The sequence below is a fragment of the Brachybacterium sp. GCM10030268 genome (genome assembly GCF_042666305.1).
Lineage (GTDB): Bacteria > Actinomycetota > Actinomycetes > Actinomycetales > Dermabacteraceae > Brachybacterium.
This window is the reverse complement of the sequence record NZ_JBHTCW010000006.1, coordinates 113,736-168,750: the sequence shown is the minus strand read 5'-3', so window position 1 is coordinate 168,750 and position 55,015 is coordinate 113,736. Positions and strand designations below refer to the sequence as shown.

Here is a 55,015-nt window from a genome sequence, read left to right as displayed (position 1 = left end):
AGGAAGATGTTCGAGGCGTTGTCCAGCCGCACCCACGCCTTGCGGCTCACCGCGGGTCCTCCGGGCCGACGGGGTCCGCCGCGGCAGGACCGTCCGCGGTCGCGCTCGCGTCGGCGGAACCGGTGGCGGGCGCGTCCCCGTCGGTGGAGCCGGTGGCGGGCGCGTCCCCGGCCGGCGCGTCCCCGTCGGCCGGATGCTCGCGCAGGAAGTCGTTGATCACCTCATAGGCCTCGCGCAGGGAACGGGAGAAGCGAGGCAGGGTGATGAAGCCGTGCAGCGCCCCGTCCACGCGGTGGAGGCGCACGGTGTTCCCGGCCTCCTGCAGGGCGCGCCCGTAGGCCTCGCCCTCGTCGCACAGCAGGTCCCGCTCGGCGGTGATCAGCAGTGTGGCCGGCTGGCCGCTGAGGTCCTCGGCCATCAGCGGCGAGACGAGCCGGTGGCGGCGCTGGTCGGGATCGGGGACGTAGAGCTCCATGTAGTCCTGGACCTCGGTGTTCGTCAGCCGGTAGTCCTCACCGTGACGGCGCACCGAGGCGAAGGGCGAGGTCTCGGGGTCGTGATCCCAGTGCGTCACCGGATACAGCAGGATCTGCCGTTTCGCGCCACGATGGCCCCTCTCTCGCAACAGCAGCGAGACGGCGGCGGCCAGGTTGCCGCCGGCGGAATCCCCCACCAGCACGATCCGGTCGGCGTCCTCCAGCCCAAGCCGGCCAGGGTCCTCCAGCAGCTGATGGGCGAGGCGGTAGCAGTCCTCCAGGCCCGCTGGGAACGGGTCCTCCGGGGCGAGCCGGTAGTCCACGGAGGCCACCACGCAGCCGGTGAGGTCCGCCATGGTGGCGCACGCCGGGGTGTAGCTCTCGATGTCGCCGGTGACCCAGCCGCCGCCGTGGAAGAACAGCAGCACGTCCTCGTGCAGCTTCTCCTTCGGCGGGAAGACCCGTACCGGCACCTGATCGCCGCTGCCGCCGGTGTCAGCAGAGTTGCCCGAGAGCGTCTCCCAGGCGGTGCGGTACCGCGGCCCGGGCAGTGAGGCCAGCCGGCGCTGGATCCGTCGCACGCACTGGTAGTCCTCGCGCATGTCGAGCCGGGGCGCGGCGAACAGGCGCAGCACCGCCCGGAACAGAGGATTCACGGCGGCGGTCAGCGCGTGGTGGGCAGCATGGCGGCCCGGGCCGACTCCGAGTCGACGATCTCCTTGCCGAAGGGGAAGCAGGTCACCGGGATCAGCTTGATGTTCGCCCACGCCAGGGGGATGCCGATGATGGTGATGGCCTGGGCCACGGCGGTCAGCACGTGGCCGATCGCCAGCCACCAGCCGGCGATGACGAACCAGATCACGTTGCCGATCGCGCTCGCGGCGCCGCCGCGACGGGTGTCGATCACCTCACGTCCGAACGGCCAGATGACGAAGCCCGCGATGCGGAACGAGGCCAGGCCGAAGGGGATGGTGACGATGAAGATGCAGGCGAGGACCCCGGCCAGCACGTAGCCGAGGAAGAGGGACCAGCCGGCGGTCAGGAGCCAGATGAGGTTCAGGATCAGGGTGATGAGGGTGCGCATGGCGTCAGCCTAGGCACCGGACGTCATCGCGACCAGGGGGATGACCTCACCGCCGCTACCCTGGTCGCATGCCTGCTCCCGAGATCGCGCTGACCGAGCGTTTCCAGTCCGCCTTCGCCGCCGCCTTCGGGCCCGAGTACGCCGACGCGGACCCGATCATCCGTCCCTCCCAGTTCGCGGACTTCCAGTGCAACGCCGCGATGGGCCTGGCCAAGCGCCTGGGGAAGAAGCCGCGCGACATCGCGACCGAGATCCTCGCCGCCGTGGACCTCGAGGACATCGCCGAGACCCCCGAGATCGCCGGGCCGGGCTTCCTGAACATCCGCCTGCGCACGGAGTGGATCGGCGCCCAGGCCGCGGAGCTCGCCACCGACGACCGCCTCGGCATCCCCTCCCCCGAGCAGCCGCAGACGGTCGTGGTCGACTACTCGGCGCCGAACGTCGCCAAGGAGATGCACGTCGGTCACCTGCGCACCACGGTGGTCGGTGACAGCATCGCCCGCACGCTGGAGAAGCAGGGCCACACCGTCGTCCGCCAGAACCACATCGGCGACTGGGGCACCCCCTTCGGCATGCTCATCGAGCACCTGCTGGACGTCGGCGAGGACAGTGCCGAGGCCGGCCTGCTGACCACCGACCCCAACGCCTTCTACCAGGCGGCCCGCGCCAAGTTCGACGCCGCCGAGGCGGAGACCTCGACCGGCGCCTCCGGGGCTGCTGCGGCCGACGGGGAGAACTTCGCCGCCCGTGCCCGCCGCCGGGTGGCCACCCTGCAGTCCGGTGACGAGGAGTCCCTGCGGATCTGGACGCATCTGGTGGAACTGTCCAAGCAGTACTTCCATCGCATCTACGACATGCTCGACGTGACCCTGCGAGACGAGCACCTCGCCGGGGAGTCCACGTACAACCCGCAGCTCGAGATCGTCTGCAAGGACCTCGAGAACGACGGGATCGCCCGGATCTCCGACGGCGCGCTGTGCGTGTTCCCCGCCGGCTTCACCGGCCGCGACGAGCAGCCGCTGCCGCTGATCATCCGCAAGTCCGACGGCGGCTACGGCTACGCCACCACGGATCTCGCCGCGGTCCGCCACCGCGTGCGCGACCTGGGTGCGGACCGTATCGCCTACGTCGTCGGCTCCGCCCAGGAGCTGCACTTCCAGATGGTCTTCACCGCCGCGCGCGAGGCCGGCTGGCTGCCCGAGAGCGTCGAGGCGACTCACGTCAAGATCGGGTCCGTGCTCGGCAGCGACGGGAAGATCCTGCGCACGCGCTCCGGCTCCTCGCTGCGCCTGATGGCACTGCTCGAGGAGGCCGTGGCCACCGCCCGCACCGTCATCGACGAGCTGCGCCCGGACCTCCCCGAGGACGAGCGGGGCCGGATCGCCCACGACATCGGCATCGGCGGGGTCAAGTACGCGGACCTCTCGACGGCGCACGATTCGGACTACACCTTCGACCTCGACCGGATGCTCGCCCTGACCGGCAACACGGCGCCGTACCTGCAGTACGCGGTGGCGCGGATCCGCTCGATCAGCCGCAAGGCCGAGGCCCAGGGCGTGACCGGCGGCGCGAAGCCGCACGTCGAGAACGACGCGGAGCGGGCCCTGGCCCTGCAGCTGCTGGACTTCGGGCAGACCCTGGCCCAGGTCGGCGCGGAGTACGAGCCGCACCGGCTGTGCGGGTACCTCTTCTCCCTCGCCCAGGCGTTCACGTCCTTCTACGACGCCTCGCCCATCCTCCCGGAGCCCGACGACGAGATCCGTGCCGGCCGGCTCGCGCTCGCGCGGCTGACCGAGCGCGTCCTCGTCGAGGGCCTCGAAGCGCTCGGAGTCAACGCGCCCCAGCAGATGTGAACCGCGGCGCGCCTCCCGCTCCCGAGTGCAGCGGGGGCGGGGCTCGGCGCTTCGGTGGCCGCGGCATCCACGGAGCGAGAAAACCGCGTCCACGAGCACATACTTTCCGGACACCCGACAGCAATTCCATCCGGTTCCGGTGCAGGTCGGGGCGGGTCCCCGGCTCGAAAACGGCGTCCCCGTCGGCCTGTGCCCCGAATGCGTCAGGACGTTACCTAAACGTGCCCCTACCGTTCGTCATATTCCTGGTCCGGAGCCTCCCGGGTTTCTAACCTGGAACAGTGCCGCCGATCCGAACCGCCCACCTCGTGCTGTGGGTGGCGTATGCCCTGACCGCGGGGGTGCACCTCCTCGCCCTGCTGGCGGACTCCGAGCTCCTGCGGCGCAGCACGCAGTCGATACTCGCGCCGCTGCTGATCGCAGTGCTGCTGACAGCGATCCCGCATCGCACGCGCAGCACCACGATGATGGTGATCGGGCTGGTGTTCGCCTGGGTGGGCGACAGTCTCAGCCAGCTGGCGCCGCAGGCGGTCCAGCAGATCTCGGTGGGCTGCTTCCTGCTGGCCCTGGTCTGCTACGCCGTGGCGCTGGCCCCGATGTGGAATCGCACCAAGGACACCCTGCGCATCGCCCTGGCGATCCCCTACGGCGGCGTCATGATCGGGTTGTTCGTCGCATGCGCGGATGGCGCCGGCCCCATGCTGCCCGTGGTGGCCGTCTACGGGCTGGCCCTGGTGACGATGGCTTTCCTGTCCGCCGGTGGCAACGGGCTGACCTGGACCGGAGGCACGTTGTTCATGCTCTCCAGCTCGCTGCTGGCGATGGACTGGTTCCTGCCGGGCGCGGCGATCGCCTACAGCGCGGTGTGGGTGATGGCGACCTACATGGTCGGCCACGCCCTGCTGATCGCGGGCATCATCCAGGCGGTGCCGACGCGCCGCTGGAGCCCCCGCCAGGCGGGTGCGGCTCTCGTCATCGTCGAGAGCTGACCGGCCCCGAGGGGCCGAGCTCGTCAAGGGGCACGAGTGCCTCGAGGGGCCCAGGCCTCGAGCGGCCGACCGGCGCTTGGGCCGGCCGGCACCGGCGGACGGCCGGATGCTCGCCCAGAACCGGAGCGCGGGCTCAGGCGGAGCCGAGCGCCCTGCCGATGAGGTCGGATTGCTCACGGTGGAGACGTTCGATGTCCTCACCCCGGCGCGGGATCAGCTGCAGCCCCAGGCGACCGCTGATCTCGCGGTAGGACAGGTCCAGCCCGTTCTCCTCCAGCTGCAGCCGGGCCACGCGCACGTCGGAGAGGAACAGGTCGCGCATGCCCACGCTGAGGTGGACCGGCGGGAGACCCTCCAGGCTCGCGTTGATCGGTGAGAGATCCGGGTCATCCAGCCGGGCGCGGCCGGCATAGCGTCGCGCGGCATCGCGCAGCAGGCGACGCTCATGGACGGGGTCGACCTGGTCGGTCTCGGTGATGCCGGCGTTGGTCAGCTCGAGGTCCAGCCACGGGGACATCGCCACGAGCGCGGCCGGTGCCGGGATCTCGCTGCGCTCGCGCAGACGCCGGGCGATCGCGAAGGCCAGTCCCCCGCCGGCGTGCTGACCGGCCAGCACCCACGGCTGCCCGGCGAGCCGACCGTCGGAGACCAGAGAGGTGAGCACGGCCTCGGCGTCATCGAGGGCGACCGGGTGCTGGTGGTCCGGGGCGTTGCGGTAGTCGACCATCAGCCCGGCGCAGCCGTGGTCGTCGACCTGGCGGGAGAGCCACGCCCAGTCGCTGACGAAGGGACCGGAGACGTAGCCGCCGCCGTGGAGGAAGACGATGATGCCCTTGTCGGCGCGATGCCCGTCGAGCCACACGGTGCGCGTGCGCCCGATCATCTCGTTCTCGACGGCGTGGGCCTTCTGCACCGGGGCCGGGGGCTGGGGGCGGCGGGCCTCCCGCAGCGCCTGATGGGACACCGTCGACGGGATCGGGATGCGACGCACCGCGCGGACTCCTGTCACCACTGCATCTCGGACGCGACCCATGACTGCCTCCTACCTGCGACCCGGAGGTCGCCTCGCTGCGGATGGTGCCAGCCTAACGAACGGGCCGCAGCCCCGCTCCCGCGCCCGGTGCGGGTGCCGGCCGGCAGCCGGGTAACCTGCCGTCATGACGACCTCCTGTGATCCGACCGGGCCGCTGCTGGTGCTCACGGCCATGCCGGAGGAGGCGAGTCCCGTCACGGCCCGCCTCGCCGGGCCCCGCGAGCTGCCGACACCGTTCACCGGGGGCGTCGCTGCGGTGCGCGGCACGCTGGAGGGTCTGGACACCGTGGTGGTGACCACGGGCATCGGCGTCGCGGCCGCAACCGCCGCCGCGACCTGGGGGATCCTCTCCCACCGGCCTCGGGCCGTGGTCGCCGCGGGGTCCTGCGGCGGGCTCGCGCCCGACGTCGAGGTCGGCACGGTGATCGTGGGCGAGTCCTTCACGTACTCGATCGCCGACGCCACCGCGTTCGGCTACGCCCCGGGGCAGCTGCCCGGTGGGCCCGAGCGCTTCCTCGCCGAGCCCGGCTGGGTCGACGCGGCAGAGCAGGCGGCCCGGAAGGATCCGGGCGACCCGGGCGTCCGTCGCGGGCTGATGCTGACCGGGGACGCCTTCGTCACCGCTCCCCTGGCGGAGCCCATGCGCCAGCGGTTCCCCGCGGCGCTGAGCGCCGACATGGAGACCACCGCGAGCGCCCGCACCGCGTCCCAGCTGGGGGTGCCGTTCGTCGCCCTGCGGGCCGTCTCGGACCTGTGCGGCCCGGCCGCGGGCCAGCAGTTCCATCTCGAGATCGACCTGGTCGCGGAGATCTCCGCCCGGGCCGTGGCGGGGCTGGCGCGCGGCCTCGCCGAGTGAGCGCCGGCGCGCTCAGCGCGAGGCGACGTGCTGGATCTCGGTGCCTTCCACGAGGGCGCGCACGTTGTCGCGGATCCGCTCGTCGGCTCCCACCGGGCGGCCGCCCGCTCCGTGCGGGGTGATCAGCAGCCGCGGGGCGTCCCACAGCGGGTCGTCGGCCGGCAGCGGCTCCGGGTCGGTCACGTCGAGGCCGGCACTGCCCAGGGTTCCGGCCTCCAGCGCCTCGCGCAGCGCGGCCTGGTCGACCGTGGTGCCGCGACCGACGTTGATCAGCACGGCGTGGTCGGGCAGGGCCGCGAGGACCTCGCGGCCGATGGCGCCGGCGGTCTGCTCGGTGGACGGGAGGATGTCGATGAGCACGTCGACCTCCGGGAGCGCGTCCAGCACGTCCTCGTCGGCGATGACCCCGAAACCGGCCCGGGTCCCCGCGCTGCGGGCGGCGCCGCGCACCTCGGCGCCCAGCGCCGCGAGGGTCGGGGCGAGGTTCTGACCGATCTGGCCGAAGCCCCAGATCAGCACCCGCGCACCGATCAGGGAGGTGATGCGCCCTTCGGGGTGCAGCGGCTGCAGCCCGCCCAGCTCCCGGGACCACTCGTGGCGGGCCTGGGCCTCGGCGGCCTCGGGCAGACGGCGCAGCAGGCTCAGCAGCAGCGCGAGGGCGTGCTCGCTGACCGTCAGCGAGTGCAGGCCTGCTCCGGAGGCGATGACGACGTCCTCCGGGAAGCCCGCGGCGAGGATCCCGTCCACCCCCGCGGAGAGGGACTGGACCAGCTTCAGCTGCCCGAGGTTCTCCGCGGCGGAGCTCAGGTTCCTGCGGGAGGAGCCCCAGACCACGAGCACATCGGCATCGTGGTGCTCGGCGGGGATCTCGGCGCGGGCGTCGATAACGGCGGACTCCCAGCCCTCCGGCAGGGCGGGGTCCAGCGGGATGGTGTCTGGCAGCAGGATCTTCATGGCCACAGGCTACGGCGTGCCCGGGCCGTCGCGCCCCTGCCGTCCCGGCCCGGGTTCGATACCCTGCCCCCATGGGATCTGGCTCCGCATCGTCCGTGTCGGCCCTCTCGGCGGTCCTCGGTGGCGCCGCGGACGTCGTGCGGGGGGCCACCAGGAGGACCGGCCGACGGATGCGGCGGGCCGCGATGAGCCGCCCGCTGTCCACCGGCGGGTTCCTCGGGGCCTCGATCACCGGATGGATCTCCACCTCCCCGAGCCTGCTGCCGCGGACCTGGTGGATGTGGACGGCCAACATCGGCTTCTCTCAGATCTACGGCTACGCGACCGGCGTGCTGACCGAGCGGCTGGTGCTGCGGGCCGCCTCCGAGATCGGCCTGCACGTGGAGATCGCAGAGGACCGTCGGCGTCGGGCCCGCGGTCTGGGCGCCGCGGCCCTGATCGGCATCTCCGCCTATTCATGGGTGCGCGGGGTGCTCCGCCAGCGGGAGATCAGCCATCTCGTCCAGCAGGAGCCCAAGAACCTCGCCACGCACATCGTCGGCACGATCGGGGGGCTCTCCGCCTCGTTCGGGACCCTGGTGACGGTGCGCGCCGTGATCGCGACCGCCCACCTCTACCGGGCGCTGCTGCGGCCCTACCTGCCCGCGCGGACCGTGGGCGCAGTCTCCCTGATGCTGACGGCCGCGACCGTCACGGCGCTCGCAGAACGGATCATCCGCGGCCGGCTGCTCGAGCAGATGATCGAGAGTGCCGAGGCGGCGAACCGTCTGATCTCCCCCGACGTGCCCCGCCCCACCTCACCCCTGCGCTCGGGCAGCCCGGACTCGCTGGAGTCCTGGCAGTCCCTGGGGGCTCCGGGCCGCAAGATCGTCTCGGCCGGTGCGGGCGCGGACTACATTGCGCGGACCACCGGCCAGGAGGCCATGGAGCCGATCCGGGTCTACGCCGGGAAATCCTCGACCCGCACCCTCGAGCAGACCGTCGACGCCGTGCTCGCCGAGCTGGACCGCACCGGCGCCTGGGACCGGGACGTGCTGGTGCTGTTCACCGGGACCGGTACGGGCTGGCTGCAGGAGTGGTCGCTGTCGGCCATCGAGTTCCTCACCGGCGGGAACTGTGCGACCGCTTCCCTGCAGTACTCGGTCTACACCAGTGCGCTGAGCTATCTGCTCGACGGGCGCTCCCCGCAGCGCGCCGGCCACCTGCTGTTCCATGCGGTGCGCCGCCGTCTGGATCAGATGCCCGAGGAGTCCCGGCCGCGGCTGTTCGTGGCCGGGGAGTCCCTGGGCTCCGTCGGCGGCCACGCGGCGTTCCGCGATGTCCAGGACATGCTGGCCAAGGTCGACGGCGCGGTCTGGACGGGCACACCCAGCTTCACGCCGATCTACCGCGAGATCACCGAGCGCGGCCGACGGGGTGCCCCGGCGATCGCCCCGATCCTGGACAACGGCCGGCACATCCGCGTGGTCACCCGCCCGCGCGACCTCGAGCACAACTACTGGGGCGGGTTGTACGAGCCGTGGCAGCGCCCGCGCGTGGTCTACGCCCAGCACCCGTCGGATCCGGTGGTCGCCTGGCGGCCGTCCCTGCTGTGGGAGGAACCGGCCTGGCTGCAGGAGCGCGTGGGTCACGACGTCACCCCCGCCATGCGCTGGTTCCCGTGGATCACGTTCTGGCAGATCGCCGCCGACATGCCGCTGTCGATCAAGGTCACCGGCGGCCACGGCCACTCCTACCACGAGGAGATGGTGCCCATCTGGGCCGCGGTGCTCGGGGAGGACGCGAGCGCGGCGGACCGTACGGCCCGGCGCCGCCGCCACCTCGCCATCATCGAGGCGATCCGGGAGATCCACCCGGGCACGTGAGCGCCCGGCGCGCCCGCAAGCCGTCCCGGAGAACGCCCGACTCGTTCAGCGCCTGGCACGGGCAGCTACTGTGACGCCCATGCCCGAGAGCTGGCTGTCCGAGACCCGCGCCTCCTACGACGCCGATGCGACCGGCTATGCGCGCACCGTCGACGGTCTGCTGCAGCGACGGCCCCATCTGCGCGGAGGCCTGGCGATGTTCGCCGAATCGGTGCGCGAGAGCGGGAGCGGGACCGTGGCCGACATCGGTTGCGGGCCGGGCTACGTCACCGACCATCTTCACCGCCTCGGGATCGACACCGTCGGCATCGATCTCTCCCCCGCGATGGTCGATATCGCCCGGCACCGATACCCGCATCTGCGGTTCGAGGTGGGTTCGATGACCGATCTGGCGCTGAGCGAGGAATCCATGGCCGGTCTCGTGGCGTTCTGGTCCGTGATCCATATTCCCGATCACGCTGTCCCCGGCGTGTTCGCGCAGTTCCGCCGAGTGCTGCGCCCGGCCGGCCCGCTGCTGGTCGGCTTCCACGTGGGCGAGGGGACGCACCACTCCTCACAGGGCTACACGGGCCGTCAGATCTCCGTGGACAGCCACCACCGCCCGCTGAGCCGCGTCTCTGGGTGGTTGCGGGACGCCGGGTTCACGATCGAGGCCGAGCTGCTCCTGCGACCGGACGACGAGATACCGGGAGCGATGGTCTTCGCGCGCAGAGGAGCCTGAAAGCTCGGAGCACATCCGCGGGTCAGGGATTCGGCCCCGTGGCGACCGGACGAGAGTCGTCGGCGCTCCACTGCGACCAGGAGCCGGGGAACATCCGCACCTTCCCGAATCCGGCGCGCTGCAGGGCGAGGACATCGTGGGTGGCGTTCACGCCGGAGCCGCAGTAGACGATGGCCTCACCCTCGGGCCGCACTCCCGCCGCGGTGTACCGCTCGGCGAGGTCCTCGGGCGGCAGGAAGCGCCCGTCCTCCCCGAGGTTCCCGGTGAAGGGCAGGTTCACCGCGCCCGGGATGTGCCCGGCGCGGGGGTCGATGGGCTCGCTGTCGCCGCGGTAGCGCTCGGCGGGCCGGGCGTCGATGACCACGGAGCCTCCGGCAGCGACCTCGTCGGCGGTGGCGATCGCGTCGGCCGGCCACGGGCGTGCCGGCACGTCGCCGGGCGCAGGGTGCTCGTCGGCGGTGCTCAGCTCGCCGTCCCAGGCGGCCAGGCCGCCGTCGAGCATGGCCGCCTCATGGCCGAGGGCGCGCAGCATCCACACCAGGCGTCCGGCGGGGGCGCCGCCGGAGTCGTCGTAGCCGATCACCACGGAGTCCGCCGTCACGCCGGCGCGGCGCAGCGAGGCCGCGAAGTCCTCCGGGTCGGGCAGCGGATGGCGGCCGGCGTCGGGCCGGGGAGGTGCTGACAGCTCGGTATCGAGGTCGATGTACACGGCCCCGGGCAGATGCCCCTCGAGGTAGGTGTGGTGGCCCTTGGAACCGTCGAGTGCCCACCGCACGTCGAGCAGGTGGACGGGACGGCCCTGGTCCGCGCCCCGGTCGAGGAGCTCGTGGAGCTGGGCGACGTCGATGATGGGGTCGAGCGCAGGTGCCATGCCGCAGATCCTCCGTGCGCGGGCCGAGCCATGGAGCGGCGGCCCGTGGTGTGTCAGCTCAGGAACGCACCTGGATGTCGAGGCGCACCAGGCGGTGGTCCGAGGTGGGGAAGGGGTATTCACCGGTCAGCTCGCTGCCGGGCGCACCCTGCTCGGGCCAGAACACGGCGGAGGAGACGACCTGGAGGTTCTTCTCCGGCAGGACGTAGTCGACGCGCAGGTTGCCCGGGCTCGGGTCGTCCGAGAAGTCGGCGGTGTCGAACTGAGGGTCACTGGAGTGGCCAGCGTTCGCCCCACCCTGCAGCTCGGCGGCCTCGACCGCCCCGCTGCTGCGCGGCTTCGGATCATGGATGCGGGGATGCGAGAGCAGCTGGTCGATAGCGCCCGGCCAGGAATCGCCGTCGGCCGGATCGGAGTTGTAGTCGCCCAGGATCACGAACTTCTCCTGCGGGGCGAGGCCTCCGCGTTTGCCCTCATCGTCCACGATCCACTGCGAACGGCTGCCGGGGCTGAGATAGTCGGCCCACAGGCGGATCTCATCGCTGTTGCGGCGCTGATTGCGCTTCTCCGGACCGTCGAAGCTCGGCGGCGTCGGGTGCGCCGCGAGCACGTGCAGCGTCGAGTTGCCGACCCGCACCGGCACGTCCCAATGGGACTTGGAGCTCAGACGCAGCTCGGCGGCGACCTCTTCGCCGTAGAACTCGGTGGGCAGCAGGTTGCTCGGCATGTCGGCCCAGCGGAGATTCTGGAAGGTGCGCACCTGGTCGGTGAGGATCGGGTGGCGGGAGAGGATGACCATCCCGTACTGGCCGGGGAACTCACCGAAGCCCCATGCGTCGTCCGGGCCGCCGACGGTGCCGTCGGCGTTGAGGTCGTACCCGCTGGCGACCCCGGTGTTGACCGGAGCGGTGAAGGCGTAGGGGTAGTAGACCGGGGTGCGCCCGTTCTGGCCGACCTCGAGGTAGTTGCTGCGGAAGAGATCGATTCCCTGCTGCTGATCGTCGTGATCGAACTCGTTGATCAGCAGCACATCGGGATTGTTGGTCTGGATGACCTCGGCGACCGCGCGGATCTGCTCGTCCTCGCCGGTCTCCAGGTCCGCCAGGAGCTCTCCGGCGGCAGCCCGGTTCAGCGAGGCGTTGTAGGTGGCCACCCGCAGCTGCTCGATGCGCTCGCCGCGACGGGCCGGCTGCTGCCCAGCGTAGGCAGTAGCTGCCGGCAGGCTGAGGCCTGCCGCGGCGGCTGCGGCGATCGCTCGGCGTCGGCTCATGCGCGGTGTCATGGTCTCCATTGTGCATGCTGGTCCGCGCGAGCGACACCTGATGTGGACGATCACTCCTCCTCATCCAGCCTCCCGCTCGGACGGAAACGCCCCTGGACAGGGCGTTTTCCCCGTCTTCAGGTCGCTGCTTCGTGTCAGATAGACATGCGCGTGTCCCGGCGGGTCTCCGACGGGCCCGCGCGGATCCCGCCGGACCTCCGGACCGACGACGGCGACGACCCTTCCCCTGAGGCCTTCGACCGGCCTCCTGCCGTGACCCTCCGGTCGGCCATCCGCCCACCGGCGAGAGACGCAGCCGCCCCTGACAGCGCCGGGATCGCAGTGCCAGACTGGACGCATGAGAATCGCGTTCCTGGGCACCGGCCGTATGGGCACCGAACTGGCCCTCCACCTGATCCCCGATCATCAGCTCACCGTCTGGAACCGCACGCGGGAGAAGACCGCCCGCCTCGCCGACGCCGGGGCCGCGGTGGCCGAGAGCCCGTCGGAGGCGGTCGACGGAGCCGAGGTCGTGATCACCGCGCTGTTCGGTCCCGACACCGTCCGCGAGACCGTGACCGGCCCCGGTCTGATCCCGGCGGGCGTCCCCTGGGTGGACACCACCACCGTCTCCCCCGCTGACGCCGACGAGTTCGCCGCGGCCGTCCCCACCTACGTGGCCGTGCCGATCCTGGGCACCCTGGGCCCCGCCCGCAACGGCACCCTCGGCGTCTACGTCGGCACCCCGGACGACGCGCTGCGCGCGCAGGTCACGGAGCTGGTGGCGCCGTGGGCGGACCCGGAGCGCCTGCACGGCGTCGAGTCCGGTCGCCGGGCCGCCACCGGCAAGCTGCTGGCGAACCTGGCGCTCGCGGTGACAGCGCAGGGACTGCGCGAAGCACTGGCCCTGGGAGAGGCGGCGGGCGCCACGGACGAGGAGACCCTCGAGATGCTCGGCTCGACCGGGCTCGCGGTCATCGCCGGGATGAAGGGCCCGTTCGTGCGCGGGGAACGCAGCACCGAGGGTGGAGACTTCTCCGCGAATGCGATCGCCAAGGACACCCGGCTCATGATCGACACGGTCACCTCCGCGTCGGCCGACGGGCCCGCACGACCCGGCTCCGATCTGCCCGCACTGCGCGGGGCGCTGGCCTCCCTGGAGGCGGAGATCGCCGCCGACCACGGCGAGCACGACTTCTCGACGATGCTGCTGCCGAGGGCCGAGCCCACCGGGCAGTGACGGCTTCGGGCCGCCGGCTCAGAGACCGACGGCGCTCAGCACCGCCCGCGCTGTCTGCTCGGGAGTCGCGGCGACGGGAACGGAGACGTCCTCCACGTGGGCGGCGTCGAGGATCTCGGTGAGCTCGTCGAAACGCTCCAGATGCCAGTCCAGGCCGTCCGGGTCGAGCTCGTGGCGCCGGTGCAGCCGGGCACGGACCAGGTCACGCGGCGCCTGCAGCCGCACCACCGTCAACGGGCACCCCATCGCGTCCTCGTAGTGCGTCCGGTCCGCGCGACGCTCGAGCACGCCGGCGGCGACCAGCACTCGCGCCCCGGCGTCCCGGTAGTTCACGGAGACGGCGCGCAGGTTCGCCAGCTCGAGCCGGCCGTGGAAGCGGTCGCCGTCGGGAGCGGGCCAGCAGCGCCGCAGCCCGTCCAGGTCGATTCCCGCCCCGGGCACGCCGCGGCGGGCGAGTTCGCTGCCGACGGCGTCGGTCACCGTGGTCTTGCCGACGCCGACGGCACCGGTGATCAGCAGGGCGCGCGCCGAGGGAGAGCCCATCTCAGTCCACCGTGATCCGGCGGACCCTCTTGAGGTGGTCGGTGGAGTTGTTCCCGCTCATGGTGCGGGACTTCTGGCGGTTGTTGGTGCCGACCTTCGCGTCGCGCTGCTTGAGGTTGCCGACGGAGACCTCGGTCTCCTTCTCGAAGTGGTGGCGCTTGTCGGTGTTGCGGTAGTAGCGGTAGATGCCGCCGTAGACCGCGGCGAACACGGCCGGCCCCGCCAGGAACGGGAAGGACAGGCCGATGACCCGGGAGTCCCCGTCGGCCAGCAGCATCGTGGTCGCCGGATCCCCGGCCAGCTCAGCGAGCAGTGGCAGCATCGTCTCGGCTCCTTTCCTCATCCATTCTCGACACCCTCATCCTGCGAAGAACCAGCCGAAGCCGACGACGGCGCCGACCGCCGCGGCGACGCTGCCGGCCAGGCACGCGACCGCGAAGATCTTCGGATGCGAGACCGGCACCGACCCCATGGTGTTGCCGTTGCGCGCATTGACGGCGATGTAGTGGGTCAGCGAGTTCTCGCCCTTGGCGGAGTCCGCGTAGCTGTACAGCCACACCGGCACGTACACCGCCACCCAGCGGGTCCCGTGCACGGCGACGCCCTCCTGCTCCCAGCGCACGCCGCGGTCGTACCGGCCGATGGTCGGCAGCGCCTTCGCCCGCGCGATGGCCAGGAACTTGTCCTCCACCGCGTCATCGACGTCCTGCACGTCGAGGTCGCGGCGCTCGGAGGTGAACCCCTTGAGGTAGTTCGAGTTGTAGGCGACCGCGTTCTCCGTGTCGTACGGCTGGACGGCGTTGAGGATGTTGTTGGTCGCCTGGGAGTTGTCGCGAGCGTTGAAGCGCTGGGCGGATTCCACCGTCAGGTCGTCCACGAGCAGGTCGAAGGCACGCTGGACGTTGTAGACGTCGGCGTCGTAGTAGGTCTCGGTGACGTAGTTGTCCTTGCCGACCCGGCGGCGCACCGTGTACTGGCGCGTCGTGACCTCGCCGGTGCCGCCGAGGACGGCGTGCATGTTCCCGTCGACGACCATGTACGGGATGTACACGCCCATCACGTTGTCGGGCACGAACTCCTGCTTGAAGCGGCCGTGCGCGAAGGCCTTGCGCTTGCCGGCGAACTCGTCGATCCGCTCGATGGCCTGCTCGCGGGTGAGCTCGAAGGGCAGCACCGCGTCGGGGACCGCGCCGTTGGGGATCTGGGTGTTGACGGACAGAGTCTGACGGCACCAGTGGCAGCGGGCCTGCAGCTCCTGGTCGACGTTGATGACGACTTCCGCGCCGCAGCCCTGGCATTTCAGGGTGACCACAGAGACGTCCTCACGGATGTCCGCCGTGCCCGAGGCCATGGTGTGGCCCTGCAGCTCCGCGATCGAGGAATCCAGGCCAAAGGCCTGCTCGGCGTTGTCCTCGTTCCACTGATGGCGGCAGTACGCGCAGACCAGCGCCTTGGCGCTCAGTGAATACTTGATGTCCGTGCTGCCGCAGCGGGGGCACTTGCTCAGTCCGTCGCTGCGGCCCGAGCTGGTGTCGATGATCCGGTGTGCGGCGTGCTGGCGCGCGGCCTCCGTCGCTCCGGCGATCTGATCGTCACCGAGCATCTGCGCAGGGGACTTCCCCTGCTGCGGCGGCCCGGACTGCTGGGGGGAGCCGGACTGGTGCGGCGGCCCGGCCTGCTGGGGCGGCCCGGATTGCTGGGGGGAGCCGGACTGGTGCGGCGGCCCGGCCTGCTGCGGCGGCCCCTGCACGGCCGGCTCCCGCCCGCTCTCGGCGGGTGGCCGGGCGGGCTGGTCCGGGCGCGCCCACTCCGGGTGCTCGGGAGGTACGGACATCTCAGAGACCGAGGGCGGCCTTCTTCGCCGCGTCGTAGTCCTCCTGAGTGATCAGGCCCTGATCCAGCATCTCCTTGTACTGGGCGAGCTTGGCCACCGGATCCTCCTGCTGCGGCGCTGCCTGCTGGCCGCCCTGAGGCGCCTGCTGGCCGCCCTGCTGCGGGGCGCCGCCCTGGGGCGCACCCTGCGCCGGGCCGCCCTGCTGCCCGGGCGGCGCCCAGGGCTGTGCCGGGTTCACCAGGCCGCCGGTGGCTCCCATGCCGGCACCGAACATGGCCAGCCCGGCGCCGCCGCCGTTCTCGCCGGCGTTCTCCACGCCGCGGGCCACGGACTGATTGAGGAAGGACTGCGAGCGGGCACCGGAGAGGGCGTCGGCCTTCTGCACGTCGGTGAGCAGCTCACGGGTGCGCTGGTCGTACTCGATCGAGGCGATGGCGGTCTTGACGATGGCCAGGCCGCGGTCCGTGGACCAGCGGTAACCCTCCTCGACGGCGGCGGAGAGGGACTGGGCGAAGCCCACCGAGTCACCCTGGATGCGGGAGATGCGGTTGCCCTTGTCCGGATCGTTCGTGTAGCGCGAGAACGCCTGGGCGAGGGAGCCGACGACCTCGCGGAACAGCTGGTTGCCGGCGGCGTTGTCCGGATCGGAGAAGTCGAAGACGGGGGCGTTCGGGCCGATGAAGGTGGCAGGCACGAAGTTGTGCACGAACAGCAGCGGGTCGATGATCCGCATCGTGTAAGAGCCGCGCGCGACAGCGCCCACCTGGGCGTTGAGGTAGGCGTCGTCCCAGTAGATCTCCGACTGGGTGCCGAACTTGTTGTCCGGGATCTCCTTGAGGCTGACGTAGAAGCCGAGCTGCTGCGAAGTGGGCCGGCCGCCGAACTTGAAGCGCTCCCAGGACATGCCGACGGTGGAGGCGAGGATGCCGTCGTCGGCGAACACGGACCGCGAGTCCGGGGACTGATCATTGAACTCGTAGCCGCCGGCCTCGGTGATCAGGCCCGTGGCCCGCCCGTCGACCACGGTGATCAGACCGTAGCCCTGGGGCACGAGGATCCGTGAGCCATTGGTGATGACGTTCTCCGAGCCGCGGACGTTGGAGCCGCGACCGGCATTGGTGCCGCGCGGCACGGCCGGGAACAGCGCCGCGGTCTGCGGCAGCCCGTTCGGGACGGTGAGGAAGTCCTGCCATTGGTCGGCGAACATCCCGCCGATCGCGCCTTTGAATGCCTGGATGAATCCCATGTGAGCTCCTTCGTCGCCCCCGGACGTGTGACGGGAGACATGCTATCCCGTGCCCCCGAACGCCCCCTGAGCCGCTCGCACTACCGTAGCGACCCATGGACGGGAGCCGAGGTGTCGAGCCCCGCGAGCGGAACGCGCGCGGTGCGACGAGCACGCTCGCGGCCTGGGCCGGCCGTCTCGAGCGTCGCCAGGTGCCGATCTATCTCGCGGCGATCGCGGTCGGCGCCGTCCTCGGCGCCCTGCTGCCCCGCGCCGCTGGAGCGATGGAGACCGCGGTCGAGCCGTCCATCGCGGCCCTGCTGCTGGTCACTTTCCTCGGGGTGCCGCTGACACGCTTCCGGGTCTCTGTGGCCGACGGCCGCTTCCTCGCGGCGCTCCTGGTCCTGAACTTCGTCGTCGTCCCCGTGGTGGTCTGGGCGATCACGCGTCCGCTGGCCGCCTCCCCGGCTCTGCTGATCGGTGCTCTGCTGGTGCTGCTGGCCCCGTGCATCGACTACGTCATCGTCTTCACCGCCCTGGCCGGCGGCGACCGGGAGCGTCTGCTCGCCGCGACTCCGGTGCTGATGCTCGCCCAGATGCTCGCGCTGCCGGTGCTGGTGCCGCTGCTCGGCGGCGGCGCGAGCGGTGTCGCGGATCTGATCGACGTCGGCCCGTTCATACGCGCTCTCGTCCTGCTGATCCTGCTGCCGCTGGCAGCCGCGATGCTGATCCAGCGCGTCGCACCGCGCTGGGATCTCTCGGCGACGATGGTGCCGCTGATGGTGCTGGTCCTCGTCACGGCGGTCGGCTCCCAGGTCCCCTTGATCCGCACCGGTGGGGTGCAGCTGCTGGCGCTGGTGCCCGTCTATGCGGCCTTCCTCGTCCTCGCCACGGCAGCGGGCCTGCTCCTCTCGCGCGTGGCCCGCCTCGAGGTGCGCGCGGCGCGGGCGCTCACCTTCTCCGGTGCCACTCGCAATTCGCTGGTGGTCCTCCCGCTGGCCCTGGCGATGCCTGCGCAGCTGGCGCTGGTCCCGGCGGCGGTGGTCACGCAGACGGTCGTGGAGCTCGTGGGCATGGTGGTGCTGGTGCGGGTGCTGCCGCGACTGCTGAAGGGGTGAGTCGGCTCGCGATGGGAGCTTCTGTCCCGTCGAGACCCTCTCAGTGGTCGCTATGACCCTCGGTCAGCGACAACTCAGGCGGTCTCGACGGGGACGACGGCGGACACGAGCACGGCGGAGACGGGGAAGGCGAGCGTGGCGCAGGAGATGCCTGGTGCGTCGGCCACGCCACCTCCGCCATCCGTGGCGTACGCGCTCCACAGCTCCCGCGCTCGCCGCTCGATGGCGGCGCGGACCTCTGGCTTCTGGGCGCGGTGAGTTTGGCCAGGGGTGGCGACGCCTCCCGCGATCCCGGCCATGAGGTCGTCGGCGGTGATGTGCCAGGTCCAGGTGATCTCCTCGGCGCTCTCGACGCGCAGCCCGGCACCACGCGCCAGGTCTGCCAGGCCGTGCGGCGTGCGCGGGAAGTCGAGCTCCGGAGGAAGGCGCGTGCTCGCGACGGGCACGGCACCCGCGTTCCGGGCGGCCTGCCCATACGCCGCGAGATGGGGCCCGGGCTCGGCCGGCCAGATGGTCATGGCGAGCCGTCCTCCGGGTGTCGCGACCCGCGCGAGCTCCGCGATGGTGGCTCGGGGCTCCGGTACGTGGTTGACGACGAAGTTGGCGGTGACCGCGTCGAATACCGCGTCCGGCAACGGCAGTCCCGGGGCCCCGGCCCCCACGACGCTCACGCCCGCGCCGTCGGCCTCGACCGTCCGACGGGTCAGCGCCACCATGTCGGGCTCCGGGTCCGCCGCGACCACCCGCCGCCCGGCCCGGGCCGCGGCGAGCGCGAGATCACCGGTCCCGCAGCCGACGTCGAGATGCGAGACGGCCGGTGCCGTGGCCTCCAGCAGAGCGGGCACGGCGCCCCTGCAGAGGGTCGCGAACGACCACCGGTACGCCTCTGCCACGCCGTCCCATGCCATGGCTCCATCTTCTCCTCCCCTCTCCCGACCTCTGGCATATTTCACCGCTCGTCAATATCATCGCGTCATGACGTCCTTCGGCCTGCTCGCCGATCCCGTCCGCCGTCGGATCGTCGAGATCCTCAGCGACGGTGAACGATCGGCGGGCGAGATCGGGGAAATCATCTCGGCGGAGTTCGACATCGGCCAGCCGGCAGTCTCCAATCAGCTGAGGGTGCTGCGCGAGGCCGACGCCGTACAGGTCGCCGCTGCCGGATCCCGCCGCCTCTACACGCTCTCGCCGGACGCCTTCGACGACATCGTCGCCTGGGTCGACCGCTATTCACGGCTCTGGTCCCGACGCCTGGATGCGCTCGAGACCGAGCTTGCCCGCGCGAAGCACCACAGCCTCCGCGACTCACAGGAGACCCCGTGCACCGATCGACGTCCCGCGCTCTGACCGGCACCCGCGATCGCCCGCAGCTGACCTTCAGACGCAGGTATCGGACCAGCGCCGAGAACCTGCGCGGCGCTCTCTCGACCCCCGAACGCCTCGCCCGCTGGTTCGGCCGCATCGAGGGCGAACCGTCCGGAGTCGGGGACTCCTTCACGGCCGATCTCTCCGGCGACGGATCCGACCCTGCCGGCGGCAAGGTCCTCGCCTGCGAACGCGATCTGGTGCGCGTGAGCTGGAGGTGGCAGGGGGAACCCGAGAGCGTGATCACCGCGCAGATCATCCGCCTCGCGGAGAACGACACCGAACTGCGCGTCGACCACGCTCTGCGCGAGTCGGAGCACGTGGCCGGATACGGCGGCGGATGGGAGCAGATGCTGGAGTCGCTGTCCCGTTCGGTCGCAGCGTCGACGGCAGATGCACCCGCCGACGAGGTGATCGAGCGCGAGGCGATTCAGCGGTGGGAACTGCTGCGTGCCGCACCGCTGGAGTTCCGGGAGCGAGTGCCGGCACCTGTCCATCGAGTCTGGGAGGCGTTCGCCTCGGCGCACGAGATGCGCACGTGGTTGCGACGACGATGCCCCGACCTGCACGTCGAGGCCGACGTCCGCCGTGGGGGCGGCTACCGCATCACCGCCCCGTCGGCCGGGTTCGCCCTGGAGGGCACCTATCTCGAGGTGGAGGCGCCCGAGCGCCTCGCCTTCTCGTGGACCCGGGCGGGGCACGGGGGCGAGAGCAGTGACGAGGCCGTGGACCTGCGTCTGGAGCCCGCCGGGCCGAACGCGACGCTGCTCAGCATCCGCCACTGCGGCCCCTGGACCGGCGATGAACCGGCCGGAGATCGCCGGCGGCACTGGGCAACCGCCCTCGACGGCCTCGCGGAGAAGCTGTCCTCGCCGGCGTGAGACCGGTCTGAAATCTCGCCCCGCGAGGCCGAATCCGTCTCTCGGCTCAGCCCGTGATGTCGTACTTGGCGAGGCGCCGGGTGTCGCCGGAGCTCTGGAGTTCCAGCAGCTGGGCGTAGATGCCCCCGGTCTCGGCGAGCTCGGACGGGGAGCCGATCTCGTCGATGACGCCTTCGCGCAGGGTGATGATGCGATCCACCTCGGCGATCGTGGACAGGTGGTGGGCGATGATCAGCGAGGTGCGGCCGGCCATCAGTTCGTCCAGGCCCTTCTGCACCTGGATCTCCGCCTTCGTGTCCAGCGCCGAGGTGGCCTCGTCGAGGACCAGCACGGGGGCGTCCTTGAGGATCGCGCGGGCCACGGCGATGCGCTGGCGCTGACCGCCGGAGAGCTTCAGGCCGCGTTCGCCGATCACCTGCTGGTAGCCCTCGGGGAAGCGACGGATGAAGGCGTCGGCGTTGGCGCGGCGGGCGGCCTCGCGGACCTCCTCCTCGCTCGCCTCGGGGCGACCGTAGGCGATGTTCTCCTGGATCGTGCCGGAGAAGAGGGAGGCGTCCTGGAAGACGACGCCGATGTGGGCGCGCAGCTGGTCCAGGGGCAGGTCGGCGCTGGGGTGGCCGATCACCTCGATGCTGCCGGTGCGCGGCTCGTACAGTCCCAGCAACAGGTTCACGATGGTGGACTTGCCGCCTCCGGATTCGCTGACCAGCGCGATCTTCTCGCCGGGCTCGATGTGGAAGCCGATCCCGTGCAGCACGTCCTCGCCGTCCTCGTAGGCGAAGCTGACGTCCTCGAAGGCGACCACGGGCGCGCCGGGCACCGGCTCGATCAGCGGGGACTCGGTGAGCGTGGCGACGGCGGAACCGGCCGCGGGAGCAGAGCTGGGACCAGAGGCGGAACCGGCCGCGGGAGCAGAGCTGGAACCCGAGGCGGAACCGGCCGCGGGAGCAGAGCTGGAACCCGAGGCGGACCCGTCGGCGGGAGCAGAGCTGGAACCCGATGCGCCGGCACCGACGAGCATCGGGGCCTCGGCCGCCCGCCCGTCGGCCGAACCGGCGTCCGGAGCATCGGCCGGGCGTGCAGCCATCACGGCGGCGGTGCGCGGATCGACCGGGGTCTCCATCACCCGGAAGTAGTCCTTGGAGCCCGCGATCGCGCGCTGCGCGGAGTCGATCACGAAGCTCATCGACTCCACCGGTGCTTTGGCCATGGTCATCAGCTGGACCAGCAGCACCATCTCACCGAGGGAGAACTGACCCTGGACGGTGCGCACGAAGATGATCGCGTAGATGCCGAAGAAGATGAGGTTCAGGAATGCGCGGCGGATGATGTCCATCCGGTGCCAGTGCGAGGACTGCTCCCGGGTGGTGGCGTCGGTGGAGCGGAAGCGACGGGAGAAGTCCGCCAGTTCCCCGCGCTCGCGCACGAACGACTTCACCACGCGGATCTGCCCGACCACCTCCGCGAAACGGCCGGAGGCGATATCGACCTGCTCATTCTTCTCCCCCTCGAGCCGCTGCCATTTCACCGACGTGAGCGAGGTCAGCCACACGTAGACGGGGAAGACGATCAGCAGCAGCAGCGCCAGCGGCCAGGCGTACCAGGCGCTGATCACGAGGACGGCGAAGGTCGTGATCAGCATCGACGCGAAGTTGTTCGACATCATCTTCACGAAGTTCGTGATCTCGGTGATCGACCTGTTCAGCCGAGCCACGATGGTGCCGGTGACCTCGCCGTCGAACCATCGCTGGGGCAGGTGGAGCAGCTTGTCGTAATAGCGCACCGAGAGGATGGTGCGCATCCGGTTGCTCATCACGTCGCCGAACCAGCCGCCGACGTTGGAGACCACGGTGTTGGCCAGCTCGGCCAGCAGCACCGCGCCGGCGATCAGCAGGACGGTGCGCACAGCGGTGCCGGTGGGCGTCTCCCCGTTGACGGCGGAGGCGACGGTGTCGGTCGCGTTCCCGATCAGGAACGGCACCACCAGTCCGGCGACCGCGGTGAGGACCGAGGCGAGGATGACCGCGGCGTACAGAGGGGCGAGGGAGCGGGTGAAACGGATGATGCGCAGGAGGGACGACACCCTGCCAGCCTATGTCGCCGACACCGACGAGCCCACTGGATTCCGCCCCGAGCTGAGCAGAACGCGACCGCGGGATCCGCGAGGTTGTTGGTATGGGTGCCCGGATCCAACCGGCTCACGGATCCCGGGGCGCTCCGGCGTGAGGAGGCGGGTGCCACGAGCGAGCGGGTACGGCCCGGAACGTGCGACGCGGCCGCGCCTCAGTCCGTCTTGGGGCCGACGACGCCCAGCAGCACCCCGACCGAGCTCTTCTCCCCCGCCCGGCGCCGCCGGGCCAGTCCGGTGACCAGGGCATAGGGCACGAGCATCACGAAGCCCACGGCGCTGAGCAGGAGGATCGCGATGGTCACCGAATCGGTGACGCCGTCGGAGCGGGCCACCAGCAGGGCGGCGGCGATGTTGCGCTGGCTGGAGAGGATCGCGGGTCCGTCGGGCACCGTCAGCACGTCCCCGGCGAGATCGCCGGCGACCCGGCCGGCGACGAAGGCCAGCGCCACCAGGCCCGCGGCGACCAGCAGCACCGGGGAGAGGATCAGCTGCAGCACCAGGGCGGAGTTGGAGCCGAAGCCGGAGAGGAACATCAGCACCGCGGCGACGGCGGCGACCGTGCCGGCGGCGCGCGCGAATCTGTCGGCGTGGTGCGGGAAGACCGCAGCGATGGCGATACCGGCGATCATCGGGGAGAGCATCGTGCCCAGCAGCAGCCGCGCCACGGCCCAGCCGTCGACCTCGATGTCCTGCAGGAGCAGCGGCACCACCAGCGGCATGAAGACGATCGAGCCGAGCAGCAGCACCGCCATCGGCCCGGCGGTCTCGCCGTAGGGGATGCGGGCCATCGCTCCCAGCTGCAGGACGAACGGCGCGCCCGCCGCGCACAGGGCGATGACGAAGCCCTCGCCGGTGTGGTGGGGCAGCAGCCCGTTCAGGAGCCAGACGATCAGCGTGCCCACCGCCGGGATCACCACGAAGTTGGCACCGAGCACGGAGAAGACGGTGCGCCGGTCCCGCATCTGGAGGGCGAAGGCGCGCAGCGGCGTGCGCAGACCCATGGACAGCATCGACGCGATCGCGAATGCGGGGACGCTGACGTCGATCAGCAGACTCAGCAGGGATCCGATCGTGTGCACCACGAAAGGTTACGCGCGCACGGCGCGTGATGGTCAGATCCAGCCATTGTCCGAGGCGGTCCTCACGGCCTCGGCGCGGCTGCTGACCCCGAGCTTGCCGATCGCGGCGGAGACGTGGTTGCGCACGGTGCCCTCGCTGAGGAACAGCGTGGCGGCGATCTGCGCGGTGCCGGCGCCGGTCGCGGCGGCCTGCAGCACCTCGGTCTCCTTCGGGGTCAGCGGGCTGGGGCCGACGGCGAGGGACTGCGCGGCCAGTTCGGGGTCGACCACCCGCAGCCCCTGGTCGACGCGGCGGATCGCGTCCACCAGCCGCTCGACGGGGGTGTCCTTGACCATGAAGCCCTGGGCCCCGGCCTCCATGGTGCGGCGCAGGTACCCGGCGCGACCGAACGTGGTCAGCACGATGATGCGGGGGCCGGTGCCAGGTGCTTCCCGCAGCGCCTCGGCGACGGCGATGCCGTCCTCGGGGCCGGGCGTACCGTCGGCCGAGGCGCCGGCAGGCATCTGCACATCCAGCAGCAGCACGTCGGGGCGGTGCTCGGCCACGGCCGCGAGGGTGCTCGCCCCGTCGGCCGCTTCACCGACCACCTCCAGGTCCGGTTCCAGGCGCAGCAGAGCAACTAGGCCCGAGCGCAGGATCGACTGGTCGTCGGCGACCACGAGCCGGATCATGCCGCCTCCCCCGCGGTCACTGCCCCCATGGTCGCGGTCAGCCGGGTGCCGTCCTCCCCGGAGTCGACGTCCAGGTGCCCGCCGGCGATGGCGACACGGGCCTCGAGGCCCTGCAGCCCGGAGCGGCGGGCGGTCTCCGGGAAGCCGGTGCCGTTGTCGCTGACGCTCACCGAGTTCTCGTCCACCGCGATCGTGGCGCGGGTGGCGCCGGAGTGGCGCACGATGTTGGTCACGCCCTCGCGGATGACGTAGCCGAACAGTTCGGCGCGCTCGTCAGGCAGCGGCGGCAGCGCCGTCGGGACCTCGGCCTGGATGCCGACGGTGGCGAGCACGGAACGGGCCGAGGCGATCTCGGAGGCGGCGCGCACGGCCTGCATCCCGCTGGCGGTGGCGCGGACGTCGGACAGCGCCTGACGGACGGTGTCCTCGATGTGCACCAGTTGCTCGCGGGCGGCCTCGGGGTCGCTCTCCAGCAGCCGGCGCGCCAGCTGGGCGGAGATGGTCAGCGAGGTCAGGGAGTGGCCGAGCAGGTCGTGGAGGTCGCGGCCGATGCGCTCGCGCTCCGCGGCGACGGCGAGCACGGCGTTGCGCTGCTGGGCCGCCTCGAGCTCTTCCTGCAGCATCTGCTGGCGGATGCCGTAGCCGATCCCCCAGGCCATCACCATCCCCATGATCGCGAGCCCCGCCGCGACGTACTCCCCCACGGCGATCGCGGTGGAGCCGACCAGAATGCACATCACCACCATGGAGGGCACGGCCCACCGCCACGGCAGCAGCAGCACGTGCGTCATCGCCTGGAACATCACCATGTACAGCACGTACACGCCGAGGATCGGCACGAGCACCAGCAGCAGCCCCGTGCACACCGCGAACCACGCCAGCCGCACCCGCTGGGGGTAGAGGCCGACGCCGGTGGCGTACATGAACAGCGCTGCGTAGACCATGAGCAGCAGCGTCACGGCCGCGGCGCGCGGCCCGGGGCCGTCGATCCATGCCATGACGATGGGGACGGCGGTGAACATCACCGGAGGCAGCGCGAAGGGCAGCCCACCGGAGTCGACGGCCGCCCGGTGTATCGCCCGCGGCGTCAGGGGCCGGGCGGCGGCCTCGCTCTCGCTGCCGCGCGCCCAGGATCCCCAGCTCGGCGCCTCGGTGGTCTCCATGCGGGCCATTGTGTCAGCGGCCACCTCAGCGGCGGGTCAGGCCCACGGCCCGGGTCATGCTCACCGCGCACAGCACCGCCAGCACCACGGTCCAGGCGCCGATCACCAGCAGCCCGGTCACCGGCAGGTCGCCTCCGTACAGGGTCCATTCGCCGAGGCTGGAAATCCAGTAGGTCGGCAGTGCGCGACCGAAGTCCTGCATCCACTGCGGGAACATCTCCAGCGGCATCCACAGCCCGCCGAAGATCGCCATCGCCATCATGGTGACCACGCCGCCGGCCATCGCAGCGCCGCCCTTGAGGACCATGCCCAGCACCAGTCCGATCAGGATGGTGGGCAGCAGTCCCAGCCACAGCACGGCCAGGGTCGCCAGGAGCGGGCCGACGGCCGTCTCGACGCCGGTGACGGCCCCGACCAGGCCCACGGCGATCAGCGCAGGGACGATCACGGCGCTGGCGGCCATCACGGAGCCGACCAGGAACGAGCGCGGAGACAGCCCGGCCACGATCAGCTGGCGCAGGAATCCGTTGCGCTGGTCCTCCTGGATCTGGGTGCCGGCGGTGACGGCGGCGCCGAGCCCGCCGTAGGCGGCCATGTTGATCATGACCATGCCGCGGGCCTGGCCGCCGTCCATGTCCCCGAGCATCATCGAGAACAGCAGGTACATGCCGACCGGCAGGGCGATGGTGAAGACCATGAAGATGACGTTGCTGACGGTCATGCGGGTGGTGTGCAGCGCGTAGCGCACGGTGCGGGTGGCCGCCGACGGGACGGCCGAGGCGCGGACGGGGAGCGTGGGGGCTGCGGTGCTCATCGCTGGGCTCCTTCGGGATCATCGGGGTCCGTGTGGTCGGTGATGTGCAGGAACGCCTCCTCGAGGCCGGGCGCGGAGACCAGCACCTCGTGGACGTCCTCGGCGAGGGGGCCCGTGAACAGGGCGGCCAGTGCCGCGTCGGAATCCGAGCAGACCGCGCGGACCCGCCCGGGGTCGGTCTCGTCGACCCCCGCGCTCTCGACGCCGGGCAGCTGCGCGAGCTGCTCGGGCCCGGCGCCGCGGAGGGTGATGACGCGGCCGGCGACGATCGCGCTGATCTCGGCTCCGGTGCCGTCGGCGACGACGTGTCCGCGGTCCATGACGACCACGCGGGCGGCTTCCCGCTCGGCCTCCTCGAGGTGATGGGTGGCGAAGACGATGGTGCGGCCGGTGGCGGCGACGGCGCGCATCTGGACCCAGAAGGCGCGGCGGGCACCGACGTCCATGCCCACGGTGGGCTCGTCCAGCAGCAGCACCTGCGGGTCGCCGAGCAGCGCGATCGCGAAACGGACCCGCTGCGCCTCGCCGCCGGAGAGGGCGCCGATGCGGCGCGTGAGGAGATCGCCGACGGCGGCCTGCTCGACCGCGTCGGCCAGCGGCATGGGGTGGGGCTGGAGGGCGTGCAGCATCTGCAGCATCGCCCGCACCTTCTGGTCCGGCAGCAGCGCCCCGGCCTGGAGCATGGCGCCGATCAGCCCGGTGCGGGTGGCGGTGACGGGGTCGGCGCCGAGGACGCTGACCGCCCCGGTGTCGGGACCGGCCAGGCCCACCATCATCTCCATGGCGGTGGACTTGCCGGCGCCGTTGGGGCCCAGCAGCGCGACGATCTCGCCGTGACCGACCTCGAGGTCGAGGTCCTGGACGGCGCGGACCTGGCCGTAGTGCTTGGTGACGCCGCGCAGGCTGATGGCGGCGGCCGGAGGGGGCTCGTGCGGTGCACGGCCGGGGGCGGGAGCAGTGGGGCCGGGAGCGGTCGTGGTGTTCATGGCAGCGAGTCTTGCGAGCCTCGGCCCCCGGCCCCAGACCCTGCGATCACCCTCGACCCATGACAGTCGTCATGGCGCGGGGAGCTACGCTGGATCGGTGCTGATCAGACAGGTGCGGCCCCTGGATGCCGCCTCCGGCGAGGTCCCGGCCCGGCCGGTGGACCTGCGCGTTCGTGACGGCGTGATCACCGAGGTGGCCGCCGAGCTGACCCGCTCCCCCGGGGAGGAGGTCCTCGAGGGCGGCGGGGCGCCGGCGATCCCCGGCCTGTGGGACCAGCATGTCCACACAGGTCAGCTCGCCCAGGCGCACTCCCGCCTCGACACCAGCGGTGCCGGGAGCGTCGGCGTGATCCTCGAGCTGGTCCGGCGCGAGCTCGGGCGCCGCCGCGAGACCGGCACCGATCCTCGACAGGCGCTGATCGGATTCGGCCACCGGCTGATCGACTTCGCGGTGCCGCCGACGGTGCCGGCTCTGGATGAGGCCACCGGCCCTGTGCCGACCGTGCTGATCGGCGGCGACGCCCACCACGCCTGGCTGAACTCCGCGGCGCTGGAGCTGCTGGGGCTCCCGGCGCGGGACGGAATCGTCGCCGAGGACGAGTGGTTCGACCTCGCCCCGCAGCTGACAGCGCTGCCCGGCGTCGCCGAGTCCTTCGCCACCGGCGCGGCGATGATGCAGCGGCAGGCGCTCCAGCGCGGCGTCGTCGGCCTGGTCGACATGGAATGGGGGCGGCCCTGGCTCGAGTGGCCAGCCCGCTCTCCCCGGTTGCGGGTGCGCACCGCCGTGTACATCGCCGAGCTCGAGAACGCTCCGGGGTCGACGGGCACCGTGCTCGACGAGACCGGACTGGTGAGGATGGGCCCGCTGAAGGTGATCGTCGACGGCGCGCTGGGCTCCCATTCCGCCTACACCCGCGAGGCCTATACCGATGGGCACGGGTACGCCGGCCGCGGCGTGCTCAGCGTCGGCCCCGAGCAGCTCACCGCGGCACTGGCCCGGGCGAAGGCGCTGGGGCTGACGGCCGCGATCCACGCGATCGGGGACGCCGCCGCCGCGGTCGCCCTCGACGCCGTCGAGCAGGTCGGCATCGCCGCCCGCATCGAGCACGCGCAGATGCTCACCGACCGCGACGTGGCGCGGATGGCGGCCCTGGGAGTGACGGCCTCGGTCCAGCCCGCGCACCTGCTCGAGGACCGGGACGTCACCGAGAATCTGTGGCCCGGACGCAGTGGCGAGGCCTTCCGACTGCGGGACCTGCTGGGGGCCGGCGTCCCGCTGGCGCTGGGGTCCGACGCCCCCGTGGCGCCGCTGGATCCGTGGCTGGCGATGGCCGCCGCCGTCCACCGCAGCGCCGACGAGCGCGAGGGCTGGCACCCTGAGCAGCAGCTGCAGCCGCTCGAGGCTCTTGCCGCCTCGACCGACGGGATCACGGCCCTGCGCCCGGGCGGCCCGGGAGACGTGGTGCTGCTGGCCGAGGATCCCTTCGCCGACGTGCCGCTCGGGCCCGACGGGCTCATGGTCGACACCGCGGCGCGCGAGGCGGCGGAGAAGCTGCGGGCCGCGGAGGTCCTGGCGACCGTCGTCGGCGGGACGATCGGCACGAGCTGACCGAGCCGGCCGGGCCGGTCAGCGCGCGTCGGACTCCGGGAGCTGCCCGGTCTCGGTGACGTCGCGGGCGATGTCCCGCAGCTTCCGATTCAGGTGGTTGCTGGCGTGTTTGAGCAGCTCGAACGCCTCCGGCTCGGTGACCCGATGGACCGACATCAGGATTCCCACAGCGGCCCCGATCTGCCGGCTGGTGCTCAGCGCCGCACCCAGCGTCGCTGCCTCATGCGTGCTGTCCGCGAGGGCCATCAGCACGGAGGCGTGGGTCGCGAACAGGGCACCGAGCGTGACGGCGTCGTCGTCGAAGGCCTCGCCGGTGCCTGCATAGAGGTTCAGCGCGGTGGGTGAGGGCGTCTCCATCAGGTGGAAGGCGAGCACACCCCGCACCGGTGTGTCCTCCAGGGCGAGAGCCGTGAACTCCGGCCAGCGGGTCTCCGTCGAGAGGTCACTGCTGCGCACGGACTCCGATCCGGCGGCGGCCTCCAGGCACGGTCCCTGGCCGGTGCGGTCCTGGAGCTCGTCGAGCCGGCGGGCGATGTCATCGCTGCAGGCGACCAGGCGCGCCTGGCCGTTCTCGGGACGGGCCGTGATGCCGGCCCAGTCACAGCCGGGGATGGACGTGGGCGCGAGATCGACCAGACGCTGGCGAGCGACGGCCGGCGAGCCCCCGGAGGTGAGGTACGTGCTCAGGCGACGGAATTCGAGTGCCAGCTCGTGAACAGTCCTGCCAGGCATCCGCGCGCCTTCCTTCCGGTTGTGCTCCCACAGTCACGTACCTGCGTTCGTCGAGTTCCCGTTCGGCCGCCATGCGAGGCCGGCGAGGTCCAGGACCTCCTGGACAGGCGTGTCCTCGCTCGCGAGCAGATCGAGCTCGTGCCCATAGGCGACGAGCCGTTCCCGCATCTCGAGCAGCACCCGGACTCCTGCCCTGGCCAGGAACTCGACAGCGGTCAAGTCTACGGTCAGGGGGTGCAATCCGCCCCGGCAGGCACCGTCCAGATGGTCGGCGAACCGCTGCGAGTTCGTGGTATCGACCTCGCCGGAGGCAGTGACCGTCGGCGGCAGGCCGTCGACTCGCAGGCGCAGCTCCGGCATGTCCAGGCGCGTCCGCTCGGGACGGAGAGAGGACCGCGGCGCCCGCCGCAGGCGTCGATGCAGGATCACGACGGTGCCGTCCTCGTCCCCGTCAGATTGGCCGTGCCGGATGTCGAGCGCGTCGGTGAAGGTCCGAGCGATCCACAGGCCGCGGCCACCGGCGGCTCCGGGCGCAGCGGGAACCTGCCACTGTCCGTGATCGCCGACGACCAGCGTGAGCACCCCGTCGACCTCGAGCGTCCCCTCGACGCTCACGGTCCCCGCGGCACGGTCGCGGTACGCGTGCTCGATCGCATTGGTGACCAGCTCGACGGCGGCCACGTCCACGTCCTGCCTGTCCGCATCCGAGCATCCCAGCTGTGCGAGCCAGTCCGCGAGCGCGGTGCGCACCTCGCTCAGGCCGGCGGCCGAGGCGACGACGTCGCAGCGCAACGGCGGGATGGCCTCCTCTCGACGACGGGCCGCAAGGACGGCGATATCCCCATCGGGGCCGGGGCCGGCGAACCGCTCGATCGCCTCACGGCAGATCTGCTCCGCCGTCGACTCGGGGTCCTCGACCGTCCCCATCGCTGCCGTCCCCTCCGGCGTCGTGGCATTTCCCGGCAGATCGCGGATGTTCCCGGTGCAGAGCACCACCGTCTCACCCGGCTCGAGACGCACCGTGGTCACCAGCGGCGGGCATCCGGTGCCCAACGGGGGCGATCCGCTCGCCACCAGGGAGCGCCGCGACCCGTCGGCCGAGACGATCAGCGGAGGCGGATGTCCTCCCGTGCAATAGGTCAGCTCACCACCTGCCGGGTCCAACACAGCGAGGCACACCGTGGCGGTGCGGATCGTGCGCACCCGGGAAGCGACGGAATCGACCTTCCCTACCGCGTTCCGCACATCGCCGGTCTCGAACAGGGTCTCGGCGAGCAGCAGGCGAGGATGACTTGCCGCGACCGCAGCCCCCAGCCCTTGGCCGGGGCTGTCGCCGACCATCAGCGCGACTCGGCCACCGGCGAGTGGCACGGCGTCGAACCAGTCGCCCCCGCGTTCCTGCTCACCGGATTCTCCGTCGTGCGCAGTCGTGTACTGCACGGCGATGTCCACCAGTGGCAGCACCGGGAGCTCGGCGGGCAGCAACGCCTGGTCGAGCGCGAAGTCGGCCTCCCGGCGCCGGCGCACCCGCTCGCTCACGTCGATGTGAACGATCAGGACGCTGTCGATCCGCCCCTGGTCGTCGCGCCGGGGCCGGAGATCGACGTCGACGAACGACTCCCCTGTGCCCCCGGAGGCACCACGGGGCACGAGCCATTCCCTGACCGTGACGCTTTCGGCGGTGGACATGACCTGCTGTGTCGCCTCGAGCAGCCGCTGTCCCTGCGGGGATGGGAGAACCTCGCCCAGTGGGACGCCGAGCAGGTCGTCCCGGCCCGCGAAGCACCGGTAGGCGGCGTTCGCCGCCGCGATGAGGTGAGCAGACCCGTGGACGATCACGACGGGGTACGGAAGACCCTCGAAACCCTCGCGGGCGACCTCGTGATCGCCGATGCGCCGCATCGGATCGGCGGGGTCGCCGGAACCGGTCATCGTGCAGTCCTCTCGTTGGCGGGCAGGTTACGACAAACCCCGCCCGACGGCGCAATTCCCCGCCCTCACCCGCCCGTCGTCTCCTATCGGTCGCGTCCGTGCGTGCCCGCTGTGGGCTTGCGCACCATCGCGAGACGAAGTACTTTCACCAGTAGGTCCGGCAAGTGGCCAAGAGTTTTCGTCCTGCGCGAATCGAGGCTTGCCATGAACCCTCCGCTACTCGTCAACCACCCCGCCGATGGCGGGTGGAGACCCCATACGCAGTCGCCCACCGGGATGAGTTCCACCCCGGGGCCCGCGACCGCAGGAATCCGGCCGGCCCAGCATGGCCCGGCCGACACCGCGGGGGTGCAGTCATGACGCGCGCACCCTCCACCGATGAAGGTTCCCTGGTCACGTCCAGCCGAACCACCGCGACCACGGCCACCCCGGCGACCGGGACCACGTCCCCGCGCTCGGCGACCCCGGCCGGCGCCCGGTCGGGACGGCCCGATCTCAACGTCGTCGGCGATGCGCCGGCACAGGCACCGGCGAAGATCGAGCACGGGTCCCGGCGTGAATCCATTCTGGACGGCGCGTCCGAGCTGTTCGCGGAGTACGGCTACTACGGGGCCAGCCTGCGCGACATCTCCCGCCGGGTCGGGCTCTCCCATCCCGGGATGCTCCATCATTTCTCCTCGAAGGATGAGCTGCTCGGAGGCGTGATCGACCGGCTCGAGGCGCATGCTCAGCAAGCGCTCGATCGCAAGGAGGAGTTCTGCTCCGACGGTGACGCGCTCCTGCGGGGCCTGACAGAGATGTGGAACCCGGGCTCGCACCTCATCCAGCTCTTGGCGACCCTCGACGCCGACGCCATCAGCGACGACCATCCCGGCCGATTCCGGATGGCTCGGCTGCGCCGCGTGCACGAGCACGTGCTCGAGCACTGTTTCGTCGCGCTCGAGAAGAACGGCCAGCTGCGCAGCTGCGTGGATCCGGAGTTCGCCAGCCGCGCCATGCTGGCGCTGATCCTGCGGGACGCGGTGCGTGAGCGCACGGTGCGGACGCTGCAGCGCGAGGACCACAACGACTCCCCCGTCAAGGACGTCTGCGACCTGGCGCGTACTTTTCTGCTGGACCGCACGGAGTGAGTCGGGCGTAGCGGGTCCCGCGACCGGGGCTCGCGCGTCCGAGTGCGGCGATCGGGGGCTCGGCTGTCCCCACATCGGCACCTGGCGGTGCGCTCCATGAGAGCGTGCCGGGCAGGTGCCGATTCGCGTCCCGGGAGACGGAGGAGCCGGTGCTGGGCCGTCCGCGGGAGACCTACCGGTTGCCCGAGCACGAAGCCCACCGCTCCGAGGCCGAGTGGATCATCGAGAATGCCACCCTTGAGCGCGCGTCCATACATATGTATGCTTGAACCCATACAGACGTATGGCTGGAGGGTGCCGTGTTGCGAATGATTCAACTCGTCGGGCTCGCCGCTCCGATCATCGGAGCCGCATTCCTCGTCCTGTTCCGGCAGCGCGCTCCCGGCCCGGTCACCGTCGGGCTCCTCGCCTGCGCAGCGGGCATCGCTGCATCGATCATCGGCCTCCTCAGCGAGAAGTCCGTCTTCCTGGGCAGAGACCTCGAGGGGATGACGCATCACCTCGAAATGTGGGGCATGGTGCGTCTGACCGTCATCGCTCTGACCGTCGTACTTCTCATGACGGCAGCGGGCCTCGGACCCCATGTCTCCCCCACCTGGATTCCTCTGCTCCTGACCGGCGGCGTCTCCTCGGCGGCCGGAGCGGCGCTGCGCTTTGTCCCTATCGATCTCGGCCCCGAGCACGAGGGGCTGACGTTCCTCGCACTGATGGTCAGTGAGGCGTTGCAGTTCGGACTGATCGGCATCGGGATGATCCTCATGTGTCTTGCGGTGGTCGCCTCGCGGCCCGCCAAGGATGGCCGGGATGAGCCCCTGGCCCTGGCCCGGCGCATCGCCGGCTCGCTGTGGCGGCTACGCCGGAGCCTCCTGCGTTCATAGTCCTAACATCGGAAGATGTCCCGAGAACTCATCCAGCGCGCCATCATCGACACGATCGCCGAGGGGGGCATCGCCGGGCTCAGCGTCCGCGCCGTCGCCTCCCGTGCTGACGTCGCCATCGGAACAGTGCAGCATCACTACCGCAGCCGCACCGACATGCTCCTCGCCGCGATGGAGAACATCATCGCGACCACAGGGCTGGAGCACGGGAGATCGCCCGACAAGACGACAGAGAGCCAGCTTCATACTCTGATCGATCTGATGCTGCCCTCGCCGGACCGGACCACCGTCGCCCGCGTCTGGCTGGCCTTCGCCGCGCAGGCTGCCGTCGACCCTACTGTCGCCGAGCGCTACCAAGACATCTGGCACCGCACCCGTCGAGGGCTGACCGAGCTCCTCGCCGAGGCGCGCCCGCACGCATCCTGGGCGCAGGCGGAGTCGGCCGCCACTGAGCTGCTCGCTCTCCTGGACGGCCTGACCGTGAGCGTGCTGGCCGAACCTCGGAGCGTGTCGCCTGACACGGCACGCTCCATCGCCGGGACTCGGCTCCGAGCGCTCCTTGCCGACGTCGGGTGAAGACAGGAGCCGCTCAGGGGAAACCGGGCGCGGGCAGCACGCAGAACTCGTTGCCCGACGGGTCGGCGTATACGCGCCATGGGAGTTCGCCCCAGTCGGGATGGAGCTCCCGACCCCCGCGCTCAGCGATCCCCGCAGCGACCTCGTCGGCGTCGTCACCCGGCTCGAGGCGGATGTCCAGGTGCATCCGATTCTTCCCCTCGCCCTTCGGCGCGGACTCGTGGCACAGCTCCAGCAACGGCCCGCGCTGCGAGGGGTGCCGCAGGCTGCGAGGGGCGACACCCGGCGCGTCGCCCCACCCGCTCAGCCAGGACCAGAAGTCGGCGTCCCGCTGCGGGTCCGCTGAGTCCAGCGGCAGAGCCGCGATGGGGCCCGTCTCGACATAGACGTCGCGGTGCTCCATCACGCAAAAGGGGTTGCCTTCGACGTCGCCGAGCACGATCCACGGCACGTCACCTTGACCGATGTCGAGGTCCCTCGCTCCGAGTTCGCGAAGTCTCTCAGCGACCTCGGACTGTTCGGCGCCGCCCGCGAGATCGACGTGCAGCCTCACAGGAGAGACCGGGGGCTCGGGGACACGGACGAAGCACAAGTCCAGGTACGCGTCATCGGTGAGGGGCAGGCGCGTCTCATAGACCTCGTCCTCGACGGTCAGCGCCGTCGTGCCGAGCGCCGCTTCCCAGAAGCGCCCGAGTCGTACCGGATCCGTGGCGTCGATGCCGATGTTCTCCAGAAACATGGATTCAGTCTCGCCCGGCGCGGACCGCTCGGCTACTCGTTTTCACCGAGCACGTCCGCGCGAGCGCCGACGATGCGGTAGCCACGGGGGATGTCGGGGTCCTCGAGCAGGACGAGGACGTCTTCGCCGTCAGGAATCAGACTGACATCGGGATACCTGCCTTCCTCCGCAGGAAGCATCGTGGCGTTCCACGTCTCCCCCGCGTCCAAGCTCGCCCACACGCACGCCCCGACGCCGACCTCCGGGGCCTTCTCGTTCTCGGCGGCGGGCCGATCTATCCACCCGCCCGAGAGCATTGCACCACCGCCGAGGTCGAGAGGAAGTCCCCTGTCCTCGATATCGGTGGACCGATAGTTCTCGGAGATCGAGCCATCGGCTGCCACCGTGGCCACTGACCATCGGCTTCCCCAGCGGCTACGAACCATCGCGTTCCCCGCGACCACGGAGCTGCCGTAGAACGTCGAGCCGGCCGGCGCCCCGTCCACAGGGATGGGCGTCCAGCTCTGTCCCTGCAGAAGGAAGGTGCAGAGCCGCTGGGCATCGGATGCGTCGTACGAGGTACCGACCCCAATGATCTGACCGTCGACGACGGTGACGAACTGGACCCGCGCACCGTTGGCGGCCAGGTCCGGTACGGGGAACGCTGCGTCGAACGCCCCGACTCTCTCCCATGTGAGGCCGTCCTCGGAGCGGTAGACGACCGGCTCGATCTTCGACGCGGATCCGTCCCGCGGCACCCACGACGACAAGGGGAAGTAGTGGATCCCGTCCACACTGACGGCGTCGCCGATCTCGACGTTACCTTCGGGAATCTCGATGCCCGTAGGTTCCTGCCACGTGGTGCCATCGGTGCTCACGCGTACGTAGAGCGATGCGGCGTCGTCGGAAGACGGAGGAACGCCGGTGTAGAGCGTGATGCCGCCGCCGAGGTGATGGATGTATGCCTCACTGGGATCCTGCAGGCCGACGTCCGGGTCGTGCGGGCGAACGACCTCGTCGCCCTCGACACCGACGGGGAGCCGACCCTCGCGGTCCCCCCACGCGATTCTGCGGTCGTCGCGACGCAAGTACCCGGTATCCCAGGTGGACATGGCAACGATTCCGTCGGCGGAGCTGCCGGCCGAGAGCTGGAGCTCGCGCGTCGGGGCGTACGCGAGGCCCGCTGTGTAGCTCGGGTCGTCGCGCTTCTTCACGTACACGCACGCTTCGGTGCGCGCGATAGTGCCCTCCTCGTCGGCGACACAGCTGAAGATTCTCTCCGGCGAGTATGCGTCGACGTCGCTGATCGACCAGGCCCCGTCCGCCCCACGTCGAGCCGTGCGACAGTCGTCAGCGAAGTAGACGGCCAGCGAGATCGACGCATCGTCTGCTGCGACGACGGAGGATCCGAGTTCCAGGTCCGAGAAGTCCATCGGAGTCTCGGGGTCGAGATCGCCTCGAGTGTCGTGCTCGAATCCGTCGATGCCCCACGTCGGAAGGGGAATCTCCTCCTGCGCGAAGGACGATCCGTCTGTGCTCGACCAGGCGATCGGGCGACGGTACCTCTCCCCCTCCGCCCAGTCGGCGGGAATGAGATGGTCACCCATCACCACGAACGCGTCGCCCTGAACCTGCAGGTCCTCGGCGCCCGGACGCTGCGCCTTATCAGGCAAAGCCACAGGCTCGCTCCAGGTCGCACCGCCATCTGTCGAGGTGACGACGGCCGGTTCCCACGCCTCTGTTCCCACCTCGCGCATCACCAGGACGACGACGGTCTCCTCGATTCGCCGGACTGCTTCGGGCTGCCAGGTCTCACCATCGGGAACAGCGAGGGACTCCAGCTCCGTGACTCCCCCGTCCGCGGCTACCTCCCAGATCCGAATCCTGTGATCGCGAGGCAGGGCCATGACCAGCCCGCCGCCGACGACGGTGAAATCGGCATCGATGCCGTCGGCGAGCTCGACCGTCTCCCAGTCGGAGAGGTCGGTGGAGGTGCACATGGAATAGGCATAGACGTCCTCGATGATCCGACGCGAGTAGACCCTCACGCGTTCGCCGGATCCATCGACCCGAATCCCGGTGGCCGCGGGCTCCACGGGAACCTCGATTCCTTGCGGCTCGGCAATGGTCACGACGCTCACCTGAGCTTCGAGCGACTTCTCGCGGTGGACCAGCATGGCCAGCGGACGGTCGGCGGTCGGCGCGAGCCCCCATTCATTGATCCGGACGGGCTCCTCGGCGACGAGCTCCGAGGAGGTCGTCAGTGGCGCGAGGGTGACGCTCGCCCGAGGTTTCTCGACGAAGGGGAGCCAGCTCATATCCGCGTCGCACCCGGCGAGCGCGAACGGGGCGAGCAGGGCACTGGAGAGGAGGAGGGAACGACGGGTGGGGCGGAGCGGGGCTGAGAACGCAGGCACGCTGCCATCCAATCATCGCCGACCTCACAGATTGGGCAACTGTCCACAATCACCTGGACGTTAGCCCGACGGAAAATCACTCGCCCCTCATGGGTGTCCGCAATACCGTGGCCCCAGCTCCGGCCCGGAGCCCTGAGGGAAGGAGGAACTGATGGTTGTCGCCGTGCTGACCCCTGCCGTCCTTCCTACCCTCCAGGAGATCTGCCATGACCCCGTCCTTCGACCGGGACGACTTCTTCGCCAAGTCCCTTCTGACCGCCTACATCGCTGACCTCGACGAGGATCAGCGCTGGTCCACGTGGCCGGAGACCGCTCATACGCTGGATCGCGGCCCGCAGCCCTTCCCCGAGTGGGTCGTCCAGCACGACGGTGCGATCGACACCGAGCTGGGCATCCTCAAATCCGGCAAGGAGGCCGACGCCTTCCTGCTCGAGCGCGCCCTGCCCGAGGAGCACCGCACCGGCGCCGCCGGCGAGACGACCCTCATGGTCGCCAAGCGCTACCGCTCCCCCGAACACACCACATTCCACCGTTCCCACCAGTACACCGAGGGCCGTCGCACCAAGGATTCCCGCGAGGCCCGCGCCATCGCCAAGGGCACCGCGTTCGGCCGCCAGGTCGCGGCCGCGCAATGGGCCCGCACGGAGTTCGACGTGCTCGCCCGGCTGTGGTCCGCCGGCCTCCCGGTGCCCTTTCCCGTCCAGATCGTCGGCACGGAGGTGTGCATGGAGTTCATCGGCACCGATGACGAGCACGGCGCGGTCGCCGCCCCACGGTTGCAGGAGTGCCGGCCCACCCTCGAGGAAGCCGAACGCTGGGCGCGTCGGCTGCGAGACGTCGTGATCGACCTGGCCGAGCTGGGGCTGGTCCACGGCGACCTCTCCCCCTACAACGTCCTCGCCGACACCCGTCTCGCCGAGCCGGATCCGGTGGTGATCGACGTTCCGCAGGTCATCGACCTCGTCGCCAACCCGCACGGGAACGAGTTCCTGCGGCGGGACTGCGAGAACATGTGCACCTGGCTGCGAGCGCACGGAGCGCCGGCATCGGCCGCTGACCCGCAGGAGTGGTTCGAGGCCGCACAGCGCCGAGGAGGGCGACGATGATCAATGAGGACCGCCTGCGACGGGTCGCCGACGAGGTGACAGGAGTGCCCGGGATCGAGGCGGTCGTGCTCGGTGGCAGCCGCGCCCGCGGCACCCACCATGCCGGCTCCGACGTGGACCTCGGGCTCTATTACGAGGCGGCGACCCTCGATGTCGCGGCGCTGACCAGGGCGGCCCGTGGGGTCGTCGGCGCACCGGTCCAGGTCGCGGGGCCCGGTGGCTGGGGGCCGTGGGTGGACGGCGGCGCGTGGCTCGAGGTCGATGGGACGGCCGTCGACCTGATCCTGCGTCACGTGGAACGGGTGCGCGAGCAGCGTGACCGGGCGATCCGCGGCGAGATCGGATTCCACTGGCAGCTCGGCCATCCCCTGGGTTTCCTCGACGTCACCTATGCGGCGGAGATCGCCACCTGCCGCCCGTTGGCCGACCCCCGGCGCCTTGTGCCGCAACTGCGGGCGGGCCTGGACCCGTATCCTGCGCCGCTGCGGAAAGCGCTGCGAGAGAACCTGAGCAGTGCGGAGTTCCTCATGGGCGGTGTCGCAAAGGCGACCTCGCGCGGCGACGTCGGATACGTCCAGCTGTGCTGCGCCACCGCACTGATGTGGTGCGCTCTGTCCTGGCACGGAGAGGCCGACGTGTGGGTCACCAACGAGAAGGGTCTGATCCCGGCCGTCGCCTGGCTCCCACTGGACACGGGCGGCTTCGCGGAGAAGGCCAGTGCCGCGTTGGCTGCGATCGGCGCGGATCTCTCGGCCGACGGGCTCGCAGCGGCGGTCCGCGACGTGTCCGCGCTGGTCTCCGACACGCGCGAGACGCTGGCCGTGTCGGCCTGAGGCCCTCGGTCAGCTCCGGCCGAAGGGCCACCAGCGCCGGCGGGGCCGCGGCTTCTCCTCGGTCTCCGTCGGCTCCGGGGCCGGTCGGGCCGCGGCCGCGGCCTCGCGCAGCTCTCGCCAGCGCTTCGCGGCGTCCTCCGGGTACATCTCGGGCGCGATGGTGCGCTGCAGGGGATTCGCGCGCCGGTCGTCGTGGACGCGGCGCGTGTAGTCCTCCGCGTACTCGCGGGCGGCCTCCTCGGTGGGGAGCTCGGCGAGAGTCTCCTCGCGTCGTTCGAACTCTCGGCGCAGCAGCATGACCACCGGCAGCAGTGCGTCGCGGTCGATGTCCCCGTCCTGGACGCGCTGCCTGATCCACCAGTCCGGGTCGTGGGTGTCCGGCAGGTTCAGCGGCTTGCCGGCGCCTGGCAGGTCGTCGAAATCCCCACGGGCACGCGCCTGTTCGAGCGCGGATTCGACGCGGGCGACGTCCGGGGCCATCGGCGGCCGGCGGGGTCCGTCGGTCTCGCTCATCATCCCTCGCCCTCATCGACCAGCGAGGCCAGACGGTCGAGGGAGGCGCGCAACGAGTCCGCGGTGACGCCCTGCGCCGTGGACACGCGGTGCGGATCGCGCATGTCCGTCCAGTCGTAGGTGTGGATGACGCGCGTGCGATGCTCATCCACCGGCTCGAGGGACAGGGCCCAGATATGCCCTGGTGGATGTGTGCCCTCCTCGGCCGGCTTCCATGCGATCTCGCGGCCTTCCTCGAAGGCGACGACGTGGTTCTCGCGCACGGAGTCGATCGTCAATCTGGTGCGGAACACGTCGCCGACGCCGCGCACGCGCTGGCCGTCCGCGGCCTCGGCGAGGTTGTCGTTGGCGTCCCAGCGGGGCTGCTGGGCCGGGTCGGCGATCAGCTCGAAGAGCACGCTCGCGGGCGCCGCGATCACGCGTGAGACGCTGACGACGCGGTCTGCCTCTGCCCTTCCCTGGGTCATGTCCCTATCGTGCCACCTCAGAGCTGCGGGCGTCCCTGCAGGGCGATCTCGCGGTAGGCGACCTGGTACCCCAGCTTCTCGTTGATGGCGATCATCCACGGGTTCACGTGCGAGTTCCACGTGACCAGCGCCCGCACCTGCGGGGCGCGCTCGCGCAGCTGACGGTGGGTGGCGACCTTGAGCGCCAGTCCCAGTCGGTGCCCGCGATGCTCGGGCATCACCAGGGTGTTCTCCTGCCATGCCACGGTGGTGCGCGGGGACCGTTGGACGTGGATCTCGGAGTTGCCGACGAAGCTGCCGTCCGGGGCGACGGCGACCGCCAGGATCGGCCGCACCCCGATCTCGCGCAGCCGTTTCTCGATGATGCGGATCCGTTCCGGTGTGTACTCCGGCGCCTCATGCTCGACGTCCTCGTCCGGCTCGTCGAGCTCGAGCTGCCGCAGCAGCACCCCGTAGGCCTCGAGGTGCTGCTCGGGCACGCTCTCGTCCCACAGCTCGACCCGGTAGTCGCCCAGCTTCTCCTCGGCCTCCGCCTGCAGCCGGTCCAGCAGCTGCTCCTCCAGGGGCAGGGCGAGGGTGCGGCAGACGGCGACGTTCTTACGCGTGATGCCCAACCGCGCGGCCAGGCGGTTGACGGGCTGGGCGGGGTCGTCGACGTCCCCGTCGGCCGGGATCTCCCCGTAGGCCTCCACCAGGCTGCGCCCGGACTCCCGGATCGCGGGGATCAGCGCCTCCTCGAGCAGGGCCGTGGCGACGCCGTGACCGCGGAAGGCGGGGTGCACGGCGACGGCGACGGAGATCGTCTCGAGGTTCTCCTGCTGCGGCAGGTAGACCGAGGCACGGCCGACGATCGTCTCGCCACCCTCCATCAGCTCGGTCACGGCGACCCAGCGCCGGGTGCGGTAGTACGGGGAGTCCTGCAGCGAGGCCCTGCGCTGCTGGACCGTGAACGCCTCGCTGCCGCCGTAGTTGGCCTCGTCCAGGGCTTCGTCCAGCGCGTTGTACTGGACGAGGTCGACGTGGGAGAGAGCCTCCAGGGGCCGGATCGAGAAGCGCATGGAGAAAAGTGGACCACACGCGATCCGTGCAGGTCGACGTAAATTCTCAGCGGACGCGGACCATCCGGATGATGCCCGTCACCACGGCGATCACCGTCACCACCAGACCGACCACGAGCGCCGGCCGGCCGGCACCTCCGGTGACGGACAGAATGATGCCGAGGTAGATCGACTGGAGTCCCAGAAGGATCACGACGAGAAGCCGTTCACCCTCGCGATAGAGGCGCTGAGCGTTCTGCTCGGTCACCGCTATCGGATAGTTCAGCAGCCGAGGCCGCGTCGAGAGCCAGGCGATGAGCGCGGACAGCACGATCATCACGCCGGCGAGCACCAGCACGCTCACCTTGCTGCCGTGCTCATCAGGGTTGCCCTGGGCCCCGAAGTGCGTCGGGACTGTATCCGGGAGGGAGGGATAACGGACCAGGACCCAGCCGGTCAATGCCGCGGTGATCAGCAGTGCGACGCCGCGCAGGACCCGCACTGCCGCCCCGGCGGCCTCGGTCCGTGCCGGCCGCGGGGACGTCACGCGAGCTGCACCCCGGCCTCCGCGAGCTCCGCCTCGAGCTGCTCGTTGCCGGCGGGGTGCACGGCGGCGGTGAGACGGCGCAGGACCCGCACCGGGGCGCCGGTGGCGACCGCACCGAGGGCGGTGGCGCGCACGCAGAAGTCGTAGGCCAGGCCCACCACGTCGACCTGATCCCAGTCGCCGGATCCGATCAGCTGCTGCACACTCTCCTCGGTCCCGACGGTGGCGCCCTCGAGGGCGCTGTAGGAGGGGATGCCGTACCCCTTGCGGGCGATCTCGATGCGGCCCACTTCAGCGACCAGTGCCTCGATCTCGGGATGGAACTCGGCACCGCGGGTGCCGGCCACGCAGTGCACGGGCCAGGTCTCGGAGAAGTCGGGCTCGGCCGGCGGGGTCGCGAAGTGGCCGCCGTTGTCGGTGTCGCCGCGGTGCCAGTCCTGGGTGGCGAGGATCCGGTCGTAGTCGGCGGCGTGCTCGCGCACGAACTCGGCGGTCCGGACCGCGACCGCGGAACCGCCGTCCACGGCGAGCGCGCCGCCCTCGCAGAAGTCGTTCTGGACGTCGACGATGATCAGCAGTCTCCGGCTCATGCGGCCCAGCCTGGCACAATCGCCGCATGTCCGCGCCGCTTCCCCGCCCGACCGTCGGCCCTCCCTCGCCCACCGCGCTGTCGAGGCTGCTCTCGCCGCTGGACCTGGGGCGCTTCGAGGTGCGCAACCGGATCGTCATGGGGTCCATGCACGTCGGCCTCGAGGATCAGCCGCGGGAGGCGAAGAAGCTTGCGGCCTACCTCGGCGAGCGCGCCCGGGGCGGAGCGGGACTGATCGTCACCGGCGGCTACTCCCCGGACCGCACCGGCCGGCTCACGCCGCGCGGCGCCCAGGCCGACGCCCGCACGCTGCGGGCCCACGATGTCATCACCCGCGAGGTCCATGAGGCCGACGGGCGGATCATCCTGCAGCTGCTGCACGCGGGCCGGTACGCCTTCCATCCGCTGGCGGCCTCCGCCCACGCCGGCCGCTCCCCCATCTCCCCGTTCCGCTCGCGCCGCCTGACCCGCCGCGGCGTCGGCCGCACCGTGGAGCACTTCGCCGCCGCCGCCCACCGGGCGGTCGAGGCCGGGTACGACGGGGTCGAGATCATGGGCTCGGAGGGATACCTGCTGAACCAGTTCCTGGTCCCCGCCACGAATCGGCGCCGCGACCGCTGGGGCCGTGGGCCCGAGGGCCGACGGGCACTGCCGCTGGCGATCGCGGCCGCGGTGCGCGAGGCGATCGGGGACGACGCCCTGCTCAGCTACCGCATCTCGCTGCTGGACCTGGTGCCGGACGGGCAGACGTGGGAGGAGACCGTCGCCCTGGCCCGTGGCCTGACCGAGCGCGGCGTGGATGTGCTCTCGACCGGCATCGGCTGGCACGAGGCCCGCGTGCCCACCGTCGTCACCTCGGTCCCGCGGGCCGCCTTCGCCGAGCAGACCGGGATGCTGCGCGAGGCGGTCGACGCGCCCGTGATCGCCTCGAACCGGATCCACGACCCGGCGGTCGCCGAGCGCGTGCTGGCCGAGGGCCGGGCGGACCTGATCTCCATGGCGCGGCCGCTGCTCGCCGATCCGCAGCTGCCGGCGAAGCTGGCCGACGGCCGCGCCTCGCAGGTGGTCGCCTGCATCTCCTGCAACCAGGCCTGCCTGGACAAGGTGTTCGAGGGCAAGCGGGCCAGCTGCCTGGTCAACCCGCGCGCCGGCCACGAGACCGAGCTGGAGCTGACTCCGGTGATCCAGCGCCGCGCCCGCAAGGTGGCCGTCGTCGGCGCCGGGCCCGCCGGGCTCGAGGCGGCCGTGACCGCCGCCCAGCGCGGCCATGTGGTCACCCTGTTCGAGGCCACCGAGGAGATCGGCGGGCAGCTGCGACTGGCCGCCCGCATCCCCGGCAAGGAGGACTACGCCCAGGCCCTGCAGTCCTGGCGGATGCGGCTGGCCGCGGCCGGCGTGGGGATCCGGCTCGGGACCCGGCCGTCGGCCCGGGACCTGACGGGCTTCCACGATGTCGTCGTCGCCACCGGGGTCGAGCCGCGCGTGGTGGACCTGCCCGGCTTCGCCCCGGGCAGCTCCGAGGGCGGGCCGGACGTGGTCAGCTACGCCGATCTGCTCGAGGGCCGCGCCGAGGCCGGCGAGCGGGTCGCGATCATCGGTGCCGGCGGTATCGGCGTGGACGTCGCGGAGTTCCTCTCCTCCCCGCGCCCGTCGCCGACGCTGGATGCTGCGGCATGGAAAGCGCATTGGGGCATCGTCGATCCCGATCAGCAGCGCGGAGGGGTGGTGCCGCGCCGGCGCGACGGAGACGGTGATCCGGCCGACGGGCGGCTGGCCCGCGAGATCCACCTGCTCCAGCGCAAGCAGACCCGGATCGGGGCGAGCCTGGGGCGGACGACCGGCTGGGTCCACCGCGCCGAGCTGCGCCGGGCCGGGGTGATCCAGCATCGCGGCGTCTCCTACCGGCGGATCGATGCCGACGGGCTGCACCTCGTGGAGGACGGCGAGGAGCAGGTCCTGGAGGTGGACACCGTGGTGGTCTGCGCGGGGCAGATCAGCGTGGACGAGTTGGCCGGCGAGGTCCGCGAGGCCCGGCGGGGTCGCACGCCCCGGGTCCACGTGATCGGCGGGGCCGACCTCGCCGTCGAGCTCGACGCGGAGCGCGCCATCCGCCAGGCGGTCGAGGTCGCGGTGGCCATCTGAGGGGATTGCGCATCTGAGGGGATACTGGCCACATGAACCCTCCCAGCACCCTCACGCCGTACGACGAGGAACTGCTCGCCCGCGCCGTCGACCTGGCGAGCGCGAACGTCGCTTCCGGAGGCGGCCCCTTCGGAGCGGTGGTCCGCACCGCCGACGGCCGCCTCGTCGACGGCACGAACCGGGTGACCGCGACGCTCGATCCCACCGCGCACGCCGAGGTGATGGCGATCCGGGCCGCCTGCCAGGAGCTCGGCACGTTCGAGCTGACCGGCGCGGTGCTCTACGCGAGCTGCGAGCCGTGCCCGATGTGCCTGGCCTCGGCGCTGTGGGCCCGCGTGGACCGGGTCGTGTTCGCCGCCGATCGGGCCGACGCCGCTCGCGCGGGCTTCGATGACGCCGCGTTCTACGAGTTCTTCGAATCGCCCGGCCACCGCGCCCTGCTGCCGACGGAGCAGAGCCGTCCCGCGCAGGCGCTCGAGCCGTTCGAAGCGTGGCAAGCACTCGAGGACCGCACCGAGTACTGAGGCTAGGTCTCGGGGTCACGAAGTCTCGGGCTCCGGGACCGCCGACGCCCTGGTCTCGGGGTGCTGAGGTCGCGATCAGCTCGCCTGGGCGCCCTCGAGCACTTCGCGGGCGATCGGGCCGGCGGTGACCGAGCCGTAGCTGCCGTCCTCGACGAAGGCGGCGACGACCAGGTCGCCCTGGGCGACGATGACCCACGAGTGCAGCGCCAGATCACCGTTCTCGTCGGTGTACTCGGCCGTGCCCGTCTTGCCGATGACCGGGTCGCCGGGCATGTCCGCGAAGTCGTCGAGGCTGCCGTCGGTGACGACGCCGCGCAGCAGTTCCTGCATCTGGGACGTCTCGTCCTCGGTCAGCGGAGTCGGCACCTCGGCCGGGGCGGAGTCGTCGTCGGCGAGGATGCGGGGGCTGACGGTACTGCCGTTCTGTACGCTGGCCAGCACGGTCGCCATCGCCAGCGGCGAGGTCAGCACGCGGCCCTGGCCCATCATCGCGGCGGCGTGCTCGGTGCCGGTGTCCTCCGGGTCGATCGAGCCCATGAACGCCTCCAGGCCGTCGGGGGCCTCCTGGCCGATGCCGAGGGTGGTCGCGGCGTCGGCCAGCGAGCTCTGGTCGACGGTGTCGTACTGCAGCAGCATCGCCGTGTTGCAGGAGTGGGCGATCGCCTGGCGCAGCGGCATCGACCCGAACAGGTCCGGCGAGAGCGAGTCGGCGTTCTTGAAGCTGCGGCCCTCCACGGTGGCCGTCTCGGGGCACTCGACGGTGGAGTCCGGGGTGAGCCCGGCGCGCAGCAGCGACAGGGCGGTGACCGTCTTGAACGTCGATCCGGGCGCGTACTGGCCCACCAGGCCGATCGGGTATTCCTGGCCCGTCGGGCCCAGCGCGGAGGCGAGGACGTCCCCGGTCGAGGGCTGCATCGCGATCACCGCGCTGGGGGCGTCCTCGTCGGCGATGGCGTCGGTGGCCAGGCGCTGCAGGTCATCGTCGAGCGTGGTGGCCACGTCGGCGCCGTCGGTCGGTTCGACGCTGTGCAGGGAGCGCTCGCTGCCCGCCTCGGAGTCGACGGCGACGACGTCCACGCCGGGTGTGCCGACCAGTTCGTCGTGGCGAGCGGAGACGACGCCGCCGGTGGCCACGTAGTCGCCGGCCTCGATCTCCCCGTCGGAGCCGTCGATGTCCTCCTTGGTGGCCTCCCGCAGGGAACCGAGCACGCCCGGGGCGTAGTCGCGCTCGGCCGCCAGCGGCTGGCTCTGCTCGAGGGCGCGATAGCCGGTGATGTCCTCCGCTTCGCCGAGGGGGTAGTTCCCCTCGTCCTCGGCGCGGATGGTCAGTGCGGGCACGAAGGCGTCGTCCCCGTAGTCGGCGACCTTCTGGGCGTAGTTGTCGGCGTTGATGCCGAGCAGTCCGGCGAGGTCCCGCGCGGTGGCCTCCGGGTCCGCGCCGTCCAGGAGCGTCTTGTCCAGGCCGAGCACGCGGACATCGCGGGGACCGTAGAGGTCGGTGCCCTCGCGGTCGGTGACGGTGCCCATGGTCGGCTGGAGGGTCTTCGCCTCCAGGTGCTCGGTGGCGGTCAGGCCCGGGGCATACGTCTCCGGGCCGAGGTCCGCGGCCCAGCCCTCGCCAGTGCGCTCGAGGGTGGCCTCGGTGGTGTAGCTCCAGGTCCCGGCCTCGTGCGGGAGTGTCCAGGTCCACTCCAGGGTGGCGGTGCGGGTCCCGTCCTCGGCGGTACCGGGATCGGTGAGCTCGACCTGCGGCGGGGCGTCGGTGGCCTCCAGCAGCGGCCCGAGGATGCGCTCGTGCTCCTCCGCGGCGGCGGCCGGGTCGTCGCCGGTCAGCGGGACGTCGGCGAAGTCGCCCGCGGGCAGCGCCGCGGCCAGGGCGCGCGCCTCCTCCTCGCCGCTGCCGAAGCGGTCGCGCCACAGGATGACGGCGAGCACGAGGGCGGCGATCACGGCGACGGCGAGGGCGATGAGCAGCGGCGCCCGACGACGGGAGCGGGTAGGTGAGGCGTCCATGGTCGTATCGTCCAGCTTCCGGCGCCGTCCGTCCACACGGGCCACGCCGCGGACACTGCGCCGCCTACACTCACCCCATGGCCCGCGTGCTGCACACCGCCCAGGCGCTCGTCGACGTCGTCGTCGAGGTGGACGAGCTGCCCCCGCGCGGCGGCAACGCCAACGCCCGCAGCGAGCACCACTACGCCGGGGGCGCGGTGACCACGCTGGTCGCCGCCGCTCGCACCGGTGCCGAGGCGGTCCACGGCGGCGCGCACGGCGTCGGCCCCCATGGCGACCTGATCCGCCGGGCACTGGCGGCCGACGGGGTGGCGCTGTCCGACGAGCCGCGCCGGAGCCAGGACACCGGCCACTGCCTGGTGCTGCTGGAACCGTCGGCCGAACGCACCTTCGTGACCGTCTACGGCGCGGAGCGGGAGATCACCGCGCAGTCACTGGGAACGCTCGCGCCAAGGCCGGGCGACCTGCTGTGCCTGTCGGGGTACAGCCTGTTCGAACCCACTCGGGAACCGCTGCTGGAATTCCTGGAGACCGTGCCCGCGGGCGTGGAGGTGGTTCTCGACCCCGGCGCGCCGTTTTCGACGTTCCCGCGCGAGGTGCAGGAGCGCGTGCTCGCGCGCACCACCGTGTGGACGTCCAACGCCGAGGAAGCCCGGGGCCTGACCGGGCTCGACGCCCTGGAGGACACCCCGGAGGCGCTGCGGCGGCGCATCGGCTCGCAGTGCGTCGTGGTGGTGCGGGACGGCGCGCGCGGCTGCATCGTCTTCCACCACGGCCGGGGCACCGAGATCCCCGCCTTCCCCCGCACCCCCGTCGACACCAACGGCGCCGGCGACACCCACACCGGGGTGCTGCTGGCCGAGCGTGCCCGCGGCGCCGACTGGGAGTCCGCCGCCACCCGCGCGAACGCCGCCGCCGCGATCGCCGTGACCCGGAGGGGACCGCAGAGCGCCCCCACCCGGGACGAGGTCGACGCGTTCCTGTCCTGAGCCCCGCCCGCCTACGATGATCCGATGGGCACCCACGACGCGTCGACGTTCCACGACTTCCGGGCGCGGACCATCGACGGCGAATGCCGTGAGATGAGCGAGTACCGCGGGCAGCTGGTGCTGGTGGTCAACACCGCCACCGAGTGCGCCTTCACCCCGCAGCTGCAGGGCCTGCAGTGCCTCCACGACCGCTTCGGCGAGCACGGCTTCACGGTCCTCGGCTTCCCGTCGGACCAGTTCCACCAGGACCCCGGCACCGATGCGGAGACCCGGGAGTTCTGCACCTCCACCTACGACGTCACCTTCCCGCTGTTCTCCAAGGTCGACGTCAACGGCCCCGACGCGCACCCGCTGTGGCAGTGGATCCGCCAGCAGAAGGCGGGCGTGATGGGCGGCCGGATCGCCTGGAACTTCACGAAGTTCCTCGTCGCACCCGACGGCAGCGTTCTGCGCCGCTACGCCCCGCCGGTGCCGCCGGTGCGCATCGCCCGGCGGATCGAGATGGAGCTCGGCCTGCGCTGAGGCACGGTGCGAACGCCCAGGTTGGTAACCTGGGCCACAACACCATCCCTCGTGAAAGGGGAACCCATGGAAGGCGTCATCATCTTCCTCGTCCTGGCCGTCGGCGTCATCATCGCCCTGGCCATCATCGCGGCGCTGCTGTTCGGCGGCCTGCGCACCTCGTTGATGTTCACGGTGCACTCCCGTGAAGCGGTCATCGTCGAGCGCTTCGGGAAGTTCCGCCGCGTCGCGCACGCCGGCCTGAACTTCAAGGCGCCCTTCATCGACAACATCACCAAGCCGATCTCGCTGCGCGTCCAGCAGCTCGAGGTCAACATCGAGTCCAAGACCAAGGACAACGTGTTCGTCACCGTCCCGGTGGCGGTGCAGTACGTGATCAAGGAAGAACAGGTCGTCGACGCGTACTACAAGCTGTCCAACCCCGAGGCGCAGATCCGCTCCTACGTGTTCGACACCGTGCGCTCGGCCCTGTCCAGCCTCGAGCTGGACGCCGCGTTCGAGTCGAAGGACGACATCGCCTACAGCGTCGAGCAGACCCTGTCGGCCCGCATGCAGGAGTTCGGCTTCAACATCATCAACACCCTGGTCCAGGACATCTCCCCGGACCAGCGGGTGCGCGATTCGATGAACTCCATCAACGCCGCCCAGCGTGACCGGGTCGCCGCGCAGTCCCTGGCCGAGGCCGACAAGATCAAGCGCGTCACCCAGGCCCAGGCCGAGGCCGAGTCCAAGCGCCTCCAGGGTGAGGGCGTGGCCGGTCAGCGCAAGGCGATCGCCCTCGGTATCGCCGAGCAGTACGAGATGCTGCGCAAGGTGGGCATCGAGAACTCGGCCGAGCAGCTGCTGCTGATGACCCAGTACTTCGACACCATGCAGGACGTGGCCCGCAACGGCCGCTCCAACGTGCTCTACCTGCCCTCGAACCCGGGCGCGGTGGGCAATATGGGCGAGGAGATCCGCACCGCGATGCTGCAGTCCCAGGCCGCGGCGCAGGCCGATCAGGACGCCGATGTCGCCGACGCCGCGAACCGCGAGCGGATCTCGGCCGATCAGCTGCGCGAGCAGGAGCAGGCCCGCGCCGAACGCGCTCGCAGCGAGGCCGAGCGCCGCGCCCGCGAGGCCCAGAACCAGGCTCGCCGCGCGGCCGAGCAGGCGCAGGACTCCGGCTACCCCGGTGGCGACCAGCCGCCGTGGGCGCACCCGGGGTCCGCGAACCAGGGCTGACCCACTCTCCGGCAGGGCCCGGGACGCTGCATGCGTCCCGGGCCCTCTGTGTCCGGGCCGTGCTGCGCGGGCCGCGCTGCGTCCGGGCCCTCCATCGAAAGTCGAAGCCGGCCGGTGCCCGATGCCGACTGCCGACGGTCCGCGCCGCACCCGTCGGCAGATGACGTGCGCACCTGGGGGCGATGAGATGCAGGCATGACCGCTCCCGCTGCTGAGACCACGACCCCTCCCCTCGACTCCTCCCCGGCCGACGGCGGCGACTACTCGGCCGAGAAGCGCATCGGCCGGCTCGCCGTCATCACACTGGGCTGGTGGGCGCACGGCGGCGTGCGCTTCCTGCTGGCCGCCGCGATGCTGTACTACGGCTTCGCGAAGCTGGTCCTGGGCCAGTTCGGCGTCGCCGACGCGGGCGACGCCCTCATCACCCAGGGCGAGATGAGCCCGATGGGGATGCTGTGGCGGATGGTCGCCTTCTCCCCGCTGTTCCAGGTCCTGGCCGGGCTCGCCGAGTTCGGCGCCGCCATCGCCCTGCTGTGGCGCCGCTCCGTGCCGCTGGGTGCCGTCATCGCCGCCGGTTCGATGGCCCTGGTGTTCGTGCTGAACCTCGGCTACGACGTGCCGGTCAAGCAGATCTCGCTGGCACTGCTGATCATGGCGCTGATCGTGCTGATCCCCTGGATGCCGCGGCTGGCCCGGGCTTTCGTCGGGCGTGGGGAGGTCCCGCGCGGCCCCCTGCCCACCCTGATCCCGTGGCGTCCCCTGGCCCGGGTCACCGACATCCTGGGACCGATCGCCGCTCTCGGTCTGGTGGCGCTGATCGGGTACGGGGTGAGCCAGATGTACCCCCAGCGCACCACCGACGAGTCCGCGCCGGCCGGGGTATGGAGCGTCCAGGAGGACACCGCCGAGCCCGCCGTCCAGCTCGCCGATGACGACCGCTGGAGCCGGGTGGCCTTCGGCTCGACGCTGTACGGGGACGCCGCCCAGGCCCAGCTGCGACTGGCCAGCGGCGACCTTTTGACCGGTCAGTACCGGCGCACCGGGGACACCGCCGTCGAGCTCGAGCTGCGGCCGCTGCGGGAGCCCGGCCATTCGGTGGCCGACTATGCGGACACCGAGCCCCGGACCCTCACCCTGGGCGTCGAGGAACGGGCCGACGGGACGCTGCACGTCACCGGCGACGGCGTGGACCTCGTGCTCGCCCCGGATCCCTCCGGGTCGATGCTGTACGACCGCGGCTTCAGCTGGGGCATCCGCCCGGACGACCCGTTCAACCGGTGAGCACCCGCCGCTGATCGGCCCCGGCCGGGTCGCGCGCTGAACCGTCGGCCCGCTCCTCTACTGTGGAACCGCACGCGCCGGCCCGGGCGTGCGAGGAGCCGAGGAGCAGGAAGCCCAGATGCAGATCGAGTTCGGCTGGTCCCTGGACAACGCCGCCTGGGCGGACGGCTCGGCGGCGACGGGGACGGTGCGGATGGGGCCGCGCTCGCTGGTCCACCTGCTGCAGACGCGGCTCGCGCTGACCCGCCCGGACGTCCACCCGGCGGTGCGCATCGCGCAGTACTCCCGGGCGATCGCCGCCGCCGATCACCCCTGGCCGCGCGCCTCCTTCGCCGCGGACCCGTGGGCGACCTCGGCGACCCTGCTGACCTGGCGCGACGCCGCCGTGGCGGCCGGGGCCGAGCTCCGGGACCATTCCGAACTGCCTGCGCGCATCGATGCCCTGCGCAGCATCGAGGAGCAGATCCGCGGGGCCGACGGGTCCGCGAGCGGGGGCCCCGCTCTCGCCCTCTCCCCCGGTGCGTCCGACGATCTGCGCGAGCTCGTCGACCTGCTCGAGTCCGTGGTGGCGAGCGGATCGCCGTGGCCGCTGGGCATCGAGATCATCCGCTGCCACGAGGATCCGCAGCGGCTGCCCGGGCTGTGGGGACGCCTGCTGACGCTGCTGGAAGCCGCGGGCGTCGCCCTGGTGCGACCGGATCCCGGTTCCGGTGCCGGCGACGCGGGCCGACCGGAGCTGGTCATCGTCGAGGCGGAGGACGAGTGGGCGGCCGCCGAGACCGCCGCCCGGTACCTCGCCGGCCGCGCGGCCGAGCCCGCTCCCGTCGGCAGCGCCCCGTCACTGCAGGTCCTCGCCACCGCGGACACCGTCCTCCTGGACCAGGAGCTGCATCGTCGCGGCCAGGCGGCTCTCGGGGTCGCCGAGCCGTCGGCCGATCGCACCGCCCTGCAGATCCTCCCCCTCTACCTCTCGATCGCCATCGCCCCCGTGGACGTGCAGCAGCTCGCGGCCTTCCTCGATCTGCGGGTGCTCGATGCGCCCGAGGACGATCGCGACCCCATCGGCCTCGTCCCGCGGCCCGTGCGACGCGGCTTCCTGGACGCGCTCGCCCAGGAGCCCGGCACCGGCGGCCCCGCCTGGAACGCCGTGCTCCAGCAGCTCGCCGCCGACGTCCAGGGGGCCGGCCCCGAGGAGCGGCCCCGGGCCGAGACCGCCCTGGCCACCGCACAGTCACTCTCCGACCTGGTCACCTCGCCCCTGCAGCCCGAGACGCTGACCCCGGCCCGGCTGCGCGAGGTGACTGCGTGGCTTCAGACGCGGCTGCGCAGCCTCGGCCAGGGCGATGCCGACCTGCTGCGCGCCTCGGCGCATCTCGCGGTCTTCCACGACGTGCTGGACACGCTCCCCGCCAGCCATGTCCTGGGCCGCCGCGAAATCGCCCAGATCCTCGAGGCCGCCGGCGGCCGCGCCGCCTCCCCCTTCGCCCGGCCGGAGGCCACCGCCGCGTGGTGCACCTGCACCCGGCCCTCCCAGCTGCTCCCGCGCGGCGGGGACGTGCTGTGGTGGGGAGCCGATCGCCACGATGCCGCCACCGGCGTGACCTGGGACGATGCCGAGGTGGGTGCGCTGGTGGACCTGGGGGCGCGCATCCTGGACCCGGCCCACGTGGCCGCCCTGGAGACCGAGGCCGGCCTGCGCGGGCTCTCCGGCACCGACCGCCTCGTCGTCGTGCGCACCCGTACCCGCGCGCAGAAGGCCACCGCCCCGGCCTCTCTCCTCGCCCACCTCGCGGCGGAGCGGGCCGGGCGGGCCGGGCACGGCGAGGATGTCGCCGCGGTGCTGTCCCGCCACACGCACGCGCCCGCCGATGCCATCGGCCACGGGGTCTGGGAACTCGCCGGGGCGCGCCGCGAGCTCACCATGCCCGCCCGGACCCGGCCCCCGCAGCTGCCCGGGACGCTGACCAAGCACGCCGGCCCCGCGCCGCACCTGCTGCCGCGCTCCCTGTCGTACTCCCAGGCGGAGAACCTGCTGGGCTGCCGGCAGAAATGGACCTACCGCTCCGGGCTGGGGATCCGCCCCGCCTCGGTCTCCAGCGTGCCCACCGGGAACCAGATGATCGGAACCCTGGTGCACGCGGTGGTCGAGGATCTCGTGGACACCGCCCGAGCCGCGGGCCGGATGGGCCCGCCCACCGGCGAGGAGATCGGCGCCGCGTTCGACGCCAAGGTCCCCCAGCTCGCCTCGGAGCTGCTGCTGCCCGGCCGCGAGGTCGAGCTGACCACCACCCGCGAGAACGCCGTCACCTCCCTGCAGGAGTTCTTCGCCCGGCTGGTCGAGGCGGGGCTGACCATAACGTCGGTCGAGTCGAGGTTCGAGGAGACTCTCACCCTGCATCTGCGCAGCGGTGACGTGGACGTCCCGTTCACGGGCTTCCGCGACGTGGTCGCCGAGGACTCCGCGGGCCGGCCCACGGTGATCGACCTGAAGTGGACGGCCGCCGCCACCAAGTACCCCGATCTGTTCGAGACCGGCGAAGCGCTGCAGCTGGCCTCCTACGCCTGGTCGCTGCACCGCGAGGATGCCGACGTCGGCTACTACCTGCTCAAGCAGGGCGAGTTCGTCTCCGCCAACCCGGCGCTGGACCCCCACGGCCGGCCGACGCTCGACATCGACGCCGCCTGGTCCACGACCACGACCGGCATCACCGAGGCGCTGGACGCGATCCGCGCCGGCGAGGTCGACGCCGCCTCCGGACAGATCCTGCTCGATGCCGGCCAGGATCTCGCCACCGCGCGCACGACCGCCAAGAAGACCTACGAGAAGGCCCGGGAGGCCGCCCGCGCCGACGGCGGGATCGTGGTCGACGCCCGCTGCGACTTCTGCGACTTCGCCCTGCTGTGCGGGCTGAGAGGCGACGACTCATGAGCTTCACCCTGATCAATGCCTCCGCCGGCTCCGGCAAGACGTACACGCTGACCCGCGCGCTCGCCCAGCGCATCGCCGCGGGCCTGGATCCCTCCCAGGTCATCGCGACCACCTTCACCGTCAAGGCGGCCGACGAGCTCGCCCAGCGCGTGCGCTCCACCCTGCTGGACCGGGGCCAGATCGAGGCGGCGCGAGGCATCGACAGCGCCCTGCTGGGCACGGTGAACTCGGTGGCCGGCCGCCTCGTGACGGAGTACGCGCTGGACGCCGGGATCTCCCCGGACGTCGAGGTCCTGGACCAGACCACGCAGAAGGCCGCGTTCTCCGCCGCCATCGCCCGCACGGCCGCCGTGGCCGGGGCCCGCTGGGCGGCGATGCTCGCGCGCACCGAGCACGACGGCGACGAGAACGACACCGGATTCGGGGTGCGCAAGCAGGCCTGGCGCGGCCGGGTGAAGGACGTCGCCGACGCCGCCCGCACCAACCTCCTCGGCGCCGAGGAGCTGCGCGCCGTCGCCCCGGCCTCGTGGGAGGAGTTCCGGGCCTCGGCCGGGCTGCCGGAGCCCGGCGAGGACCTCCGCCCCCGCTGGCTGCACCGGCTGGGGCAGTGCCTGGAGGACCTCGAGGCGGACCTGACCGCCTCCGTCGGCCCCGACGGCGAGCCCGTGCGCGGCGGGCCCATCGCAGCGCGCAGCGTCCCCGGGGCCCGCAGTGACCTCGAGGCGCTGCGGACGCTGCAGCGCCGGCTCGCCGATCAGGACCGTGCGCCGTGGTCGAGTTGGCTGAAGCTCGCCCGCGGCGCCGAGACCGATGCGAAGGGGAAGTCCCGCGGAGCCTTCCGCGCGCCGGCGAACCAGGCGCTTCTGCCGCTGTCGATCGAGATCTCGGAGACCTTCGCCCAGAACCCTGCCTGGCAGCAGGACCTCCGGGATCTGATCACGCTGATCCTGGAGACCGCGGCGGAGTCCCTGGAGGCCTACGAGGACTACAAGCGCGAGCTGGGCCTGATCGACTTCATCGACCAGGAGGTGCGCGCCCTGCGCCTGCTCCAGGAGTCCCCGCGCGTGCGCGCCTCCGTCGCCTCGAGGTTCCGCCTGCTCGCGGTCGACGAGTTCCAGGACACCTCCCCCATCCAGCTCGCCCTGTTCCTCGAGCTCTCCCAGCTGATCGAGGAGAAGATCTGGGTGGGTGATCCCAAGCAGGCCATCTACGGGTTCCGCGACGCCGACCCGCGTCTGATGGGCGACATCATCGCCGCCCTCGAGGGCGGCGGCACCGTGTTCGGGCAGGGCA

At 71.5% G+C, this 55,015-nt stretch carries 52 protein-coding genes (2 of these 52 only partly in view); 24 read left to right on the top strand and 28 right to left on the bottom strand.

The window, feature by feature from the left end; all coding sequences use genetic code 11:
* The 3 genes in view from ACFQRD_RS10740 to ACFQRD_RS10730 are tightly spaced (at most 8 nt apart) and all read right to left on the bottom strand, a layout consistent with a single transcriptional unit that may run on beyond the window.
* Window positions 1-50: the 5' end (the start) of an alcohol acetyltransferase gene (locus ACFQRD_RS10740; RefSeq protein ID WP_377015935.1), read on the bottom strand. Its footprint begins 1,531 nt before the window's first position; the window shows 50 of its 1,581 coding nt (coding positions 1-50); the start codon lies at window positions 48-50; the stop codon falls past the left edge of the window.
* Entirely contained in the window at window positions 47-1,132 is a 1,086-nt protein-coding gene (locus tag ACFQRD_RS10735) for an alpha/beta hydrolase (RefSeq protein ID WP_377015933.1), read from the bottom strand. The genes ACFQRD_RS10740 and ACFQRD_RS10735 overlap by 4 nt, the downstream gene beginning before the upstream one ends.
* Window positions 1,133-1,140: 8 nt before the next feature.
* Window positions 1,141-1,560, bottom strand: a complete 420-nt coding sequence (locus tag ACFQRD_RS10730) for a YccF domain-containing protein (RefSeq protein WP_377015931.1) — start codon at window positions 1,558-1,560, stop codon at window positions 1,141-1,143.
* A gap of 68 nt (window positions 1,561-1,628) precedes the next feature.
* Here ACFQRD_RS10730 and argS point away from each other — a divergent pair, with 68 nt between their 5' ends.
* Window positions 1,629-3,413 (top strand): arginine--tRNA ligase, encoded by a 1,785-nt coding sequence (argS, locus tag ACFQRD_RS10725; RefSeq protein WP_377015929.1) that lies wholly within the window; start codon window positions 1,629-1,631, stop codon window positions 3,411-3,413.
* Window positions 3,414-3,694: 281 nt separating this feature from the next.
* Window positions 3,695-4,402: a lysoplasmalogenase family protein gene (locus ACFQRD_RS10720; protein WP_377015927.1), complete on the top strand. Its 708-nt coding sequence runs from the start codon at window positions 3,695-3,697 to the stop codon at window positions 4,400-4,402.
* A gap of 133 nt (window positions 4,403-4,535) precedes the next feature.
* On the opposite strand, the gene ACFQRD_RS10715 is transcribed toward ACFQRD_RS10720, so the two are convergent.
* Entirely contained in the window at window positions 4,536-5,435 is a 900-nt protein-coding gene (locus ACFQRD_RS10715) for an alpha/beta hydrolase fold domain-containing protein (RefSeq protein WP_377015925.1), read from the bottom strand.
* A 124-nt stretch (window positions 5,436-5,559) separates the two neighbouring features.
* Here ACFQRD_RS10715 and mtnN point away from each other — a divergent pair, with 124 nt between their 5' ends.
* A complete protein-coding gene (gene mtnN / locus ACFQRD_RS10710) occupies window positions 5,560-6,291 on the top strand; it encodes a 5'-methylthioadenosine/S-adenosylhomocysteine nucleosidase (RefSeq protein ID WP_377015923.1) in 732 nt (243 codons plus the stop codon).
* A gap of 12 nt (window positions 6,292-6,303) precedes the next feature.
* Here the strand turns inward: mtnN and ACFQRD_RS10705 are convergent, their stop codons facing one another.
* Complete coding sequence (locus ACFQRD_RS10705; RefSeq protein ID WP_377015921.1) at window positions 6,304-7,245, bottom strand: NAD(P)-dependent oxidoreductase; 942 nt, start codon at window positions 7,243-7,245, stop codon at window positions 6,304-6,306.
* Window positions 7,246-7,316: 71 nt separating this feature from the next.
* Here ACFQRD_RS10705 and ACFQRD_RS10700 point away from each other — a divergent pair, with 71 nt between their 5' ends.
* Both ACFQRD_RS10700 and ACFQRD_RS10695 read left to right on the top strand, forming a co-directional pair.
* On the top strand, window positions 7,317-9,110 hold the full coding sequence (locus tag ACFQRD_RS10700) for an alpha/beta hydrolase (protein WP_377015919.1): 1,794 nt from the start codon (window positions 7,317-7,319) through the stop codon (window positions 9,108-9,110).
* Window positions 9,111-9,189: 79 nt separating this feature from the next.
* Window positions 9,190-9,831 carry a class I SAM-dependent DNA methyltransferase gene (locus ACFQRD_RS10695; RefSeq protein ID WP_377015917.1) on the top strand — a complete coding sequence of 214 codons (642 nt, stop codon included), beginning with the start codon at window positions 9,190-9,192 and terminating at the stop codon, window positions 9,829-9,831.
* 22 nt (window positions 9,832-9,853) lie between these two features.
* Here ACFQRD_RS10695 and ACFQRD_RS10690 read toward each other — a convergent pair whose 3' ends face one another.
* Entirely contained in the window at window positions 9,854-10,702 is an 849-nt protein-coding gene (locus ACFQRD_RS10690) for a sulfurtransferase (RefSeq protein WP_377015915.1), read from the bottom strand.
* 58 nt (window positions 10,703-10,760) lie between these two features.
* Complete coding sequence (locus ACFQRD_RS10685) at window positions 10,761-11,972, bottom strand: endonuclease/exonuclease/phosphatase family protein (protein WP_377015913.1); 1,212 nt, start codon at window positions 11,970-11,972, stop codon at window positions 10,761-10,763.
* Window positions 11,973-12,321: 349 nt separating this feature from the next.
* On the opposite strand from ACFQRD_RS10685, the gene ACFQRD_RS10680 reads away from it, so the two are divergent.
* Window positions 12,322-13,203 (top strand): NAD(P)-dependent oxidoreductase, encoded by an 882-nt coding sequence (locus ACFQRD_RS10680; RefSeq protein ID WP_377015911.1) that lies wholly within the window; start codon window positions 12,322-12,324, stop codon window positions 13,201-13,203.
* Between the two features lie 18 nt (window positions 13,204-13,221).
* On the opposite strand, the gene ACFQRD_RS10675 is transcribed toward ACFQRD_RS10680, so the two are convergent.
* Genes ACFQRD_RS10675 through ACFQRD_RS10660 form a run of 4 tightly spaced genes read right to left on the bottom strand, consistent with a single transcriptional unit; the run spans window position 13,222 to window position 16,826 of the window.
* On the bottom strand, window positions 13,222-13,746 hold the full coding sequence (locus ACFQRD_RS10675) for a hypothetical protein (protein WP_377015909.1): 525 nt from the start codon (window positions 13,744-13,746) through the stop codon (window positions 13,222-13,224).
* Window position 13,747: 1 nt separating this feature from the next.
* Complete coding sequence (locus ACFQRD_RS10670) at window positions 13,748-14,068, bottom strand: hypothetical protein (protein WP_377015908.1); 321 nt, start codon at window positions 14,066-14,068, stop codon at window positions 13,748-13,750.
* A 36-nt stretch (window positions 14,069-14,104) separates the two neighbouring features.
* On the bottom strand, window positions 14,105-15,580 hold the full coding sequence (locus tag ACFQRD_RS10665; RefSeq protein ID WP_377015906.1) for a proline-rich domain-containing protein: 1,476 nt from the start codon (window positions 15,578-15,580) through the stop codon (window positions 14,105-14,107).
* Between the two features lies 1 nt (window position 15,581).
* Window positions 15,582-16,826, bottom strand: coding sequence for an SHOCT domain-containing protein (locus ACFQRD_RS10660; protein ID WP_377015904.1), 1,245 nt, complete (start codon window positions 16,824-16,826; stop codon window positions 15,582-15,584).
* A 95-nt stretch (window positions 16,827-16,921) separates the two neighbouring features.
* Here ACFQRD_RS10660 and ACFQRD_RS10655 point away from each other — a divergent pair, with 95 nt between their 5' ends.
* A complete protein-coding gene (locus ACFQRD_RS10655; protein ID WP_377015902.1) occupies window positions 16,922-17,923 on the top strand; it encodes a bile acid:sodium symporter in 1,002 nt (333 codons plus the stop codon).
* A gap of 74 nt (window positions 17,924-17,997) precedes the next feature.
* Here the strand turns inward: ACFQRD_RS10655 and ACFQRD_RS10650 are convergent, their stop codons facing one another.
* Window positions 17,998-18,768, bottom strand: a complete 771-nt coding sequence (locus ACFQRD_RS10650; protein ID WP_377804214.1) for a class I SAM-dependent methyltransferase — start codon at window positions 18,766-18,768, stop codon at window positions 17,998-18,000.
* Between the two features lie 130 nt (window positions 18,769-18,898).
* On the opposite strand from ACFQRD_RS10650, the gene ACFQRD_RS10645 reads away from it, so the two are divergent.
* Together ACFQRD_RS10645 and ACFQRD_RS10640 are read left to right on the top strand one after the other, a co-directional pair.
* Window positions 18,899-19,270, top strand: coding sequence for an ArsR/SmtB family transcription factor (locus ACFQRD_RS10645; protein WP_377015898.1), 372 nt, complete (start codon window positions 18,899-18,901; stop codon window positions 19,268-19,270).
* Entirely contained in the window at window positions 19,243-20,169 is a 927-nt protein-coding gene (locus tag ACFQRD_RS10640) for an SRPBCC family protein (RefSeq protein WP_377015896.1), read from the top strand. The genes ACFQRD_RS10645 and ACFQRD_RS10640 overlap by 28 nt, the downstream gene beginning before the upstream one ends.
* Before the next feature lie 46 nt (window positions 20,170-20,215).
* On the opposite strand, the gene ACFQRD_RS10635 is transcribed toward ACFQRD_RS10640, so the two are convergent.
* The 6 genes from ACFQRD_RS10635 to ACFQRD_RS10610 form a co-directional block, all read right to left on the bottom strand.
* Entirely contained in the window at window positions 20,216-22,252 is a 2,037-nt protein-coding gene (locus ACFQRD_RS10635; protein ID WP_377015894.1) for an ABC transporter ATP-binding protein, read from the bottom strand.
* Window positions 22,253-22,452: 200 nt separating this feature from the next.
* Complete coding sequence (locus tag ACFQRD_RS10630) at window positions 22,453-23,379, bottom strand: Na+-dependent transporter (RefSeq protein WP_377015892.1); 927 nt, start codon at window positions 23,377-23,379, stop codon at window positions 22,453-22,455.
* Window positions 23,380-23,412: 33 nt separating this feature from the next.
* The gene (locus ACFQRD_RS10625) at window positions 23,413-24,051 is read right to left on the bottom strand and encodes a response regulator (RefSeq protein ID WP_377015890.1); all 639 of its coding nucleotides are present in this window, start codon (window positions 24,049-24,051) and stop codon (window positions 23,413-23,415) included.
* Window positions 24,048-25,214 carry a sensor histidine kinase gene (locus ACFQRD_RS10620; RefSeq protein ID WP_377015888.1) on the bottom strand — a complete coding sequence of 389 codons (1,167 nt, stop codon included), beginning with the start codon at window positions 25,212-25,214 and terminating at the stop codon, window positions 24,048-24,050. The genes ACFQRD_RS10625 and ACFQRD_RS10620 overlap by 4 nt, the downstream gene beginning before the upstream one ends.
* 25 nt (window positions 25,215-25,239) lie before the next feature.
* On the bottom strand, window positions 25,240-26,028 hold the full coding sequence (locus tag ACFQRD_RS10615; protein ID WP_377015886.1) for an ABC transporter permease: 789 nt from the start codon (window positions 26,026-26,028) through the stop codon (window positions 25,240-25,242).
* Entirely contained in the window at window positions 26,025-27,014 is a 990-nt protein-coding gene (locus ACFQRD_RS10610) for an ABC transporter ATP-binding protein (RefSeq protein ID WP_377015884.1), read from the bottom strand. Before ACFQRD_RS10610 ends, ACFQRD_RS10615 begins: the two co-directional genes overlap by 4 nt.
* Before the next feature lie 97 nt (window positions 27,015-27,111).
* Here ACFQRD_RS10610 and ACFQRD_RS10605 point away from each other — a divergent pair, with 97 nt between their 5' ends.
* Entirely contained in the window at window positions 27,112-28,623 is a 1,512-nt protein-coding gene (locus tag ACFQRD_RS10605) for an amidohydrolase (protein ID WP_377015882.1), read from the top strand.
* A gap of 18 nt (window positions 28,624-28,641) precedes the next feature.
* Here the strand turns inward: ACFQRD_RS10605 and ACFQRD_RS10600 are convergent, their stop codons facing one another.
* The gene (locus ACFQRD_RS10600; protein WP_377015880.1) at window positions 28,642-29,355 is read right to left on the bottom strand and encodes a GAF and ANTAR domain-containing protein; all 714 of its coding nucleotides are present in this window, start codon (window positions 29,353-29,355) and stop codon (window positions 28,642-28,644) included.
* A 33-nt stretch (window positions 29,356-29,388) separates the two neighbouring features.
* Entirely contained in the window at window positions 29,389-31,287 is a 1,899-nt protein-coding gene (locus tag ACFQRD_RS10595; RefSeq protein ID WP_377804212.1) for a SpoIIE family protein phosphatase, read from the bottom strand.
* A gap of 356 nt (window positions 31,288-31,643) precedes the next feature.
* On the opposite strand from ACFQRD_RS10595, the gene ACFQRD_RS10590 reads away from it, so the two are divergent.
* From ACFQRD_RS10590 to ACFQRD_RS10580, 3 genes are all read left to right on the top strand, one after another.
* Window positions 31,644-32,417, top strand: a complete 774-nt coding sequence (locus ACFQRD_RS10590; protein WP_377015876.1) for a TetR/AcrR family transcriptional regulator — start codon at window positions 31,644-31,646, stop codon at window positions 32,415-32,417.
* A 308-nt stretch (window positions 32,418-32,725) separates the two neighbouring features.
* Entirely contained in the window at window positions 32,726-33,295 is a 570-nt protein-coding gene (locus tag ACFQRD_RS10585) for a hypothetical protein (protein ID WP_377015874.1), read from the top strand.
* A 15-nt stretch (window positions 33,296-33,310) separates the two neighbouring features.
* The gene (locus tag ACFQRD_RS10580; RefSeq protein ID WP_377015872.1) at window positions 33,311-33,871 is read left to right on the top strand and encodes a TetR/AcrR family transcriptional regulator; all 561 of its coding nucleotides are present in this window, start codon (window positions 33,311-33,313) and stop codon (window positions 33,869-33,871) included.
* 13 nt (window positions 33,872-33,884) lie between these two features.
* On the opposite strand, the gene ACFQRD_RS10575 is transcribed toward ACFQRD_RS10580, so the two are convergent.
* Both ACFQRD_RS10575 and ACFQRD_RS10570 read right to left on the bottom strand, forming a co-directional pair.
* The gene (locus tag ACFQRD_RS10575) at window positions 33,885-34,610 is read right to left on the bottom strand and encodes a VOC family protein (RefSeq protein ID WP_377015870.1); all 726 of its coding nucleotides are present in this window, start codon (window positions 34,608-34,610) and stop codon (window positions 33,885-33,887) included.
* Between the two features lie 32 nt (window positions 34,611-34,642).
* On the bottom strand, window positions 34,643-36,202 hold the full coding sequence (locus tag ACFQRD_RS10570; RefSeq protein ID WP_377804210.1) for a hypothetical protein: 1,560 nt from the start codon (window positions 36,200-36,202) through the stop codon (window positions 34,643-34,645).
* Here ACFQRD_RS10570 and ACFQRD_RS10565 point away from each other — a divergent pair.
* The 3 genes from ACFQRD_RS10565 to ACFQRD_RS10555 all read left to right on the top strand — a co-directional run bounded on the left by ACFQRD_RS10565 (window position 36,185) and on the right by ACFQRD_RS10555 (window position 38,945).
* Window positions 36,185-36,994 carry a hypothetical protein gene (locus ACFQRD_RS10565; RefSeq protein ID WP_377015866.1) on the top strand — a complete coding sequence of 270 codons (810 nt, stop codon included), beginning with the start codon at window positions 36,185-36,187 and terminating at the stop codon, window positions 36,992-36,994. The genes ACFQRD_RS10570 and ACFQRD_RS10565 overlap by 18 nt on opposite strands.
* Window positions 36,995-37,212: 218 nt before the next feature.
* A complete protein-coding gene (locus ACFQRD_RS10560) occupies window positions 37,213-38,112 on the top strand; it encodes a serine protein kinase RIO (RefSeq protein WP_377015864.1) in 900 nt (299 codons plus the stop codon).
* A complete protein-coding gene (locus ACFQRD_RS10555; RefSeq protein WP_377015862.1) occupies window positions 38,109-38,945 on the top strand; it encodes a nucleotidyltransferase domain-containing protein in 837 nt (278 codons plus the stop codon). Before ACFQRD_RS10560 ends, ACFQRD_RS10555 begins: the two co-directional genes overlap by 4 nt.
* A gap of 9 nt (window positions 38,946-38,954) precedes the next feature.
* Here ACFQRD_RS10555 and ACFQRD_RS10550 read toward each other — a convergent pair whose 3' ends face one another.
* Genes ACFQRD_RS10550 through ACFQRD_RS10530 form a run of 5 tightly spaced genes read right to left on the bottom strand, consistent with a single transcriptional unit; the run spans window position 38,955 to window position 42,099 of the window.
* Window positions 38,955-39,458: a DUF1992 domain-containing protein gene (locus ACFQRD_RS10550; protein WP_377015860.1), complete on the bottom strand. Its 504-nt coding sequence runs from the start codon at window positions 39,456-39,458 to the stop codon at window positions 38,955-38,957.
* Entirely contained in the window at window positions 39,458-39,925 is a 468-nt protein-coding gene (locus ACFQRD_RS10545; RefSeq protein ID WP_377015858.1) for an SRPBCC family protein, read from the bottom strand. Before ACFQRD_RS10545 ends, ACFQRD_RS10550 begins: the two co-directional genes overlap by 1 nt.
* 17 nt (window positions 39,926-39,942) lie before the next feature.
* Window positions 39,943-40,983, bottom strand: a complete 1,041-nt coding sequence (locus ACFQRD_RS10540) for a GNAT family N-acetyltransferase (protein WP_377804208.1) — start codon at window positions 40,981-40,983, stop codon at window positions 39,943-39,945.
* A 46-nt stretch (window positions 40,984-41,029) separates the two neighbouring features.
* Window positions 41,030-41,509, bottom strand: a complete 480-nt coding sequence (locus ACFQRD_RS10535; RefSeq protein ID WP_377015854.1) for a DUF1648 domain-containing protein — start codon at window positions 41,507-41,509, stop codon at window positions 41,030-41,032.
* Window positions 41,506-42,099 carry an isochorismatase family protein gene (locus ACFQRD_RS10530; protein ID WP_377804206.1) on the bottom strand — a complete coding sequence of 198 codons (594 nt, stop codon included), beginning with the start codon at window positions 42,097-42,099 and terminating at the stop codon, window positions 41,506-41,508. Before ACFQRD_RS10530 ends, ACFQRD_RS10535 begins: the two co-directional genes overlap by 4 nt.
* A 26-nt stretch (window positions 42,100-42,125) precedes the next feature.
* Here ACFQRD_RS10530 and ACFQRD_RS10525 point away from each other — a divergent pair, with 26 nt between their 5' ends.
* Together ACFQRD_RS10525 and ACFQRD_RS10520 are read left to right on the top strand one after the other, a co-directional pair.
* Window positions 42,126-44,240 carry an FAD-dependent oxidoreductase gene (locus ACFQRD_RS10525; protein ID WP_377015850.1) on the top strand — a complete coding sequence of 705 codons (2,115 nt, stop codon included), beginning with the start codon at window positions 42,126-42,128 and terminating at the stop codon, window positions 44,238-44,240.
* A gap of 32 nt (window positions 44,241-44,272) precedes the next feature.
* Window positions 44,273-44,764 carry a nucleoside deaminase gene (locus ACFQRD_RS10520; RefSeq protein WP_377015848.1) on the top strand — a complete coding sequence of 164 codons (492 nt, stop codon included), beginning with the start codon at window positions 44,273-44,275 and terminating at the stop codon, window positions 44,762-44,764.
* A 75-nt stretch (window positions 44,765-44,839) separates the two neighbouring features.
* Here the strand turns inward: ACFQRD_RS10520 and ACFQRD_RS10515 are convergent, their stop codons facing one another.
* A complete protein-coding gene (locus ACFQRD_RS10515) occupies window positions 44,840-46,777 on the bottom strand; it encodes a penicillin-binding transpeptidase domain-containing protein (RefSeq protein WP_377804204.1) in 1,938 nt (645 codons plus the stop codon).
* Between the two features lie 77 nt (window positions 46,778-46,854).
* On the opposite strand from ACFQRD_RS10515, the gene ACFQRD_RS10510 reads away from it, so the two are divergent.
* From ACFQRD_RS10510 to ACFQRD_RS10485, 6 genes are all read left to right on the top strand, one after another.
* Entirely contained in the window at window positions 46,855-47,766 is a 912-nt protein-coding gene (locus tag ACFQRD_RS10510; RefSeq protein WP_377804202.1) for a PfkB family carbohydrate kinase, read from the top strand.
* Between the two features lie 24 nt (window positions 47,767-47,790).
* Window positions 47,791-48,288, top strand: a complete 498-nt coding sequence (locus tag ACFQRD_RS10505) for a glutathione peroxidase (RefSeq protein WP_377804200.1) — start codon at window positions 47,791-47,793, stop codon at window positions 48,286-48,288.
* A 66-nt stretch (window positions 48,289-48,354) separates the two neighbouring features.
* Window positions 48,355-49,512 (top strand): SPFH domain-containing protein, encoded by a 1,158-nt coding sequence (locus ACFQRD_RS10500; RefSeq protein WP_377015840.1) that lies wholly within the window; start codon window positions 48,355-48,357, stop codon window positions 49,510-49,512.
* Window positions 49,513-49,707: 195 nt separating this feature from the next.
* Window positions 49,708-50,793, top strand: coding sequence for a hypothetical protein (locus ACFQRD_RS10495; protein WP_377804198.1), 1,086 nt, complete (start codon window positions 49,708-49,710; stop codon window positions 50,791-50,793).
* A gap of 118 nt (window positions 50,794-50,911) precedes the next feature.
* The gene (locus ACFQRD_RS10490) at window positions 50,912-53,722 is read left to right on the top strand and encodes a PD-(D/E)XK nuclease family protein (RefSeq protein WP_377804196.1); all 2,811 of its coding nucleotides are present in this window, start codon (window positions 50,912-50,914) and stop codon (window positions 53,720-53,722) included.
* Window positions 53,719-55,015, top strand: partial view of a UvrD-helicase domain-containing protein gene (locus ACFQRD_RS10485; protein WP_377804195.1) — the 5' portion only. 2,120 nt of this gene lie beyond the right edge of the window; the window shows 1,297 of its 3,417 coding nt (coding positions 1-1,297); the start codon lies at window positions 53,719-53,721; its stop codon lies beyond the right edge, outside the window. The genes ACFQRD_RS10490 and ACFQRD_RS10485 overlap by 4 nt, the downstream gene beginning before the upstream one ends.

What these genes read in the sequence shown, in the direction of transcription:
- ACFQRD_RS10520 (WP_377015848.1), top strand. Translation starts at nt 44,273, where the DNA reads ATGAACCCTCCCAGCACCCTCACGCCGTACGACGAGGAACTGCTCGCC.
- ACFQRD_RS10530 (WP_377804206.1), bottom strand. Translation starts at nt 42,099, where the DNA reads ATGAGCCGGAGACTGCTGATCATCGTCGACGTCCAGAACGACTTCTGC.
- ACFQRD_RS10615 (WP_377015886.1), bottom strand. Translation starts at nt 26,028, where the DNA reads ATGAGCACCGCAGCCCCCACGCTCCCCGTCCGCGCCTCGGCCGTCCCG.
- ACFQRD_RS10540 (WP_377804208.1), bottom strand. Translation starts at nt 40,983, where the DNA reads ATGCGCTTCTCGATCCGGCCCCTGGAGGCTCTCTCCCACGTCGACCTC.
- ACFQRD_RS10645 (WP_377015898.1), top strand. Translation starts at nt 18,899, where the DNA reads ATGACGTCCTTCGGCCTGCTCGCCGATCCCGTCCGCCGTCGGATCGTC.
- ACFQRD_RS10665 (WP_377015906.1), bottom strand. Translation starts at nt 15,580, where the DNA reads ATGTCCGTACCTCCCGAGCACCCGGAGTGGGCGCGCCCGGACCAGCCC.
- ACFQRD_RS10715 (WP_377015925.1), bottom strand. Translation starts at nt 5,435, where the DNA reads ATGGGTCGCGTCCGAGATGCAGTGGTGACAGGAGTCCGCGCGGTGCGT.
- ACFQRD_RS10690 (WP_377015915.1), bottom strand. Translation starts at nt 10,702, where the DNA reads ATGGCACCTGCGCTCGACCCCATCATCGACGTCGCCCAGCTCCACGAG.
- ACFQRD_RS10675 (WP_377015909.1), bottom strand. Translation starts at nt 13,746, where the DNA reads ATGGGCTCTCCCTCGGCGCGCGCCCTGCTGATCACCGGTGCCGTCGGC.
- ACFQRD_RS10550 (WP_377015860.1), bottom strand. Translation starts at nt 39,458, where the DNA reads ATGAGCGAGACCGACGGACCCCGCCGGCCGCCGATGGCCCCGGACGTC.
- ACFQRD_RS10620 (WP_377015888.1), bottom strand. Translation starts at nt 25,214, where the DNA reads ATGGAGACCACCGAGGCGCCGAGCTGGGGATCCTGGGCGCGCGGCAGC.
- ACFQRD_RS10685 (WP_377015913.1), bottom strand. Translation starts at nt 11,972, where the DNA reads ATGAGCCGACGCCGAGCGATCGCCGCAGCCGCCGCGGCAGGCCTCAGC.
- ACFQRD_RS10525 (WP_377015850.1), top strand. Translation starts at nt 42,126, where the DNA reads ATGTCCGCGCCGCTTCCCCGCCCGACCGTCGGCCCTCCCTCGCCCACC.
- ACFQRD_RS10580 (WP_377015872.1), top strand. Translation starts at nt 33,311, where the DNA reads ATGTCCCGAGAACTCATCCAGCGCGCCATCATCGACACGATCGCCGAG.
- ACFQRD_RS10555 (WP_377015862.1), top strand. Translation starts at nt 38,109, where the DNA reads ATGATCAATGAGGACCGCCTGCGACGGGTCGCCGACGAGGTGACAGGA.
- ACFQRD_RS10575 (WP_377015870.1), bottom strand. Translation starts at nt 34,610, where the DNA reads ATGTTTCTGGAGAACATCGGCATCGACGCCACGGATCCGGTACGACTC.
- ACFQRD_RS10660 (WP_377015904.1), bottom strand. Translation starts at nt 16,826, where the DNA reads ATGGGATTCATCCAGGCATTCAAAGGCGCGATCGGCGGGATGTTCGCC.
- ACFQRD_RS10705 (WP_377015921.1), bottom strand. Translation starts at nt 7,245, where the DNA reads ATGAAGATCCTGCTGCCAGACACCATCCCGCTGGACCCCGCCCTGCCG.
- ACFQRD_RS10610 (WP_377015884.1), bottom strand. Translation starts at nt 27,014, where the DNA reads ATGAACACCACGACCGCTCCCGGCCCCACTGCTCCCGCCCCCGGCCGT.
- ACFQRD_RS10680 (WP_377015911.1), top strand. Translation starts at nt 12,322, where the DNA reads ATGAGAATCGCGTTCCTGGGCACCGGCCGTATGGGCACCGAACTGGCC.
- ACFQRD_RS10590 (WP_377015876.1), top strand. Translation starts at nt 31,644, where the DNA reads ATGACGCGCGCACCCTCCACCGATGAAGGTTCCCTGGTCACGTCCAGC.
- ACFQRD_RS10500 (WP_377015840.1), top strand. Translation starts at nt 48,355, where the DNA reads ATGGAAGGCGTCATCATCTTCCTCGTCCTGGCCGTCGGCGTCATCATC.
- ACFQRD_RS10595 (WP_377804212.1), bottom strand. Translation starts at nt 31,287, where the DNA reads ATGACCGGTTCCGGCGACCCCGCCGATCCGATGCGGCGCATCGGCGAT.
- ACFQRD_RS10655 (WP_377015902.1), top strand. Translation starts at nt 16,922, where the DNA reads ATGGACGGGAGCCGAGGTGTCGAGCCCCGCGAGCGGAACGCGCGCGGT.
- ACFQRD_RS10695 (WP_377015917.1), top strand. Translation starts at nt 9,190, where the DNA reads ATGCCCGAGAGCTGGCTGTCCGAGACCCGCGCCTCCTACGACGCCGAT.
- ACFQRD_RS10510 (WP_377804202.1), top strand. Translation starts at nt 46,855, where the DNA reads ATGGCCCGCGTGCTGCACACCGCCCAGGCGCTCGTCGACGTCGTCGTC.
- ACFQRD_RS10585 (WP_377015874.1), top strand. Translation starts at nt 32,726, where the DNA reads ATGATTCAACTCGTCGGGCTCGCCGCTCCGATCATCGGAGCCGCATTC.
- ACFQRD_RS10600 (WP_377015880.1), bottom strand. Translation starts at nt 29,355, where the DNA reads ATGCCTGGCAGGACTGTTCACGAGCTGGCACTCGAATTCCGTCGCCTG.
- ACFQRD_RS10560 (WP_377015864.1), top strand. Translation starts at nt 37,213, where the DNA reads ATGACCCCGTCCTTCGACCGGGACGACTTCTTCGCCAAGTCCCTTCTG.
- ACFQRD_RS10730 (WP_377015931.1), bottom strand. Translation starts at nt 1,560, where the DNA reads ATGCGCACCCTCATCACCCTGATCCTGAACCTCATCTGGCTCCTGACC.
- ACFQRD_RS10515 (WP_377804204.1), bottom strand. Translation starts at nt 46,777, where the DNA reads ATGGACGCCTCACCTACCCGCTCCCGTCGTCGGGCGCCGCTGCTCATC.
- ACFQRD_RS10490 (WP_377804196.1), top strand. Translation starts at nt 50,912, where the DNA reads ATGCAGATCGAGTTCGGCTGGTCCCTGGACAACGCCGCCTGGGCGGAC.
- ACFQRD_RS10495 (WP_377804198.1), top strand. Translation starts at nt 49,708, where the DNA reads ATGACCGCTCCCGCTGCTGAGACCACGACCCCTCCCCTCGACTCCTCC.
- ACFQRD_RS10700 (WP_377015919.1), top strand. Translation starts at nt 7,317, where the DNA reads ATGGGATCTGGCTCCGCATCGTCCGTGTCGGCCCTCTCGGCGGTCCTC.
- ACFQRD_RS10545 (WP_377015858.1), bottom strand. Translation starts at nt 39,925, where the DNA reads ATGACCCAGGGAAGGGCAGAGGCAGACCGCGTCGTCAGCGTCTCACGC.
- argS (WP_377015929.1), top strand. Translation starts at nt 1,629, where the DNA reads ATGCCTGCTCCCGAGATCGCGCTGACCGAGCGTTTCCAGTCCGCCTTC.
- mtnN (WP_377015923.1), top strand. Translation starts at nt 5,560, where the DNA reads ATGACGACCTCCTGTGATCCGACCGGGCCGCTGCTGGTGCTCACGGCC.
- ACFQRD_RS10625 (WP_377015890.1), bottom strand. Translation starts at nt 24,051, where the DNA reads ATGATCCGGCTCGTGGTCGCCGACGACCAGTCGATCCTGCGCTCGGGC.
- ACFQRD_RS10670 (WP_377015908.1), bottom strand. Translation starts at nt 14,068, where the DNA reads ATGCTGCCACTGCTCGCTGAGCTGGCCGGGGATCCGGCGACCACGATG.
- ACFQRD_RS10565 (WP_377015866.1), top strand. Translation starts at nt 36,185, where the DNA reads ATGGTCACCCATCACCACGAACGCGTCGCCCTGAACCTGCAGGTCCTC.
- ACFQRD_RS10505 (WP_377804200.1), top strand. Translation starts at nt 47,791, where the DNA reads ATGGGCACCCACGACGCGTCGACGTTCCACGACTTCCGGGCGCGGACC.